Raw genomic sequence first — 56,796 nt, forward strand, 5'->3', positions numbered from 1 at the left:
TTCGCCATTACTCTCCCCAGAAGCTGGCAGCCGTCGCGCCGCCGACCGAACGGCCAGCCGCCTGTCATAACCAAGATCATTCCAGGAGGCCAGATGGTGAAGCCCAAGCGCTGGTTCAGGGAGAATGACGCAGCCCTCCTGCCCGGTGACCGCAGCGACTGGATCGCTGTGCTGCCGCTGGGCGCCCACGAACAGCACGGTCCGCACCTGCCCTTCGAGACGGACACCATTATTGCCTCAGGCATAGCGCGCCGGCTTGCAACCGCCCTGCCGGACGAACTGCCGGTGACCATCCTGCCGACGGAGCCGATCGGCTACTCGATCGAGCACATGGATGTCGAAGGCACCCGCACGCTGGCCTTCGACGAAGCCGTCAACCGCTGGCTCGGCATGGCAGCGGATCTCAACGCGCTGGGCATCCGCAAGCTCGTTCTCCTGAATGCCCATGGCGGAAATTCTCCGCTTCTGACGATTGTCGCAACGGAGGCCCGCATCCGCTTCGCCATGCTGGTCGTGGCGACAAGCTGGACACGCTTCGGTATCCCCGAAGGCTGGATGCGGCCGGAAGACAAGGCCGTCGATATCCATGGCGGCGACATCGAGACCTCGGTCATGCTGGCGCTGGCCCCCGACAAGGTGGACATGACGAAGGCAGAAGATTTCCCCTCGCGCCAATCCGACTTCGCCGCCCGCTTCCGCCACCTGCGCGCCTACGGCCCGCATGCCTTCGGCTGGAAGATGTCAGACCTCAATCCCCAGGGCGTCGCCGGCAACGCCTCGGCTGCGACGGCCGAGAGGGGCGAACGGCTCATTGCGCACAGCGTGAAGGGGCTTGTGGAACTGCTGGAGGATGTGGAGAGGTTCGACGTAACGCGGCTACGTTGAGGTTGCACCCTCAGCTGGACAAGCCTATCTTCAAACGGGACCGGAGGTTGCCGCAGTGAGAATTTCCGTACAAGACGCCCAGAGGAATCTGGAGGAACTCGTAGATCGGGCAGATAAGGGAGAAGATATACTCCTGACCCGAGACGGCAATCCAATTGCGCGCATCGTTCTCTTGAATACTGTCGAGACACCGACAAAAAACACTGAGGACTTCGCCACCCTCCTTCGTGCGATCAAGGAACAGGCGCGCCAGACAGCAGACCCGTTTCCGGAAGAAACTGCCGCAAGAAGCCAGGACTTCCTGTATGACGGGGATGGCATACCGAAGTGATCGTGATCGACACCTCAGCTCTCATGGCAATATTACAAGAGGAAGAACACGGGCTAGCCTGTGAAAAGGCGATCGAAAGCGCCCGGCAGCGGCTGATTTCGTCTGCGACAATCACAGAATGTATGATCGTTGCAAGTCGTCGCCGGCTGAGCGTCCCGATGGAAAATCTTCTTTCCATCGCCGTCACTGAAATCATAGACGTGACCAAGGCTCGGGCTGAAGGCGCCGGCTTCGCCTATCGGACCTTCGGAAAGAATTTCCACCCCGCCGCCCTCAACTTCGGCGACTGCTTTTCCTATGCCACCGCCAAGGAATTCGATTGCCCGCTCCTTTACGTCGGCGACGATTTTGCCCGCACCGATCTGCGCTCGGCACTGGGTGTCGCCTGATCGCACGAAAGCCTTTGAACTGATCCGAATGAGCGCCTATATGGGGTAACACCATTACATGCCGCTCTGCCGGCCTCCCGATCCGATTGAGGTTTTCATGACCGAAGCATCCACAAAGCCCACTCCCGTCACCGTGCTCACCGGCTATCTCGGCGCCGGCAAGACGACGCTTCTGAACCGTATCCTGTCGGAAAACCACGGCAAGAAATATGCCGTCATCGTCAATGAATTCGGCGAGATCGGCATCGACAACGACCTGATCGTCGAGTCGGATGAAGAAATCTACGAGATGAACAATGGCTGCGTCTGCTGCACCGTGCGCGGCGACCTGATCCGCGTCGTCGAAGGCCTGATGCGCCGCCCCGGCCGTTTTGACGGCATCATTGTCGAGACGACGGGCCTTGCCGATCCGGTCCCGGTCGCTCAGACCTTCTTCATGGATGACGACGTCCGCTCCAAGACCGAGCTCGATGCCGTCGTCGCGCTTGTTGATGCCAAGCATCTGCCGCTGCGCCTGAAGGACAGCCGCGAGGCCGAAGACCAGATCGCCTTTGCCGATGTCGTCGTGATCAACAAGGCGGATCTCGTCAGCCATGACGAACTGCACCAGATCGAACATGTCGTGCGCGCCATCAATCCGTCGGCCCGCATCTACTCGACCACCCGCTCCGGCGTCGATCTCGCAAAGGTGCTCGACCAAGGCGCCTTCAATCTCGAGCGCGCGCTGGAAAACGATCCGCACTTCCTCGATCACGATGCGCCTGATCATGTCTGCGGCCCCGATTGCGGCCATGACCATCATCACCACGATCACCACCATCATGACCACGGGCATGATCATGGGCATGATCATGGGCATGATCATCACGGCCATGGCCATCATGACCACCACCATCACGACCATGCCCCGTCGGCGATCCATGACGTGACAGTGGTTTCCGTCTCCCTGCGCGGCGGCGAGATGAACCCGGACCGCTTCTTCCCCTGGATCCAGAAGGTGACGCAGACGCAAGGTCCCAACATCCTGCGCCTCAAGGGCATCATCGCCTTCAAGGGCGACGAGGAGCGTTACGTCGTGCAGGGCGTGCACATGATCGTCGAAGGCGATCACCAACGCCCGTGGAAGGATGGCGAAAAGCGCGAAAGCCGCCTCGTCTTCATCGGCCGCGACCTTGATCGCGAGAAGCTTGAAGCCAGCTTCAAGGCGTGCGAAGCGACGGCTTGAAGCCGTCGATCTTCGCCTTGCCCGACCTGACGACCAACATAGGATGATCCCGACCCATGCCGACCGTTGCCCCGCTCGACATTGAAGGCCACGTGCTGGCAACCCACTTTCTCGGCGAAACACCCGTCTTCGCGGCGTCAGGTGGCACCATTCACCGCCTGGATGGCGGCGAGAAGGTGACCGATATCGGCGCGGGACTGCTGACCTGTGTCAAGGATCCGGCCAACCAGACGCTGTTGACAGGCGGCGAAGACGGCCGCGTGCTGCGCATTGCCAATGACGGGACGCTGACAGAACTGGCCCATGTCCCGCGCAAGTGGATCAACGTCGTCGCCCCCGGCCCGCAGGGCGCGATTGCCTATGCGCAGGGCAAATCCGCGATCGTACGGCTTGCCGACGGCTCCACCAAGGAGTTCCACGAGGAGCGTACGGTCGAGGCAATCGACTTCGCGCCGAAAGGTCTGCGCATCGCCGTTGCGCGCTACAACGGTGTGACGCTGCATTGGGTCGCCACATCGGGTGCCCCGGTCGATCTGGAATGGAAGGGGGCTCATACCGGCGTCACCTTCTCGCCGGACGGTCGCTTCGTCGTCACCACCATGCAGGAAAGCGCCCTGCATGGCTGGAAGCTCGATGGCAAGAGCGCGGATGCCCGTCACATGCGCATGACCGGCTATCCGGCCAAGGTCAAATCGCTGTCCTGGTCGCCCAAGGGCAAGTGGCTGGCCTCATCCGGCGCGCCGGCAGCCATCGTCTGGCCTTTCGCCAGCAAGGACGGCCCGATGGGCAAGGCGCCGCTCGAACTCGGCACGCGCGCCAACATCCTGGTGACCCAGGTCGCCTTCCATCCGCTGGAAGAGGTGCTCGCCATCGGCTTCATCGACGGCATGATCCTTGCCGTGCGGATCGCCGACGGCAAGGAAGCACTGCTGCGCCGCCCCGGCAAGGGCGCGATTACCGGCTTGGCCTGGAGTGCCACGGGCAAGCTCTTGAGCTTCGCTTCGGAGGCTGGCGACTGCGGGGTCATCGACATCTCCGCGTGACAGGGCCTCCCGTAATCGGAAAAGGCAACTCCCTTTCACAACTTTGCAGGGACATCCGACCAAAAATGGGCTGAGATCTGGCACTTTCAGCCGCTAACGATGTGTCAACCTTAACCGGTCGGCAACGATTTTGGCGTCTGATCGATGCGGCTGACAAAAAACCTCCCATAAACCAGCCGGTAGCCCGATTTTTTCTTCACCCGATTTTGTGACCACGGCAGCGCGCCGGGGATAGGCTTGCCTGTGCAAGCATGTCACCGCCCCTTCCCGTGCGGATGGACACGCCATGAATTTTTCACTCAAACACGCCATCACGGCCGCAGGCCTCGTTCTGACCGCCGGTATTGTGCTTGTCGCCGGCATCGGCGCCCAGACATTGAAGACCTTGAAGGTCAATGGACCGATCTACCAGGAGATCGTCGACGGCAAGGATCTGATCGCCGATATCCTGCCACCGCCGCTTTACCTGATCGAGTCCTACGCGCTCGCCAACGAGACCGCGCTGCATCCGGATACACAGGCGGTAAATCTTCCCAAGATCGAGGTCCTGCGGAAGCTCTATGAAGAGCGACGTCAGTATTGGAAAACATCCACCCTTCCAGCAACACTGCAGGACAAGCTCTACAATGCGGTTCTGACCAAGGGCGATCGCTTCTGGCAATCCATGGAGCAAGCGTATCTTCCCGCCATCGCTACCAAGAACACAGTCAGTCTCAATGCCGCACTATCGCTGCTGAAGACGCAATTTCACGACCATGAAACCTCGGTCAACGAACTCGTCTCGAGCGCCGGAACATATCTTGTGGATCGAGAGGCGTTCGCGGCAGAAGAAAGTGCCAGCCGGGAAGCCATGGCGCTCACACTCGGTCTGCTGCTGATCGCAACCGCACTCGGCACCGTCTATTTCATCCGCCGTCGCGCGCTCAATCCGCTTGGCGAGATCTCCGGTTATATGACGCAGATGGCGCACGGCTCCTATGGGCAAAGCGTGCCGCATTCGCAAAGACAGGACGAGATCGGCGAGATTGCCGCAGCGGTCGAAGTCTTCCGCAAGGCAGGTCTCGACAATCAAAGATTGGAAGCCGAAGCCGAGCAGGCACGCGCCCTGATGGACGGGGAACGCAGCCAGCGCGATCGCGACCGTCTGTTGGAGGCCGAAGCCCTGCGCTTCGTCATCGAAACACTGGGTGCCGGCCTGCAGCGTCTGGCGGACTGCAACATTCGCACGACACTGGATGACGCCTTCGACGCACGCTTCGAGCGGTTGAGGGCCGATTTCAACCAGTCGCTCGCGACATTCCGGACCACGCTGGAACAGGTCCAGGTTGAAACGGACCGACTGCGGACGAACAGCCAGGAAATGCGCGAGGCGTCTGCCAATCTGGCCAAACGCACAGAGCAGCAGGCGGCAGCGCTGGAACAGACTTCCGCCGCCCTTGAACAGGTCACCACCACCGTGACCACCTCGGCAGAGCGGACGCAGGACACGCGCCGCCTCGTGGAAGACGCCAAGCACTCCGCAACCTCCTCCGCAGCCATTGTCGGCGCGGCGGTCACGGCCATGGAACGCATCGAGCAGGCCTCGTCCGAGATCGGCCAGATCATCGGCGTGATCGATGAGATCGCCTTCCAGACGAATCTTCTGGCGCTCAATGCCGGTGTTGAGGCCGCTCGCGCTGGCGAGGCCGGCAAAGGCTTCGCCGTCGTTGCGCAAGAGGTTCGCGAACTTGCGCAACGGTCTGCAACAGCAGCCCGCGACATCAAGGGCCTGATCGAAAAGTCAGGCAACGAAGTCGCCTCGGGCGTCAGGCTGGTCGGGGAGACGGGGGCCGCACTCGAGACGATCGGAGAATTCGTCTCCCGCATCGACACCAATGTCGACGCCATCGCGACTGCGGCGAAAGAGCAGGCCCTCGGCCTGAAGGAAATCAGCGGTGCGATTGCCGATATCGACAAGATGACCCAAGGCAATGCCGCCATGGTGGAGGAAACGACCGCTATCAGCCATGCTCTGGCGACGGGGGCAGCCGATCTTGCGACGGTCGTCGGTCGCTTCCAGCTCACCGATGGCGGTCACCGCAGGATTGCCGAGCCTACGACAGGAACCCGCCGGTCCGCCGCCTGAGCTTTCTGAACGAAGAAACGCCCGGCTCGCCTTGCGGCGGGCCGGGCGCCCTGGAGGTCTAGACGTTCTAGACTTAGAACTTCACGCCGAGGCCGACATTGACCACGTGCTGGTCGAACTTGACGTCAACGCCGTCGAGGTTGCCGCTGCCGAAGTCGTTGTAGCGGTATTCAACGCGGGTGAACATGCGGTCGGTGAGGGCGTAGTCGACGCCAGCGCCAACGGTCCAGCCGTGCAGCGTGTCGTCAGCGCTGAAGCTGCCTACGTTGGCTTCGATGTTGGTGCCCGTGTAACCGGCAGCTGCGAAGAACAGGGCGCGATCCATGGCGTAACCGGCGCGAGCGCGTGCCGACCAGTTCAGGCCGCTCTTGCCTTCGAGCGCCGTACCGAGAACGTTTTCTTCGTTCCAGTCGTAGTTTACGTCGCCTTCGAGACCGACGACGAAGCCGCCAGACATCTGCCAGTTATAGCCGGCAAAGCCACCGAAACGTGCGCCGTCGAAGCTTTCTTCGATAACGCCTTCAACCTCGCCATTGCCGAAGCCGTAGCCGCCATTCGCACCGAGGTAACCACCGGCCCACGAGAATGCAGCAGGTTCAGCAGCCACCGGCGGCTCAGCCGGGGCTTCGTAGATGGCGTCTGCGGCAAGCGCTGCAGTCGAGATCGACAGGGAAGCGACGGTAGCGAGAAGGATGGACTTGATCATGATGCGTACTCCAATGTTGTATGGAGCGTTTCTTAACTGCCGGCCTCGTTTGTGTCTGTAACTATTATATCACATAATCACAAAAGCAGAACGCCCAGTCATCGGCGTGGATGACTGGGCGTTCGACAAACGGAAAGCTCGGCGATCAGAACTTCACGCCGAAGCCAACATTGACCACATGCTGGTTGAAGTCGACGTCGGCACCGGCGACCTTGGTGCTGCCGAAGTCGTTGTAGCGGTACTCAAGGCGGGTGAAAATGCGATCGGTCACAGCGAAGTCGACACCACCGCCGACAGTCCAGCCAATTGCAGTCCCCTCATCGCTGAAGCAAGGGTCGAATGCCTTGAACTCCGTTGCAGCAACACCACCTGCAGCAAAAATCAGGGCGCGATCGAAAGCATAGCCCGCACGGATCCGGCCGGAACCGTTCAGACCACCTTCGACATTGACGCCGGCCAGTTTGCCGTCGTTCCAGTCATAGTTCAGGTCGCCTTCGAGACCGACGACGAACCCATTCGAGAACTGCCAGTTATAACCTGCAAAGCCGCCGAGCCGCGCGCCATCAACGCTTGCGGACCCAAAGCGGTCAATCGAGGCATCGCCGAAGCCGTAACCCGTGTGGGCACCGGCATAGCCACCGGCCCAGGAAAAACCAGGTGTCTCTTCAACCGGCGCCAGCGGCGCTTCCGGGGCTGCAAAATCGGCATCTGCAGCGAGTGTGGTGGTGGAAATCGCGATGGCTGCAATGGAAGCCAGAAGAACAGTCTTGATCATGTTAAAAGCTCCTAGATGGGGTTTTCCGGTCTTTCTTCTCTCCATTGCCGCTCACCCTTATCGGGGTGTTCGCAGCAAAGAAGGAGAAGCCGGGTTTCCCCCCTGCCGAGCACGAAAACTGTGCATCGGCCCCTCTCCAAGACGGGCTCTAGAAGGCAATTGGTGCTGTGCTAAGGCCGGAAAAAGGCATTTTAGTCGAAGCAGGCCACAATACTTTTGGCCGAAGTTGTCGCCAAGCAACAGATTGGCGTTCGACCTGTGACCCACAGCACAAATACTTGAATTTATCTAATAAAACGCCCGGCCATTCGGTTGGAATGGCCGGGCGTCCGGAGGTCAAAAAAAAATCTGGCTTAGAACTTCACACCAAGACCGACATTGACGACGTGCTGGTCGAACTTGACGTCGTTGCCACCAACATCGCCCGTGCCGAAGTCGTTGTAGCGATACTCGACGCGGGTGAACATGCGGTCGGTCAACGCGTAGTCTACGCCACCACCGACGGTCCAGCCGTGCATCGTATCATCACCGACGCCGTCGGCTTCGATCTGGGTGCCCGTGTAACCACCGGCTGCGAAGAGCAGCGCGCGGTCCATGGCGTAGCCGACGCGGGCGCGGGCCGAGCCGCTGAAACCGGTCTTCACGTCTGCACCAGCAAGGTTTTCTTCATTCCAGTCGTAGTTCAGGTCGCCTTCGAGACCGACCAGGAAGCCGCTCGACATCTGCCAGTTATAACCGGCAAAGCCGCCGAAGCGGGCACCGTCAAAGCTTTCAGTGCCGGTACCGACGAGTTCGCCGTCACCCCAGCCGTAGCCGGTGTGAATACCAGCATAGCCGCCGGCCCAGGTGAAGGCAGGCGCCGTCTCGACGGCAACCGGCGGCTCGGCAGGCGCCTCGTAGATGGCGTCAGCGGCGAATGCCGTGGTCGATACCGCAAGCATTGCGGCCGAACCGAGAAGGATGCTCTTAATCATGTGTTTCACTCCTGTGTTACAAGATCGGTTGTAACGCCATTCAGGTTTCTGCGTGTGATCATCACATTGCACAGCAACTGGAATTAAGCCGGCGTCCCGTTCCCGCCCGAGCGTTTGTTTCGCGCCGGAACTCGATCCCAGAAGGGTGTAGAGAAAGAATGGTTCCCTGATATGGCCGAAAAAAGGTCATTGCTATGGAACCTGCCTAGAAGCTTTTGCCCACCGTTGCCAAATAGCAACAAAAAAGGCGGCCACTGCAACCGGCCGCCTTCTGTTTAATTCTCTTTAATCAGATAGTTAGAAGCGATATGTGACGCCTGCACCGATCAACCAGGGATCAAGCTTGGCTTTGCCGGAATAATCCGTGCCAACAATTGTGGCGTCGAAGTCGGCCTTGAGGAAGAGTTTCTTCACGTCGAAGTTCAGACCCCAATGATCGTTGATCATGTAGTCCGTACCGACTTGCAGGGCTGCACCAAAGGTGTTCTTCACGTCGAGATCGCTCGCCGCAGCCCCCTTCTGGCTATAGAACATGGTGTAGTTGATGCCGGCGCCGACATAGGGCTTGAAGGCACCGAAGTCGGTGAAGTGATACTGCAACGTCAGGGTCGGCGGCAGCACCCAGGTTTTGCCGAGCTTGCCGAGACCCGCGATATCCCCCTCGCCGTAAACATTTGCATAGGTGGTGCCGAGGATGAGTTCGGCCGCGATGTTGTCGGTGAAGTAATAGCTGATATCCAGCTCGGGAATGACGCTGTCGCTATAGGAGAGGTCAGCGCCGCCGATCTGGTCGACCGACCCCTTGTCATTGGTGATGACGCCGAGACCCCGCACGCGCACCTGCCACGGGCTGAGCGCCGCGACATCCTCAACGGCCACGGGCGCGGGCTCCTGCGCCGCCGGCAGATCCGCGGCCATCGCCGCCGCCGACGACAAGAGCAGAAGGGTCGCTGTGGCGACAAGGCTGCGGGTTGAGATGGTCCGGACGCGGGTCATTGGTCTCTCCTTGTAATGACATAGTGGCATCAGCCGGAGACAGCTAGCAGGCGGACGGACCTTGGGCGGTTGAGCTAAATCAATATGTTAGAAGTCAGTTATGAGAAATAATGATCATCATTGTGATTGTTGCACATCTGCCATAGCCAGACTTGACGATTGAAAATCGCAGAGCGGATCCTGGTGGCGATCATCCCGCGACAGGCCTTGTGTGATCATGGCTCAAGCAAAAGGCCCGGCGCGACGAATCGCGACCGGGCCTTTGCAAGGCACGCCTTCCGGGAGGCTGTCAGGCCGCGCGACGGAAATCCGTCGGCTGCGACAGCCGTCGACCGGAGGCGACCATCATGCCGGCGGCACCTTGAAGCCAGCCTGGCACGAGTTCGAGTGCAAGGAAGCGCTCACGGGCGAAAGGCCCCGGCATCACGAGGTGCTGCGTCTTCTCCGCAAAGAAGCCGAAGCGCTCGTAATAGGCGGCATCGCCAACCAGCAGCACCGCGCCATGCCCACGCTTGCGGGCTTCGGTGATCGCAGCCCGCATCAGTGCCGAGCCGATGCCCTTGCCCTCATGGGCGGCATCCACCGCAAGCGGCCCCAAAAGCAGCGCATCCACTGCCCTGCCCTCGGCATTCACGCCAGCTTCAACGTTCCAAAGCCGCACCGTGCCGATGACATGGCCGTCGCGGTCCCGCGCCACAAGCGCCAGCCCTTCAGCCGGAATGCGGTTGCGGCGGATCTTCTCCGACGACTTCTTGCGGCGATCCCGGCCCATGGAGCGGTCGAGCAGCGCTTCGCGCGCCACGACGTCAGCAGGCGTTTCATGATCGATGACAAAGGCAGGCGTCGCCTGAAAAAGCGCACGCATGCCATCCAGAACAGCGGCCATTCTGGCCTCCCATCCCAAGCAGTGACGATGATTGTGAAGGTCCGTGCCGGTTTGCCGGCACGGGAGACGTCAGATGACGTAAGACTTCAGCGGCTCGAAGCCATTGAACGCCACCGCCGAATAGGTGGTGGTGTAGGCGCCGGTGCCCTCGATCAGAACCTCGTCGCCGATCGAAAGCGTGATCGGCAGCGGATACATGTTCTTCTCGTACATCACGTCGGCCGAATCGCAGGTCGGGCCGGCCAGCACGCAAGGCGCCATCTCGTCGGCGTCATGGGCGGTGCGGATCGGGTAACGGATCGCTTCGTCCATGGTTTCGGCCAGACCGCCGAACTTGCCGATGTCGAGGAACACCCAGCGGTTCTCGTCATTATCAGACTTCTTCGAGATCAGTACGACTTCCGCCTTGATCACGCCGGCATTGCCGACCATGCCGCGGCCCGGCTCGATGATGGTCTGCGGGATGTTGTTGCCGAAGTGCTTCTTCAGCGACGCCTTGATTGCCAGACCATAAGCTTCTGCCGACGGAATGTCGCGCAGGTACTTGGTCGGGAAACCACCACCCATGTTGACCATCTTCAAGACGATGCCCTGCTTGGCCAGCGACGCAAAAACGCGCTTGGCATCGGCAAGGGCGCCGTCCCAGGCATCGACCTTGGTCATCTGCGAACCGACATGGAACGAGACGCCGAAGCTCTCGAGACCCAGCTGATGCGCATAGACCAGAACGTCGACGGCCATCTGCGGCACGCAACCGAACTTGCGGGAAAGCGGCCATTCGGCGCCTTCACCATCGGTCAGGACGCGGCAGAACACGCGGGCGCCGGGAGCGGCACGCGCGATCTTCTCGACTTCCTCATGGCTGTCGACAGCATAGAGGTTGACGCCGAGCGCAAACGCGCGGGCAATGTCGCGCTCCTTCTTGATGGTGTTGCCGAAGGAGATGCGCGAGGCATCCGCACCGGCATCGAGCGCCATCTGGATTTCGGCAACGGAAGCGCAGTCGAAGTTCGAGCCGAGCGAGGCCAGGAGCTGGAGGATCTCTGGGGCCGGGTTCGCCTTGACTGCGTAGTAGATGGCGCTGTCCGGCAGGGCATGACGGAAGGCGCCGAAATTGTCGCGCACCACGTCGAGGTCGACCACGAGGCAGGGACCTTCCGGACGTCGGGTGTTGATGAAGTCGAGGATACGTGCAGTGGTCATCGGTCAACCTTCCATAGGCCAGGGATATCCGAAGCGGCCAAGCTTCGAATGGACAAAGGACGGCGAGACATCGCTCGAAACCAGTCGGTGGAGACACCGGACCCGAACGAACGCTCGACGCGCGAAACGATGGATGAACGCACTCTTGCCTGAGCGCAAAAATCCGCTTTGTCTGCCATGGATTGGAGGGAGACCCTACCGCACTTCCGGCAATGATGGTGTGCCTCTTCAGTACCCCGGCTGATGGAAAGCCGGCAGAGAACCAGAAAGGCCCGCACCGTCGTTGCTTCAAGATGTCCTCGCATTTCCCGGTTGGCCGGAATAGCGACTGGAGGGGTTAGTTCCAGGTACCTTACCGATGACCTCACCTTAGGGATAAATCCCAATTCGAGGGTCGGCGGACACCCACAGGCACGTGCGACTTTGGGCAAGCACGGAAATAAGAAAAGCCTCCGTCATAATCAAGAGTTTTTTCAACCAGGGGGGAAGTTTTTTGGAGCCACCCGTCACCGCTATTGAACGGCGCGGCGCAATTGTTCAAAATCTGGGAAAAACGATGGCGGAGCGATATGGACACCCTGACCAGAATTCGGGCTTTCATCGAGGTGGTCGAGGCTGAAGGTTTTTCAGCCGCAGCCCGCAAGACCGGTCGCTCCAAGGCGCTTCTTTCCAAATATGTCAAGGAGTTGGAGGACGAACTTGGCGCGCTTCTGCTCAATCGGACAACCCGCCAGTTCTCTCTAACCGAGGCTGGGCACACCTATTATCGCACCGCCGCCGACATCCTGAAGGAGATCGACAACCTTGCCGATCTCGTGCGCGAGAACAATGCCGACCTCAAGGGAAAATTGAAGGTCACCGTGCCGCGCACCTTCATCGACGCCGATGTCGGCCAGTCGCTGATCGATTTTGCCAAGGAAAACCCGGAACTTTCGCTGGAGATTCTCGCCGAAGACCGATTCGTCGACCTGATCGAGGAGGGATTCGATCTCGGCATCCGAATCACCAAGCTTGACGATTCCGGCATGATCGCCCGCAAGCTCTCCGACTTTCGCGTCTATGCCTGCGCCACCCCGGATTTCGTCGCGGCCAAAGGCCCGCTTCTCCATCCGACCGATCTGACCCGCGTGCCCTTTCTGATCGACACCAATTCGCGCTCCCACAACAGCCTTCGCTTCATCGACGCCGAGGGGGAAACGATTTCCGTCAGCGTCAGCGGCCCGATCGAGGTCAACAGCCCGCAGGCAACGCTGAGGGCAGCCCGTGCCGGATTGGGCGTGGCCATGATCCCCGATTTCATCGCAAGGCCACATCTGCAGTCGGGTGAACTGGTGTCGCTGTTCGACGACTTCATTGCCAAGGACCGCGGCATCTATGCGGTCTACCCGCATCGCCGCTACCTGCCGGCCAAGGTGCGCGCCTTCGTCGACTATCTTCACGCATGGTTCAAACGCTATTCCTGAGCGAACCTAACGGCAGAAGTCCCATTTTCGTCCCATTCGTCCGACAAGGGCAAAGAGCATTACGGGCATTCGGGGGAAGGCATAACATTATGCAAAAAGGTCTCGCAGCCGGCCTTGCGATCATCGCAGCGGGCTTTGCATCGCCGGCACTCTCGCATCCGCACATCTTTGCCGAGGCGCGGGTCGAAATCGTCTCCGGCGACGACGGCTCCTTCAAGGAACTGCGCCATGTCTGGCGCTTCGACGACGTGTTCTCCGCCAGCGTCCTGATGGACTACGACAAGAACAGCGATCTCAAGCTCGACCCGGCAGAGCTGAAGGAAATCGCCGATACGATCCGCGAATCGCTGGCCGATTACAGCTACTTTACCTTCGTCACGAAGGACGGCGCAGATGCGGCGATTGCCAAGCCAGACGTCTTCAATGTCGATTATCGCGAGAACCAGCTGCTGATCTTCTTCGTCGCCAAGCCCAAGGCACCGCTGACAATCGGCGGCAAGATGACCTTCGGGGTCTATGACCCGACACTCTACACGGCCATCGACTTTGCCAATGACTCTGACCTTGTCGTCGAAGGCGCAAGTTTTGCGGCCTGCAGCCACAAGGTCGTGCGGCCCGATCCCGATCAGATCCTCGCCCAGAACCAGGCCAACCTGACCGAGGCCTTTTTCAATGATCCCGCCGGCAACGACATGGGCAAGCTGTTTGCCACGCGCATGGAGATCACATGCTGAGCCGGCCGGCAAACCTGCACCGCGTGCTTCCTCTCGTGATGCTCGCGGCAGCGATTTGCCTGGCGCTGGCGCCAACCCTTGCGCTTGCCGCCTCCCCGCTCGGCGTCGGCAGCGCCGAGGCAAGCTACCAGCCCACGAGCGGTCCCTTCGCCGGATTGCTTCTTTGGATCAACAACCACCAGCAGGACTTCTACCGCGCGCTCACCGGATCCTTGAAGGCGATGCGCGAAGATCCCGGCGCGCTGGCCGGCCTGATCGGCCTTTCCTTTGCCTATGGCATCTTTCACGCCGCAGGCCCCGGCCACGGCAAGGCCGTCATCTCGTCCTATATGCTTGCCAATGAAATCGAGCTGAGGCGCGGCATTCTCGTGTCCTTCGTGTCCGCCTTCCTGCAGGGATTCGTCGCAATTGCCGTGGTCGGGGCCGCTTACCTGGTGCTGCGCGGTACGGCGGTCACCATGACCATGGCAACCCAGGCGCTGGAAACGGCAAGCTATGCGATGATTGTCGCCTTCGGCTTCTGGCTGCTGTGGAAGAAAGTAAAGCCGTTGCAAATGCGCGCGCTGCGCCCTGCCGCATCAACCGATAGCCTCTTTGCAGAAGCAGCTCTACCGCAAGGCACGCTGGCAACACGAGCGGCGCCTGCGTCAGGCTTCAGGGCCGATGCGATCGATCACAGTCACGACGCCCTGTCACCAGGCTCGGTCTGCCATGAATGCGGGATCGCACACGCGCCCGACCCGGGCCTGCTGCGCGGCACGTTCCACCTGCGCGATGCCTGGTCTGCCGTCATCGCGGTCGGTCTGCGCCCCTGCTCCGGCGCGCTTCTCGTCATGACCTTTTCGATCCTCAACGGGCTGATCCTGGGCGGGGTTCTGTCGGTGCTGGCCATGGCCTTCGGCACCGCCCTCACCGTCTCGCTGCTTGCAACGCTTGCCGTCAGCGCCAAGGGCCTGGCCCTCAAGCTATCGGGACCGGGGTCGCGGCGTGCCGGCTTCGTCGCAAGCACAATCGAGGTCGTCGCCGCCGTGACGGTCATCGCCCTCGGCGCGCTTTTGCTCGCCGCCAGCCTTCAGTCCTGATTTATTCGCCGTCGCGGCTCTGCTGATAGCGGGCGCGCAGCCACAAAATGGCAAAGATCGCCATCAGCGCGATGCCACCAATCACGGCAGCGGTGACCGGAGAATATTTGCCGATCCACATCACGACCGTCGGCACCACCAGGATCAAGCCGAACACCACGACAAAGACGACACCGGCAGACGCCGCAGGCGAGCGCGACGGAGCCGCACCATCCATGAGCGCAGCGGTTCGCTTCTTCGGCGGCGGCACAAGGCGGAAGAGATAGATCACGCCCGCAATCGCAATACAGATACCAACCGACCAGGCAATGGTCGCATTGCCAAGGCTGGCGTAAGCCAGTGCCAGCGCCGTCACGGCCGTGCCCACATAGAGGATGATGGAATAGATATTGGGTTTCACAAGCTCGCTCACTTCATCCTTGAGAGGGCAGATTGGCACGGATGTCTTCCAGGCGCCGCTTCTGCTGGCCGCTCTCATCAAAATTCTCCGGCGCTAGCCAGGCCTCGAAGGCGGCTTTCAACTGCGGCCATTCGCCATCGATCATCGAGAACCATGCGGTATCGCGGTTCTTGCCTTTCGACAGCATGTGCTGGCGGAAAACACCCTCGAAGCTGAAGCCCAGCCGCTGCGCCGTCACCTTGCTCGGCGTATTGTCATTGTGGCACTTCCACTCGTAGCGACGATAGCCGAGATCCTCGAAGACATGCCGTGCCAAGAGGTAGTGCGCTTCCGTCGACAGCGGAGACCGGCTCATCGCCGGACCATGCGCGACCCCGCCGATTTCTACCACACCATTGGCCGGATCGGGCCGCATGTAGTTTGCCAGCCCAACAACATCGCCGGAGGCCTTGTCGCGAAAGACCTCGGTCACCCAGCCGCCCTTCTGGGCATTTTGCAGCCAGGTGTCGAAATCCTCGATACCGGCAAAATCGGGCTGCGTGAAATAGGTGAGAAGCGGATTGATCGCGAGGCCGCCAAAGGCCGTCCAAAGGGCGTCGAGATGAAGAGAACGATCATAGGGTTCAATGACGACAAACTGCCCCTCGAGCCTCACCGGCTGAGGGGTCGGGCATCCCTTGAACATCGAAAGATCGCGCATCACAGCCTCCGGCAAATCTTGTCGCCCGAGGCTTAGGCCACCGGCCCACTAAAGGCAACCGGCGCGGACCTGCAAAGCCCGGACCGGTTGCCGCAGGGATCAGAGGCTGATCTTGGCGGAGGCGACGGTCGCTTCGATGTGATCGACCAGACCGTCTTCCAGACCGAGGCGCCCCGCGAGCATGTCGAGATAGCCGCGCTCGGTGCGGGTATCCGGCTCGATGGTGAGGCGCGAGGCGGTGTAGATTTCAACCCTCTGCTCTTCTGTCTTGGCGGAAGCAACCAGCGCATCGAGATCAACCGGCTTGGCAAGCTCCGCCTCGATGAAGGCTTCTGCCTCCGCGCCCAGGCCGGACAGATGCACCTTGTCCATGATGCGCGCGCGCTCATCCGCATCGATATGCCCATCGGCCTTGGCCGCACCGATCATGGCGCGCACCAGCGACAGCGCGAAATCATTGGAAACAGCCTCGGGCTCTGTGCTGAACGGGCTGTCGCTCGGCGGCGGCAACAGCTCCGGCAGAGCCTGGGTCGGCTCGGCAGGCTGGCCGGACTTGTAGTTCTTGTAGGCCTGATAGCCAAGGCCGGCGATCACGGCGAGGCCGCCAAGCTTCAAGGCATTGCTGCCCAGCGAGCGACCGGTCTTGGTTCCGAGAAGGACCGATGCCAGCGCACCGGTCTTCCACGGATTGTTCTTGGCAAGCCCGAGAAGGTCGTTGCCCTTTTGCCCCACGCTGCCGGTCGTTCCCGGCATTTGCGATCCGAGGAACTGGTCGAGAAGCTTCTTGGCATCGAACATCGCGGTCTCCTTGTAAGTTGCGTTGCTTCCTAGATAGGGAGCCACCGCCAAATTACAAAGACCATGCGACCGTCGTGTGATATTAAGCCTTGAGGGCCGCCGCTTCCTCTGCAAGCTTGGTAATGCCTGCCCAATCACCGGCAGCGACGAGTTCCTTCGGTGCAACCCACGATCCGCCGACGCAGACGACGTTGGGCAGCGACAGATAGTCCCTGGCATTCTTCAGCGAAATGCTGCCGGTCGGGCAGAACAGCGTCCCGGCGAGCGGCGAGGAGAGCGCCTTGAGATAGGCGGCACCGCCGGCCTGCTCGGCGGGGAAGAACTTCATCACCTTGTAGCCTTCTTCGCGCAGTGCCATCACCTCGGAGGCGGTTGCGGCGCCGGGAAGCAGCGGAATGTCCGAGCCGCGAGCGACGTCGAGCAGTTCCTGCGTTGTGCCCGGGCTGACGATGAACTGCGATCCGGCATCGACCGCGGCATGGAAATGGGATGCATTGAGGATCGTGCCGGCACCGACCACGGCCCCCTCCACTTCCTGCGCGACAAGGCGCACGGCTTCAAGCGCGGCATCGGTGCGCAAGGTGATTTCGATCGCCTTCAAACCACCGGCCACCAGCGCCTTTGCCAGCGGCACCGCTGTCTTCGCATCCTCGATGATCAGAACCGGAACAACCGGCTGCAGCTTCAGGGTGGACAGGAGTCTTTCGGTTTTTTCGCCCATGGCAATGGCCTCTTTTCAAACGATTAGATTGTGACAATCCCTAACGCGGCGATCATACAATGTCGAGCGCGACAGGATAGAGAATCTTTACGGTTTCCTAAGGCAAGGTAGTCAGATAAGGTTGCAATGCAAAATTCCGCTCGGGGTATCGGCGTATGGCGAAGGAAATTGAACGCAAGTTTCTCGTCCGCAGCGATGATTGGCAATCCGCCGTCACTTCAGAGACGCGCATGAAACAGGCCTATCTCGTTGCCGGAAGCGACCGTTCTGTTCGTATTCGCACCCGCAATGACACGACGGCGCAACTGACCTTGAAGTTCGGCACGAACAGTCTTGTGCGCGACGAGTTCGAATATCCGGTCCCTTATGCCGATGCGCTTGAGATGATGGGCCAGGCCACCGGCACCGTCATCGAAAAGACGCGCTATACCGTGAGCTACCGTGGTTTCATCTGGGAGATCGACGTCTTTGGCGGCGCTTATCAGGGGCTCGTGATCGCAGAAGTCGAGATGGCGTCGGAAAACGACAATCCCCCGCTTCCGCTTTGGCTGGGCCGCGAGGTCACAGGCGACAGCCGTTATTCCAACCAGGTTCTCGCCACCCAGCGCCCTCGCCCGGAACTGGTGCATGCCATATCGCATTGATCCACGCCGCAATCTTGGCAAGGAGTTGCACGCTCTGGCCGTCGCGCAGTTGGATGAGGCGGCGAGAACCCTGGACTACAGGCCCGACGGGCTGCACGCCGCCATTCATGTCGCCCGCAAGAAACTCAAGCTTGTGGGCAACCTCTATCGGCTTTTTCAAGCCATCGACCCAGACGGTTGCCGGCGTCGGAACAAGCGACTGCGCAATATTGCCCGCGACCTCTCACGTCTGCGCGATGCCACAGCGCTTATCGAAACCGTCGACCACCTGTTCGGGCATGTGTTGAACGAGGACGAGACGCGCGTGCTGACAGAAGCGAGGACAGCGCTATCTGCTCGGCGTGATCGCATCGCCGAAACCGAGATGGACCTCCATGCAACGGTCACCAATGCGGCAGCCCTTTGCCGTATTTCAATTGAAGAGGCTGACATTCTCAAAACCGACGCAACGCGGGGACAGGCTGCGCGGCAACTGGCAAGAGGCTGGAGCAAGGGCCTTTTGCGGGCCAAAACAGCCATGGACATTTGCAAGGGTGAAGGGCACGGCGAGGCCTTCCACGATTTGCGCAAGGCAGCCCAAGCCTATTGGATGAACCTCTCGCTATTCCGCGATCTCTGGCCGAGCGCCTTTGCCGCAAAACAGTCCCAGGCAAAGAGCCTCGTTGATCTGCTCGGGCACGAAAACGATCTTTCAGTTCTGACAGCCCTGATTGATGAGGAGCCGGATCTCTTCGGCGACGGCGCAGACCAGTCTTTTCTACTCGCCATCATCATCAGACGACAGCAGCAGTTGCGACGCGAAGCACTGTCCCTGGCGCAGACGGTATTTTCTGATGGCCCGCGGAATGAAGCACTTGTCATCGCAAGGCTTTGGCGGGCTGGCGCCAAGTAGAGTCAACACCGCACTGCAACATGGCTTCAAATGAACCATTCCTGTTCAGGATGCGGTTGCGAATGTCATACGCCGACCAATCTATTTAAATCGATATAAATGCCGGGCATGGAAGATCCCCTCGAGCGACTTGGGTTTGGGGGACAGATGTTTCGTCGACGAATTTTAGCACTGGCAGTCTCTGCCTTTCTACTGCCGGCAACCGGTTTTGCCGCAGATGCGCAACCACTTTATTTCAATGCCAATGGCAATGCGGAAAAGAGCCTGCCCTTCAAGGTTCTAAAACTGGCGCTTGAAAAGAGTGGCAAACAGATCGCGCTGACGCCGGCGCCGATCCAGTACAGCAACAGTGCGGCCCAGATTGAGGCGATCGCCAACGGCGCCCAGCTCGATATCGTCTGGGCAAGCGCTTCGAAGGCAACGTCGGGGAAGCTTCTGTCCGTGCCGTTTCCAGTGGATGGCGGCCTGCTCGGTTGGCGCGTTTTTCTGATCGATGGTGCCCGCCAGGCCGAATTCGACAAGGTGAAGAGCTTTGAAGACATCAGCAAATTTGTCGCCCTCCAGGGCGCCGGCTGGGCGGATGTCGCCACACTGCGCGAAGCCGGACTGACGGTCCGCACCGGCCCAAAGAAGAACCTCTACAAGATGACGGTCGGCGGGCGTGGCGACTATTTTGCCCGCGCCACCTATGAGGCGATCGCCGAGCAGAAAGCGGAGGTGGAGAACGTTCCCTCCCTCGCGATCGAGAAGTCTCTGGTGCTGCAGTATCCAGCAACGACAGTTTTCTACGTTTCAAAAGACAAACCCGGCCTTCGCGATGATATCGCCCGCGGCCTGGAGACCGCGTTCAATGACGGCAGCTACCGCAAGCTCTTCCTGGAAGACGCGAATGTGAAAGCCGCCCTGACCGACGGCAACCTGAAAACCAGAACGGTTATCCGCATCAAAAATCCGAACTTCCCGGACGAACTGGCGAGCATCGATCCGAAATACTGGTTCGACCCGCAGAAGTAATGTCGAGCTCGCGATTTTTATCAAAACAGATTTTGGCTGGGATATTATGAAAAACAAAACTTCGATCCGCACACAGGTCATGGTGCCGTCGCTCGCCCTCATGATTGCCGGGCTCTGCGCGCTCGGCGCCTATTCGGGCTGGTCCCGCGCCGAAAGCATGAGAAGTGCCTTTGAGGACAAGATCAACATTACCTCCTCGATGGCGGCATCCGGTGCATCGACGGCACTGTGGCAGTTCGATGCGGATCTTGCCAAGCAGACCTTTGGTCCGGCAGCCTCGGATCGCGACTTCCGCGCGGCGATGATTGTGGATCCGACCGGCAAGTCCTTCTTCGCCAGCGGCGACCAATCCGCCATCGACAGCGGCATCAAGGCCGCAGCGACCGCCGGATCCTCGACAAGTGGCGCCCTCAATTTCTCGATTATTCCTTTGACCCACACGGAGGAGAAGGAAAACAAGGTCATGACCATCGGCACCATGGTCCTTGCCTTCGACAACACCGCCATCGCGGCTGACACACAGGCCTCGATCTTCGGCCTTGCCGCCATTGCGCTTGCAACGCTCCTCGCTGCTGCCGCCGCACTCTTCTTCCTCTTGCGCTCCATCACAACGCCGGTCGTGACACTGTCCAATGTCATGGCCCAGCTCTCCTCCGGCCACCTGGACACGGAAGTGCCGAACCAGAACCGGGGCGATGAAATCGGCGACATGTCGCGCGCGGTCCAGTATTTCAAGGAAAGCGTGAAGTCCTCGGCGATCCTTCAGCGCGAAGCCGATATCAGCCGCAAGCGCGAGGAAGACCAGCGCCGCTTGTCTGCCGAGAAGGAACATCAGCAGTTTGCCGCCATGACCCAGGCAACGGATGGTCTGGCGCACGCGCTGAAGTCTCTGGCCTCGGGCGATCTCGGGGTCCGGATCGAAGAGGCCTTCTCACCGGAATACGAAGATCTGCGCAATCACTTCAACGATGCCGCTCGTCAGCTGTCCCAGACACTGACCGTGGTCAACCGCACGGCAACGAACATCGATGCCGGCACCCGCGACATCGCCGGCAACACCAATGATCTGGCACGCCGCACAGAACAGCAGGCCTCCTCGCTGGAAGAAACCGCAGCCGCGCTGGAAGAAATCACCACCAACATCACCTCCACGCTGAAGTTGACGGAAGAAGCAAGCCGTGTGGCCCGCGAAGCCGGCGACAACGCAACCCATTCCGGCGAGGTCATGTCCTCGGCTGTCGAAGCGATGAGCCGCATCGAAAACAGTGCGACCCAGATCGCCAATATCATTGGCGTCATCGATGAAATCGCCTTCCAGACCAACCTTCTTGCGCTGAACGCCGGCGTTGAGGCAGCCCGTGCGGGTGAAGCCGGCAAGGGTTTTGCCGTCGTTGCCCAGGAAGTCCGCGAGCTTGCGCAGCGTTCCGCAACCGCTGCCCGCGAGATCAAGAGCCTGATCCAGAATTCCACCAAGGAAGTCGCGATCGGCGTGGAGCTGGTCTCCAACACCGGCGTCGCCCTCTCCGGCATCGGCCAGCTGATCGTTGCCATCAACGAACGCGTCGCAGCCATTGCCACCGCTACCCGTGAACAGTCATCGGGCCTCGCTGAGATCAACAGCGCACTCAACCAGATGGACCAGAGCACGCAGCACAATGCGGCCATGGTCGAGGAAACGAGTGCGGCCTCCGCTTCGCTCGCCAATGAGGCCGAGCAGCTGCGTCAGCTCGTTGAGCAATTCAGGCTTGGTACGGAGGCAAACGCCCGCACCCTTGCCCGCGCAGCGTAACGACACAAGCACAGACCATCAGACATGCGCCCGGCCCGGCCAAACCCAGGCCGGGCACTTTTTTAAGTGCTGTGGGGATCTGGCCGGCGTAAATTGACGAAATTCAAACTTTCGCTCGTGCGACGAAATCCGTTGCCTCGCAGGGGTGAAAGCAGTATTTCGCTGCCATGACAGACAGCCTCACCACTCCCCGCCCCGAAGCCGTCGGCGCCTTTTGCGTCGCCGCTCTCTATCACTTTGCAAAATTTCCGCGCTTCGAGACGTTTCGCGAGCCGCTGGAAACGCTCTGCAAAAACGAGGGCATCAAGGGCACCCTTCTCATTGCCCATGAAGGCATCAATGGCACGATTGCCGGCACCGATGCGGCCATCGCCAAGGTTCTGGCCTTCCTGCGCAGCCAGCCGGAATTTGCCAAGCTGGAGCACAAGGAAAGCCGTGCCTCCAAGATGCCCTTCCTGCGCACGAAGGTGCGCCTGAAGAAGGAAATCGTCACCATGGGCGTCGAGGACATCGACCCCAACGAGATCGTCGGTACCTATGTCGATCCGAAGGATTGGAATGCACTGATCTCCGATCCGGAGACCATCGTCATCGATACGCGCAACGATTACGAGACGGCAATCGGCATCTTCCGCGGCGCGGTCGATCCCAACACCAAGACCTTTCGCGAGTTTCCGGATTGGGTGAAGAACAATCCAGGCCTTCATAACAAGCCGAAGATCGCGATGTACTGCACCGGCGGCATCCGCTGCGAAAAGGCAACAGCCTTCATGAAGCAGCAGGGTTTCGAAGAGGTCTACCACCTCAAGGGCGGGATCCTGAAATATCTGGAGGACGTGCCGGAACAGGAAAGCCTGTGGGATGGCGCCTGCTTCGTCTTCGACGAACGCGTCTCGGTGACGCACGGCCTGCAGGAAGGCAACCACAAGCTCTGCCATGCCTGCCGCAATCCGATCACGGCAGAAGAGCTAACCCATCCGCATTACGAGGAAGGCGTCTCCTGCAGCCATTGTTACGAGACGCGCACAGAGGCCGACCGTGACCGCTATCGTCAGCGCCAGCTGCAGATCGCGCTGGCGAAGAAGCGCGGAGACAAGCATATCGGCGGCTGAATGCCGCCGACTACCCGTTGCATGGAGGGCTGCCGTTTAGCCCGAGATCGCATCGCCGCGATGCCAATCTCGGATACCCCAGTTGCGGATGCGCATGCGCGGTGCAATCACCATGGCGATGAATGGCGCGAGCACAAAGCTGAGGACCACGACGGTCGGGAGCAGGATTTTCGCGTGTGCGGCAAGGGCCGGCACTGAAAGCACGGTGATGACGCCTGCGCCAAACAACACAGCATTGATCATCATGCTACAGACGATCTTGAGCCAGGTATCGGTGGTGAACATGTCTTTCTCCTTCTGTGACGGAAAAAGACGTCAACCACAGTTTGGTTCCGAACGACCGTCTTGTGAATTGTGCCCGCCCTCCAATGTGGACGCTGGCTGCTTCAGCTGGCCATGCGCTAGTCGCTCAGCAAACCATCTCGGCGATGCGCCGCAAAGGCCATTTCGGCGGCCTTTGCGCGCGGCAGCATCGACCGCGCGCGGTAGGCGTCGATATCGGCTGGAACTGACGGGCGGCCGAAAAGATAACCCTGCAACTGGTCGCAACCGGCAAGCCTGAGGATCACGGCCTGCTGCTCGGTCTCCACACCCTCTGCCGTTACCGGAATGTTCAGCGAGCGGGCCAGCGCCACGGTTGCCTGCAGCATTTCGATGGCCCGATGCCCTTCGCTCAGCGCCTGAATGAGCGACCGGTCGATCTTCATGCGGTCGAAGCCAAACTGGCGCAGATAGCCGACGCTGGAGAAGCCGACACCGAAATCGTCAAGCGCGATCTTCACGCCGATCTTGCGCAAGCGATCAAGGGCAGCCTTGGCGCGCTCGGCATTCTGGATGAAGTAGGTCTCCGTCATTTCGAGCGTCACCCGATAGGGCTCGATATTCGCATCGACGAAAAGCGCTTCGACCCGCTCGACAAAGGCGGGATCGCGGAACTGTCCGGGAGAGATATTGACCGAGAGGCGCACGCCTGGCCAGCGCTGCAACTGCCGAAGGGCCATTTCCAGAACGCACAGGCCAAGCCTGTCGATCAGGCCGCTGGCTTCGGCAATCGGAATGAAGACATCCGGCGAAACAGGACCATGTCCGCGCCGCGTCCAGCGCGCCAGGGCTTCGACGCTTACAAGATCGAAGCTGTGTGCATCGACAATCGGCTGATAGACCACCGAAATCTCGCCGGCTTGTATCGCCGCTCTGAGATCCAGTTCGAGCTGATTGCGGAGCTCCCGTTCGTCATCCATCCGTGGATCGTAGAAACTCGAGCGCCCCCGCCCGCTGTCCTTGGAGGCATACATCGCCATATCCGCCCGGCGGATCAGCTCGGCGGTGGAGACCGTACCGGCTGACGACGCACACAGGCCGATGCTGCAGCCCACCACGACCATGCGTTCGCCAAGCAGCAGTGGCTCGTTGAAGAAGCTGATGATGGCATCCGACAGCTCATTAGCCCGCAAATCCGCGTCAACACCCTTGAGCACGACCGCGAATTCGTCGCCCCCGATGCGGGCAATGCCTGAGCGGTCTCCGACCAGAACTTCAAGCCCTGCGGCGACCGCGCGGATGAGCTTGTCGCCTGTGGCATGACCATAGGCGTCGTTGATTTCCTTGAACCCGTCGAGATCGAGGTAGAGAAGGATGACCGTCTCCCCGTCCGCCCGTGCCTCGGCGACCTTCTCGTCGAGGATGCGGAACAGGCCTTCCCGATTGGCAACGCCGCTCAGCCGATCGGTCACGGACAAGGCCACCGCCGCCTGCTCATCGCCGCGAATACGGCGAATGACGGCAAGACCGAAAAGGAAAAGCGCCACGCAAAACAGGCCGAGAATGACAAGCGCCGTCGCAACAAGGGGTTTGACCTGGTCGCGGCTCACATCGCCGGGAGCGCGAGGCACCCAGGCAAGTGCTGCAATCTCTTCGCCTGACTGGCTCTCCACCGCGACACGATGCGTCGAGCGGATGGACGCCGGCACGAGCGACAGGCCTGGCAAAACATAGGCGGCACCAAGACGCTCCACCGTATCGCCCGTCAGATGCCGGAAAAACACGAGATAGGCCCGTCGTTCAGGTGGCTCGACCATTGTGCCGGACTTCATCCGGATCAGGGCGACACCGGCCACGCTGATGCCCTTGTCGGTGCGAACATAGGCCGAAACCTGCGGCACGCCATTGGCCTCCCGCGCTTGCACCTTTTTCAGCATGGCAACGATATCGGATCTCAGAAAGCCCGTCGGCGTCTCCTGCATCGGGACGCCGTCGGAATAGGCCATCAGCGCTCGGCCTTGCCGGTCGACAAGGATCGCAACATCGAAGAGATCGCTGTCATAGGTCATATCGCCGAAATTGCGGTCGGCCCAGTCGCCAGGGGTTTGCGCATAGACATTGTCGGCGGCATCGTCCCAGGCAGCATAGTCGTTGAGTGTCGCATCCAGCTGATGGCGAAAGGTCTGCAGGGCGCCGATCAGCGTCTCCCGCGTTCGCTCTTCATCGAGATGATTGGCATAGGACGCCACCCGATCCAGCGCCATCATGACCAGGGCGGTGACAACCAGCGCCACAAAACCGGACAGTAGCAGCATCGAGGCGATCGCGATGCGCCTGTTCAAAAGGGCTTTTAGCCCGAAATGCACTGCCGATTGCCGCATCAGGTTGACCTTGGATCGAAGACTTACCCTGCATTGCAATAGGTTCAATTAGACTTAACGTGTAATCCCAAGATGATAGATCGCCAGAAATGGGGCCGCTCGCACGCAGTCTTCATGCCGGGCCGGGATGCGTTTACATCAAGGCATCTGCCGAGCGGATCGTGATGGATTGTCGGCTCGTCTCGATCGAACCTTCCCGGCAGAGCGCAACGATAGACCGGCTGACGACCTCGCGCGTCGTGCCAAGCATCGAGGCGAATTCCGCATGAGTGGGCGCGGGATAGATCGTTCCGCCGTCACGCAGCTGGTTGGTCTCCTGGGCGAGTTTGGAAATCGCCTTGCGCAGGCGGTCATCCGTTTTCATCGTCGCTAATTCAAAGCTCAACTCGGCGAGCGAGCTGATCCGGTCCGCCATCTGTTCGACAAGGCGCGTGCTGAGAACCGGATGCTCCGCCATGAGTTCGCGAAAACTGCGGACGGAAAACAGAAGGGCCGAAGAGGTTTCAGATCCGGCCGCGACCTCATGCTGGTTCTCGCTCGCATCGATCAACGACATCTCACAGAACAGCTCTCCTGGGCGAATGGTCTGCAGCGACAGAAATATGCCGTTGGCCGAACAGCGACGAACCACAAACAGACCGCTGACGGCGAGGCCGACAAGCCGCTTTTCACTGCCCTGCGTGACCACGATCTCGTTCTTGCCGTAGCTGCGGTGATAGCCTCTGGCGATGATGGAGCGGATGGCCTGAGGGTCAAGGCCGTGGAACAGGGCGCAGGATGCCCCAAGCCCCGCCACCTCGCCACCCGTTGCACGCTGGCTGGCAACGGCCGATTTTGCGCTATCAAGGTGATACGACGGCATGATGCAATGGACCCGTGCTCTGTTGCGCATGGCAAACCGGTCGATCACCCACAAGCGAATGACCGTTGCCCGATTGTTAGATGAATGGCCGGGAGGCCGCGCCTCCCGGCATCGAACGCGGATCAGCTGGCGCTGAGCATCTTGGCGATCGCGATGGCGTCGGAGATCGTGTCGACGCTGTAGATCTGCATGACGCCCTGCGTCGTTGCGGCCTGGGCCAGAATGTTCTGGTTATTCTGCGCGGTGACAGAATTCTCGAACATCAGACCCGTCGAGTGCGAGGCCGCCTGATAGAGCGACCCCATGGCCATGGCCGGCGCTTCGCCCACGACCTTTACGTTGGCTTGCGTCACGGCATCGGTGATCACGGAATTGACTGCGGTTGGTGTCGTCATATGCTCACTCCTTGCTTCGCTTTGGCTTCAGGTCCCGGCCGCCACGCGACCAGGGTTCTCGGTGCCGCCCATACGGCACGAGCTCGTCGAAATCCCCTCGGGATTTCATAGAATTGGCGTCGAACCGTCGCGGTCCGCCTTTGCGGGCGCTCTCTCACCTGGTCGTCGGGGCTGCGCCTCTTACCCGGCAGGACGAGACTTTCCGTTCTCCTGCACCCGGCGACGGTTCAACCTCGCTTGTGCCGGTGTCTGAGTTCCATCGCTTCCAGCGGATGTCCGGCAAGGAGCCGCGCAAGCGAGGTGGCATCTGCGATGGTATCGATCGACGACACCTGCTTGGTGCTTTCGGCAAGCCCCGTTAGCGACACGATGGTGAGGCTGCGATGGGCGTTGACGCTGTTGGCAAACATCAGGCTGGTCGAATGCGCGGCCGTGAGGAATTCCTGCCCCAGCGCAAAGGCGGGGCTTTCGCCGTCTACAGTCTCCACCGGATCTACGCCGGACCATTCCTCTTCCATGACACGTCCCTTCTTCCCCGGTTGAGCCATCGGCCTACCCCTTGTTGATCTTGTCCCTTGACGAAACAGCCCATCGCTATCGCCCGCGCTTCTGCGCTGCAGAGCGCCTCAGGGCCTCGTAGCGTTCCTGGAATTTCTGCACGCGAAGTTTCATCTGTTCCTCCCGCGCCCTGATCGAGGCCATCATCGTCTTTTCGTCCATCACGCCTCCAGCGACACCCCTGCCCAAAAGGTCCCCGAGCACCTGCTGGCCATCGCCGCTTGGCAGCGGTGAGCCAAGGCCCGACAGTCCCTGATCGCGGATCTTCTGGAGATCCTCGAGCAGCGGTGCGAATTCCTTGAGGACCACGGCCACCACCGTATCGATAAGGATGCGCGGTATCTCCGCTTCGGGCGCGCCACTGTTTCCCGGCAGCGTGATCTGGCCTGGCACCAGATCCATGTTGACCTGCGGCAGTTCCAGCACCTGAGCCTTTTCTGGCTCCACTGGCAGCGGAATTCCCGCTTCCTTGATCTTCTGCAAATCCTCCAGCAGAGGCTTGACCTGCTTCAGCACCACCGCCGCCACCGTATCGATCAGCAAGGTCGGTATGTCGGGCTGCCCCGTCGTTCCGCCTGTCGTCGCCGTTCCGCCCGCCGCAGACGTGGCCTCATCAGGTTTAGGCTGTGCACTTGTGCCTGCCGCCGGCTCGCCGCCAGCCTGGTCGGGGCCCGTCAGTACGATACCGGCCTCGTCTGTCGTGTCTTTCGATGTAGCGTCATTCCCCATCTCAGCCCCCTTTGATGCTGACGAACTGTTTGGCGAGCGTGGCAATGTCCGTGGCAAAGGTTGTCGTGTCCTGCTGGGACGTCTTGATCTGCGTCAGCAGCGCGATCCCGATCGCCTGATCCGGTTCACCCTTGGCGATCATTGCCAGCGCCTTACCGACAGCAGCGGTATAGATCTGCTCCATGCCCTGCAGATAGGTCCGGGTATCTTCCCCCAGCATCGAGACGACCTGGCCAAGCGCCGCCGATGCAAATGTCTCGACCGTCGCGTCGGAAATCCCAATCAGCGGACCGCTGGGTGGTGTCCCGCCATTGCCACTGCCACCGCCGCCATTCGGGTCGCCCAGGTCTGTCTCTGTCGTCTGGCCGGGTGGGGGCGGGTCAGACTGAAGGTTCGCCGGCGCGGGGTCCGCTCCGAGAGATGTCGGCGTTGCGCCTGCCTGCAAGCGGGGCGCGCCAGTGGGCGCGGACGAGGCTCGGACGGGCGGATTGGCATTGCCGGCCGCAGGCATCGGCGATGGCCGGGCGGCAGTCGGCACCCCTTGCCCGCCATTTGCCACCTGGCCCGGACCGGGATTGCCGGCGGGCGGAGCGCCAGCAATCCCGGTCGGTCGAACGGCAGCGCCGGAGGGAGCGACAGGGCTGACACCCAGTCGAACAGGCGCCGTTGCGGCGGACGATGGACCTGGCCCGGGCGCCGACTGGAGCGGGCGAAATGGAGCGGCAGCGTCTTGCACCGGTGTGACGCGGGCAATCGTGCCGGCTTGCCCCGCCTGTCCGGCGGACGAAGCAGCCGAAATGGCAGCCTCTGCGCCCGCACCGCCGGCCTGGGGACCGGCAGGTTGCCGCAGAGGAGCCGGTTCGGTCCTCGTCTGCGTTGCGGCTTGCTCCTTTCTCTTCAACATCCACATGGCATCATCCTGATCAACTGGCGACAGGGGCCGCCCCAAGCGACGAAGGCTCGAAATCCAGGAACGAAGCTTGCCAGCCAGGCTGCGCGACTTCTCGTTCTCGGACATCACGACAACTCTGCTGTTCCGGCTACTTGTTCAAAAGAGCCAGCGCATTGGCGATGACCGACGGCGCGAGCGTATTGATGTTCTGCTGTGCCGCCGTGGCGTTTTGCATTGAAAGTGAATAGGCATGACCTGCGGCCTGGTAGAACATGCTGACCGCAACGCTTGGTGCGTCCGTCATCACGGATGTCGTTCCGTTTCCCGTCTGTGGTGCACTCATTGCCACGACCCTGCCCTAAGCTGCTTCTTCCGCTATGTCCTATCGACAAGGCGGTTGTAATTTAGCGACCGCATTCTTTCTGTAACTTTTGATACATGCCTAACACTTAATGCAATTTTAAATAGATATTTGCACCCTGACGCCCACGGCTCTTGCGGCAACCTGCCTTGCATCGAGCGTATCCGGCAAGGCTATCCATCTGAAACAAATCCCAAAAAGCCGCGACAGCCGGGCACAACCTGAAAACAGGTAAAGATTGCATTTTTTAGATTTTTCACAACCCTGCATGGAAGGCAACACGGGAAGACCCGGTTGCATGCGACCATTTTTGGAGCAAAGCACAGGCTCCAGATAATGCAAAAAGGGCCCCGGAAATCCGGAGCCCTTGGAGGCAAAGACAATTGCTCGACAGCCGAGCAGATCAGGCAACCACGGAGACGAACTGATCCTTGGGGCGGCGCACCTTCTTCAGGCCAGCCAGCCAGTCGCCTTCCGCGGCGCGGTAACCAAGTGGCAGGATGGTGACCGAGCGAAGCCCCTTGTCGCGCAGACCCAGGATCTCGTCGAGCTTGGCTGCGTCAAAGCCTTCCATCGGCGTCGCATCCACACCCTCGAAGGCAGCCGCAGCAACGGCCATGCCGAAGCCGATATAGGCCTGGCGAGCGGCGTGCTCGAAATTCACCTCGGCATCCCGGCCCGGATACATGTTGAGCAGCATCTGACGGTAGTTTTCCCAACCCTCATTCTTGAAGCCGCGCTCGTCATTGACGAGGTCGAACATGTGGTTGATCCGTTCGACGGTGTAATTGTCCCAGGCGGCGAAGACGAGGAGATGCGAGCCTTCGGTGACCTGGGCCTGGTTCCAGGCAATCTCCTGGATGCGGGCGCGAACTTCGGGATTGGTCACCACGATCACCTCGAAGGGCTGAAGCCCGCTGGAGGTCGGGGCAAGACGGGCCGCCTCGACGATGCGCTCGACCTTGTCTTCGGGAACGCTCTTCGTCGGGTCCATCTTCTTGGTCGCATAACGCCAGTTCAGCTTTTCGATCAGTGCAGACATCGGGATCTCCATCCGGGTTTCGACCCTCGGTCCGCCTGGGAGGTATTGGCGCGACGGGAAAGGTCTGGTATTGATTAGTAACCAGGCCTAGATAGGGAACCGGATGAAATGCGCAAGAAGGCACATGTCTGATACCAGGTTTTACGGAGAGAACCGAAATGTGTGACGGCTATGATCCGGCAAAATGCACGACGGTGAGCGAAATGCTCGCCCGGCTCGGCGACAAGTGGACGGTGCTCGTCATCATGATGCTGGGCGATGGCCCGCAGCGCTTCAGCGATCTGAAACGCATGGTCGTCGGCGTGTCCCAGCGCATGCTGACCCTCACCTTGCGGGCACTGGAGCGCGACGGCATCGTCGAGCGCACGGTGCATCCGACCGTGCCGCCGAGGGTGGAATATGCGCTGACGGATCTCGGCCGATCCTTCTCGGTGCCAGTCAAGGCATTGGGCGGCTGGGTCTTCGCCAATCACGAGGACATCCAGTCCGCCCGCGCCCGCTTCGACGAACGCAATGCCGAGGCCGGGCCGAAGCTGATCAAGCTCGGCTGATCGCAGGGCTTGCCGCGATCATTCGCTCTTGAAATTCCCCTTGGGAAATTCAGCTGCGAGATCGCGATACCACTTGCCGCTCTTCTTGATCGTGCGGACCTGGGTGTCATAGTCGACATGCACGAGGCCGAAGCGCATCTTGTAGCCTTCGGCCCATTCGAAATTGTCCATCAGCGACCAGGCGAAATAGCCCTGCATCGGATAGCCCTCGGCGATCAGGTCTGCGACCTTATCGAGATGCTCGACGTAATAATCGAGACGCGGCTGGTCATCGACCTCGCCATTCTCGACCTCCATATTGTAGCAGGCACCGTTCTCGGTGATGTAGCAGACCGGCAGGTCGTAACGGGCATAGAGCCGCTCGACGAGCGACTTCAAGGCCGGCGCATGCACCTCCCAGCCGATATCCGTCTTCACCTTCGATACGGGTGCGGCACCCGTTGTCGCGGGGTATTCGGCACCCGGCGTCGGATCATCGGCAACGCGCATCGGCGTGTAGTAGTTGAGGCCCCACCAGTCGAGCGGCTGGCTGATCGTCGCCAGATCGCCCTCCTCGATGGCGGGCATGCGATGGCCAAGCGCAGACAGGAAGCCGGCCGGGTATTCGCCCTTGAACACCGGATCGAAGAAAACGCCATTGTGGAACTGATGCGCCCGCTCGGCAGCCGCCCGATCTTCCGAACTTTCCGAAGCCGGCAGCGTCTCATGCGCATTGAGCACCAGCCCGACCGGCACGTTTGGCGAAATGTCGCGGATCGCCTGAACAGACAGTCCATGCGCCAGATTGGTGTAATGCAGTGCATGCAGCGCCGCATCCATGTTGCGCTCGCCCGGCGCGTGAATGCCATAGAGATGGCTGAGCCAGACCGAGCACCAGGGCTCGTTGAAGGTGGCCACCGCATCGAGCCGGTCGCCCAGCCGCTCCATCACCACGCGGGTATAGCGCTGGAAGGCCAGCGCCGTAGACCGCGCGGTCCAGCCACCGTCACCCATCAGCGCCAGCGGCAGATCCCAATGATAAAGCGTCGCATAGGCCTTGATGCCCCGCGCCTTCAGGCCATCGACGAGGTTGTCGTAGAAATCGAGCCCCTTCTCGTTGATCGGGCCGGCACCATCCGGAATGATGCGTGGCCAGGCGATCGAGAAGCGGTAGGCGGAAACGCCCATGTCCTTGATAAGGTCGAGATCGCTTTCCCAGCGATTGTAGTGATCGCAGGCCACATCGCCATTGTGCCGCCCGAACACCCGGCCCGGCATGTTGGAAAACGCATCCCAGATCGAGGCTTTGCGCCCGTCTGCCTTCGACGCCCCTTCGATCTGGAAGGAGGCGGTGGCGACACCGAACAGGAAGTCTCCGGGAAAACGTGCGGCGAACGCCTTGGGATCGATCATGGAAAACACCCTTCTTCAGGTCCGGGCCCAAGGCCGCGGCGGAAATATCGCAAGCGGTTTAGAGCAAAGCCAGGACGCGGTGAAGACAGGCGACAGAAAAAACTGAAACGTTACAGGAGATCGCCTGCCCTTTGATGGGGAAAAGCGGAGCGACGCTTCGGGCCGTGGTGATCTCAAGCAAGGCAGAACGCCCGCGTAACCTCCTCTCCCCCACGGGGAGAGGGAAGCCGAGCGAAGCGGAGGCAGGGTGAGGGGGCGGTTCGGCAAAACGTTGAAAGCTGAGCCTAAGCTTCGCCCCCCCTCATCCGGCCCTGCGGGCCACCTTTCCCCGCTGGGGAGGGAAGGAGCGACGCTTCGGGCCGGGGTGATTTCAAGCGAGGCAGAACGCCCGCGTAACCTCCTCTCCCCCACGGGGAGAGGGAAGCCGAGCGAAGCGGAGGCAGGGTGAGGGGGCGGTTCGGCAAAACGTTGAAAGCTGAGCCTAAGCTTCGCCCCCCCTCATCCGGCCCTGCGGGCCACCTTTCCCCGCTGGGGAGGGAAGGAGCGACGCTTCGGGCCGGGGTGATCTCAAGCGAGGCAGAACGCCCACGTGACCTCCTCTCCCCCACGGGGAGAGGGAAGCCGAGCGCAGCGGAGGCAGGGTGAGGGGGCGGTTCGGTAAGGCGTTGAATATGCGGCCGAGCGCCCCTCATCCGCCTGCCGGCACCTTCTCCCCGTAAACGGGGAGAAGGCCTAGACGGCCACCGTTTTCTCCCCCTCTCCCCGCCTGCGGGGAGAGGGTCAGGGTGAGGGGCAACTACGCCCTGCGCCCGCGTGCGCCTTACACCTTCACCCAACCGCCATTCTGCTTCGACGAGGCAATGCAGGCTTCGACGAAGGCCACGCCCTTTACCCCGTCATCGACGGTCGGATAGACCACGGCCGGATCGACGGCGGCACCGGACTTTGCCGCATGGATCGCGTGAGCCGCTTCGGTGTAGATCGTGGCAAAGGCTTCGAGATACCCTTCAGGATGGCCTGAGGGAATGCGGGTCACGCGCGCCGCAGCCGCACCCGCGCCGGCACCGCCGCGCGTGATCAGCTGCTTCGGCTCGCCAAGACGAGTGAACCACAGATAGTTCGGATCGGCCTGCGTCCATTCGATGCCGGCCTTGGTGCCGTAGATACGGACCTTCAGGCCGTTTTCATGGCCGGTCGCTACCTGGCTGCACCACAGCATGCCCTTCGCGCCACCCTTGAAGCGCAGCATCACATGCGCATTGTCATCCAGCCGGCGGCCTTCAACAAACGTGTGCACGTCGGCGGCCAGCTCATCAAGCTCGAGGCCCGAGATGAATGAGCCAAGATTATAGGCATGCGTACCGATATCGCCGGTCGAACCGCCCGCACCGGACTGCGCCGGATCGGTGCGCCAGACGGCCTGCTTGGCGCCCGTCTGCTCGACAGGCTCGGCCAGCCAGTCCTGCGGATATTCCATATGCACGAGCCTGATATCGCCAAGCGCGCCGGAAGCGACCAGTTCGCGTGCATGCCGCACCATGGGATAGCCAGTATAGTTATGCGTCAGGATGAACAGCGCATTGGCCTTGTCGGCAATCGCCTTCAGCGCCTTGGCATCCTCCAGATTGGAGGTCAGCGGCTTGTCGCAGATGACATGGATGCCCTTTTCGAGAAAGGCCTTGGCGGCTGCGAAATGCACATGGTTCGGCGTCACGATCGACACCGCCTCGATGCCATCGGCACGCGCCGATTCCTTGTCCGCCATTTCCTGGAACGAGCCATAGCAACGGTCCGGATCAAGCCCGAGATCACGCCCCGAAGCGAGCGACTTTTCCGGCGTCGACGACAACGCGCCGGCCACGAGGTCATACTGGTCATCGAGACGTGCCGCCATCCGGTGCACCGCACCGATAAACGCCCCCTGCCCGCCACCAACCATGCCGAACCGGATCCTGGCAGCCCGTTGTTCCGATTTGCTCGCTTCGATCGCCATGCTATGTTTCTCCTGGAAATCCTGTTGTGTCGGGGTTACCCCCCTCTGCCCTGCCGGGCATCTCCCCCACAAGGGGGAGAACGGCTCGGGGCCACCGCTCCGCCGGGAGTGGAAGCCCTTAAGGGCAACGGCCACTCTCCCCCCTTGTGGGGGAGATGTCACGCAGTGACAGAGGGGGGTTCCCCCGGTCACCCTATCGAAAAACTGACCTAAAGCCCGAGCATCCGCCGGTTCGCCGCATCGTCCGTGCCGCCGGCGGCAAAGTCGTCGAAGGCGTGTTCCGTCACGCGGATGATATGCGCCTTGACGAAGTCTGCCCCTTCGCGGGCGCCGTCTTCCGGGTGCTTCAACGCGCATTCCCATTCGACAACGGCCCAACCGTCGAAATCGTTGGCTGCCATCTTCGAGAAGATCGCGCCGAAATCGACCTGACCGTCACCCAGTGAGCGGAAGCGCCCGGCTCGGTTGACCCAGCCCTGATAGCCGCCATAGACGCCCTGCCGACCGGTCGGATTGAATTCCGCGTCCTTGACGTGGAACATCTTGATCCGGTCCTTGTAGATGTCGATGTTGTCGAGATAGTCGAGGCATTGCAGCACATAGTGCGACGGGTCGTAGAGCATGTTGGCGCGGGAATGGTTCTTCACCCGCTCGAGGAACATCTCGAAGGTCACGCCGTCATGCAGGTCTTCACCCGGATGAATTTCGTAGCACACATCGACGCCCTGCTCCTCGGCATAATCGAGGATCGGCAGCCAGCGTTTGGCCAGTTCATCGAAGGCGGTCTCGACGAGACCGGCCGGGCGCTGCGGCCAGGGATAGATATAAGGCCAGGCAAGCGCACCGGAAAAGGTTGCATGCGCCTTGATGCCAAGGTTGCGCGAAGCCTTCAGCGCATACTTGACTTGGCTGACGGCCCATTCCTGCCGCGCCTTCGGATTGCCGCGCACTTCGGGTGCAGCGAAACCGTCAAAGGCCTCATCATAGGCCGGATGCACGGCAACCAGCTGGCCCTGCAAATGGGTGGAAAGTTCGGTGATTTCGACGCCGTTTGCCCGCGCCACACCGGCGAGCTCGTCGCAATAATCCTTGGATTCGGCCGCTTTTTTCAGATCGATCAGTTGGCTGGCCCAGGTCGGGACCTGCACGCCAAGATAGCCCTTGTCGGCGGCCCATTTGGTGATCGCATCCCAGGAATTGAAAGGTGCGGCATCGCCCGCGAACTGGCCTAGAAAGATTGCCGGCCCCTTGATCGTCTTCATGAATTCTCCTCCCTGAGATCCCTGCAACGTTACCGTGAACGATTACAGGAGATGGATTTTCGATACAACCGCAATGATTGCGCCCGTCAAACATCTGCCCGGGAAAACCCCGGGCAGAGCAGTCCTGCGTGATCTCGAGGGATCAGAACGGCGAATCCGGGAAGTAGTAGTTCGCAGCATTTTCAGGCGTGATCAGCGTCGCGTCCAGCGTGTAGGTGCCGTGAACCGGAACTGCGTCATAGAGGGCAGCCGCCGTCAGCTCCATGGCCGTGCCGACCATCGACGGCGGATAGAGCACGTTGACCGGCACCATCTTGTCGCCATCCTGCACCTTCTTGATCATGTCCTTGGAGCCCGCACCGCCAACAATATACTTGATGTCGGTACGACCGGCCTGCTCGATGGCCTGCAGCACGCCGACGGCCATGTCGTCATCCTGGCACCAGACCACGTCGATCTTCGGATACTTGGTCAGGTAGTCCTGCATGACTTTGAAGGCATCGTCGCGGTTCCAGTTGCCGAACTGGCGATCGAGAACCTTGACGTTCGAGCCGGCAATCCCCTTGTCGAAGCCGTCCTGACGCTGCTGGTCGATCGGGATCGGCATGCCGCGGATAACGACGACTTCCGCATCCGGCGTCGTTTCGGCAATGTACTTGCCGGCAACTTCGCCGAGCGCCGGGTTGTTGCCGGCGACATAGAGATCACGCACCGAGTTGTCGTTGACCGAAGGCGCGCGGTCGACGAGCGCGACGAACTTGCCGCTGTCCTTGATCTGCTTCACGGCATTGACCAGCGGATCGGGATCGGTCGGCAGGATGACCAGCGCATCGATGCCCTGGGTTGCCAGATCCTGCACGGCATTGGCCTGGCTGGATGGATCGGCCGATGTCTTGACGACAACGTTGAGACCCGGATGACGCTCCATCAGCTGCTTGGCGATACGCTCGGCATGATAGATCACGCCGGATGTCCAGCCATGCGTCGCCGCCGGAATGGAGACGCCGATCGTCTTTGCATCCTGCGCCTGCGCCTGCGCAGCCGTGAAGATTGCGGTCAATGCCGTCATCGCAACGGCCAGACCCAACAGTTTCTTGTGCATTGCTTTCCTCCCAAAGTGACTAGGGTCGACTGAAGAACGGACCGGGCGACCCTCCTGCCCGGCCGTTTCGTTACGCCTTGCGCGCCAGCGACCGCTGGACGAGCATCGCGATGATGATGATCGTGCCCTGGATGGCGCCGATCAGATATTCGGAGATGAAGTTCGACAAGAGCATGATGTTGCCGACCAGCTCGAGAATGAAGGCGCCGCAGATCGTGCCCCAGACACGCCCCGCGCCACCCTTCAGCGCCGTGCCGCCGACAACGACCGCGGTAATCGCCTGCAACTCCCACAGAATGCCTGTTGTCGCAGAGGTCGAGCCAAGGCGCGGCACATAGAGGAGCACGGCGATGGCAACGCAAAGCCCCTGGATGACGAAGGCGATGGTGCGCACCCGGTCGACCGCAATGCCCGAATAGCGCGCCACATCCCGGTTCGACCCGACGGCGACGACATGGCGGCCATAGCGGGTGCGATACAGGATCACGGCAGCAATCGCCGTCACGACAAGGATAATGACGATCGGCACCGGCACACCGAGAATGGAGCCGAAATAGACCGGGCGGTAAAGCGCCTGCTGCTCGGCATCGCGCAGCGTGATCGCGCCGCCCTGGGAAAGCCAGGTGGTGAGCCCGCGATAGATACCCATGGTGCCGAGCGTGGCGATGAAGGGTTCGATCTTGCCGACGGTGGTAATCAGGCCATTGGCAAGGCCGCAGAGCGAACCGATGATCACCGCAAGCGCCATGGCGGCTGCGATCATCAGGCCGGGATCGGCAATCGCGCCGGAATTCATGAACAAAATCATCAGGCTGGCGACAAAGGCCACCATCGAGCCGACCGAGAGATCGAGGTCTCCGGAGGAGATGACAAAGGTCGCACCGACGGCGATGATGGCAATGAAGGCCGAGCGCGTCGCGACATTGGCCAGATTGGTGAGGCCGATGAAATTCGGGTTTACCAGCGCGCCGACAATCAACAGGATCAGCAGCGCGGCAAAGGGCGCCACGGCGCGCAGGTCTATGTCGCGAAAGGTTCGGCGTGAACGGCCAGTTTCGGTCGTTTCAGTCTCGGCAGTCATGGTCTTCCCGTCTCCTCCCGTGCGCCTCATCGAGAGGCCACGCACCCTGAAGTCTTGGTTTCAAGCCCGGTCTTGCCGCCGGGCTGCTGCACGCTTTCAGCTCGCCATCTGCCGTTTCAGGCCGGCGGCGTAGCGCATGATTGTCTGTTCGTTGATGTCCTCGCCCTCGAGCAGGCCAACCATCCGGCCCTCGCGCATCACGGCCACCCGCGTGCAAAGCCCGATCACCTCCGGCATTTCGGAGGAGATCACGATGATCGACCGTCCCTCGCGGGCAAGCGCTGCGATGAAATGATAGATCTGCTGCTTCGTGCCGACATCGATACCGCGCGTCGGCTCGTCGATGATGATAACGTCAGGCTCGACTTCCATGATCTTGGCAAGAAGCAGCTTCTGCTGGTTGCCGCCCGACATGCGTCCGACCCGGACTTTTTCGTCGCGAACGCGGATATCGAAGCGCCGCTTGGCCCGCGCCATGGCCTTGGCTTCGCTGCCTGGATTGAGATAGCCGTGGCGCACATGCTGATCCATTGACTGCAGGGTGAGGTTTGCCGTCATGCCCTCGCCGAGCAACAGGCCCTTGCCTTTGCGATCCTTGGTCATGTAGGCGAGACCCCGCCGGTTCGCCTCGCGAAAATCGCCCGCCTGCATAACCGTGCCCTTCAACCGCACCTCGCCGGAAAGGCGCGGACGAAGTCCCGCAACCGCCTCCATCAGCTCAGTCCGCCCGGACCCGATCAGGCCGGAAAAGCCGAGCACCTCGCCGCGCTTCAGATCAAAGCTCGCATCCCGCACAAAACCCGTGGTCAGCGCCTTCACCGAAAGAACGACCTCTTCGTCGACGTCAGGCTCGTGCTTGTGCGGGTAGAGGCTCGACAGTTCACGCCCCACCATCAGCTGCGCAATGGCCTCGCCATCCAGCGCTGCGGTCGGCGCCGTCTTCACCCATTGGCCGTCCCGCAGAACGGTGACCCGGTCGGTCAGCTCCATCACTTCATCGAGCTTGTGGGAGACGAAGACGAAACTCGTTCCCCGCGCCCGCAGCTTGCGTACCTGATCGAACAGAACCGCCGTTTCGTCCCGCGAAAGAACCGCCGTCGGCTCGTCCATGAACACGATCCGCGCCTTGCGGGAGATTGCCTTGGCAATTTCCACCATCTGCTTGTCAGCAACCGCCAGCGAACTGATCAGCGCATTCTCGTCGATTTTCGAATTCAGCTGATCGAGCACACGGCGCGTTTCCGCCCGCATGACCTTGCGGTCGAGCATGCCGAAGCGTGTCACCTCGCGTCCGAGAAACAGGCTCTCGGTCACGGTCAGATGTTCGGCAAGATTGAATTCCTGGTGAATGAGCACGATGCCGAGTGCTTCGGCAGCCCCGTTGGCGGGCAGCGTCACTGGCTCGCCATCGAGAAGAATTCGGCCAGCCGTCGCCTGCTCGAAGCCGGAGAGAATCTTGACGAGGGTCGATTTGCCAGCACCGTTCTCGCCCATCAGCGCATGCACTTCGCCCGGCAAGACGTCGAAGTCGACGCTGAACAGCACCTGCACGTCGCCAAACGATTTTGAAATGCGCTCCGCCGCGAGCACGGGTGTCCGCGCCTCGCCCCCAGGCTGTGTCATGCAATCCTCCCCGCGGCTCCTCAACCGCTTCTGAAGAGCATGTGTAAACCTTTACATCTTCCATGTAAAGGTTTACATCGTGGATCAGCAGGCGGATTTCCACACCCTCTCCTTTCGCAGACGCAGCAGGATAGCTAGGGTCTCCAACGATTCCAGAGGGATAGACCAAAGGGACAGGTTACGGGACGGGAGAGTGGCGCGTGCAGGATCAGGCACCGGCGACCATCGAGGATGTTGCAAGGATTGCCGAGGTGTCGATCGCCACGGTGAGCCGCGCCATCCACACGCCCGACAAGGTGGCCAAGACCACCCGCCAGCGCGTCAATCAGGCCATTGCCATCACGGGCTACACGACCAATGCCATGGCACGCTCGCTGCGCATGGGCCGGTCGAACATGATCCTGATCCTGGCCCCCGATATCGGCGATCCGAACTTCTCCTCTACCCTGATCGGGCTTGAAAACGAGGCCCGCGCCCATGGATATGGCGTTCTGATCGGCCACACCCAGAACGATCCGGAACGCGGGCTCGAATATCTGAAGTTTCTGAGCTCGGGCCAGGCGACGGGCCTGGTGCTCTTCACCGGCCACGAGCCCTTTGGCCACCAGGTCGCAGCAACCCGGCTGCCGCCCTCCGTTGCCGTCTTCGAACCGGTCTTCGGCTCGAAAATCCCCTATGTCGGCGTCGATGATGTGGCGGGCGCCCGCAAGGCAGCCGAGCATCTGCTCTCGTCCGGCCACCGCGCAATCGCCTTCATCGGCGACAGCAAGACACGGCTTGGCCACCAGCGCCGCCGTCAGGGTTTCGACATCGCGCTCGATGCCGCGCGCATCCCGCCGACGAACCGTTTCGTGCTGGATGGCGACGGCACCATCGAGAGCGGACGCCTCGCCGTCGAGCAGCTTTTCATGCGCGACACACTGCCCACCGCCTTCATGTGCGTCAACGATGCGACAGCCGTCGGCGTGGTCAATGGCCTGACCGCCCGCGGCTATGAACTCCCGCATGATTTTTCCGTCATCGGCTTTGATGACGTGCCGCAGGCCACCTATCTCAATCCGGCACTGACCACCATCCGCCAACCCCGCACAGCGATCGGCCGCCAGGCCATGGCCTTGCTGATCAAGTCGCTGTCAAACCGCCCGACGGAACGTCAGGAAATCCTGCTGATGCCGGATCTGATCGTCCGCGGATCGGTCACCGGCCCGGCGAAACGCTAGCCAAACGCGCCCGCCAATCCGCACCCCCAAAAATTCATTGATTTTTCTTTTCCCACACTGCGAAATGTAGTATATTAGTTATTGCAAAATTAATGTGCCTCACGCACCGCAGGGAGGACATGATGCAATACGCGATTACCGCATTCACCTGCCTGATATTTGCCCTGACCGCCGCGCTGCCAGTTTCGGCGGCCCACGCGCCCGAACAGTCCGCGATCGATGGATGCATCGACCGGATCCGGGGTGAAGGCGGCGGCAAGGGTGGCGAGGTGCTCCGATCAGATGATCATGAAGCTGGCCATCTCATCGTCCTCAAGGATCCCGGCGGCACCGTCTGGCGCTGCCTGGCGGAGCGCGATGGCAAGGTGCGGACGCTCGCAATCGGCAAGACGGCGCGTTATGTCCACGTCTCCAACGGCCTCACGACGGCCAGCATTGCCGCACCGGGCGGCATCATCGAGATCCGCATTCCAGAGGGCGAGACAGGCACGATCGTCAATGGCCGTATCAGCGGCCGGGAACATTTCGACTACACCCTCGGCGCCTCGGAGGCCCAGACCCTGGAAGCGGCCCTCCATGTCGACCAGACCAATGGCAATGGCTCAATCTATTTCAATGTCCTGCCGCCGGGCAGCGCCGATGTCGCAATCTTCAATGGCGCGACCTCCATCGATGGCAAAGCCAGCATCAAGCTGCCCGTAAGCGGCGCCTACAGGCTCCGCGTCTATTTGATGGGCGAGGATCGCGACCTTGGCAAATCCGTGGGCTACCGTTTGAACGTCTCCGTCCGGTAGACCACGACAGACCCCGGCGGCTCGCCGCCTCCCCCGAGTCCCTCCCGGTGCGCCTCCGGGGTCTGCTTCATCCCTTTGATCTATCAACCTGCCCTTGGCGCTCCGACGGCACTGTCCTATGCTGGTCTTTTGCCATGCCCTTAAGACCAGTGTGAGGAGACCGGTGTGAGCGTTGCCTTCACCAAGGAAGAGAGTTCGGAAACCGCAGCAGAAATCCACCTGCCGGACCGCCCGATCTCCCCGCATCCCAATCTCGTCACCGCGGACGGTCTGAAACGTCTGGAAGCCGAGGCCGAGGAAGCGCGTGCCGCCTATCGCGCCGCCCAGGCGATCGAAGACGTCAACGAACGCCGCCGCCAGTCGGCCGTCCCCTATCGCGACCTGAAATATCTGACGGAACGCCTGCGCACCGCCCAGGTAATCCCGGCACCGGAGGGAAACACCGTCGTCGCCTTCGGCAGCCGCGTCACCTTCGAGCGCGACGACGGCCGCGTCCAGACCTACCGCATCGTCGGCGAGGACGAGGCCGATCCCAAGACCGGCACGATCTCGTTTGTCTCGCCGGTTGCGGCACGGCTGATGGGCAAGGCCGTCGGCGATGTCGTGATGGTCGGCGACCAGGAACTGGAGATCACCGCAATCGGGTGACGGTGCCCCCAGGCGCCGCACCCGACCGCCGTCATCCTCGGGCGCAGTCCCGAGGATCCACTGCAATCGGCTGAGAGTTGGACGATGGCGGTCGGTTGAAGCACCTCACACCGCCGGAACGCCTCACCCCGCCGCCGCCCTTTGCAGATCCTCGGGACAAGCCCGAGGATGACGACGATGAAGGAATGCGAAAGGCCGGGACACTTTCGCGCCCCGGCCTCCGCATCACCCCAAAAAAACCCGATCAAACGTAGCGGTTAACAACGTTCTCCAGCAGTTCCTGCTTGCCGGAAACCGGCTGCGGGTTGACGTTCTGCGCTTCAACGCGGGCAGCGATGGCCTCAAGGCTTTCCTCGCCGCGCAGCATCTTCTGGTTCTCGGCCTTGTCCCAGCCGGCATAGCGATTGGCGAGCGGGCCGGAGAGCGCCTTGTCCTCGACCATCTTCGCCGCGGCCTTGAGGCCGCGGGCGCAGCAATCCATGCCGCCGATATGCCCGATCAGCAGATCTTCGGCATCGAGCGACTGGCGGCGCAGCTTGGCGTCGAAATTGGTGCCGCCGGTGGTGAAGCCACCCGCCTGCAGGACCTGGTAATAGGCGAGCGCCATTTCCGGCACATTGTTCGGGAACTGGTCGGTATCCCAGCCGGACTGGTAGTCGTTGCGGTTCATGTCGATCGAGCCGAAGATGCCGAGCGCATTGGCCAGCGCCAGCTCGTGCTCGAAGGAATGGCCGGCCAGGATCGCGTGGCCCTGTTCGATATTGACCTTCACTTCCTTCTCAAGACCGTACTTCTTGAGGAAGCCGTATACGGTCGCGACATCGTAGTCATACTGGTGCTTCGACGGCTCCTGCGGCTTCGGCTCGATCAGGATCGCGCCCTTGAAGCCGATCTTGTGCTTGTATTCGACGACGAGGTTGAGGAAACGGCCCATCTGATCGAGTTCGCGGCCGAGATCGGTGTTCAGCAGCGTTTCATAACCTTCACGGCCGCCCCACAGCACGTAGTTTTCACCGCCGAGCTTCTGGGTCGCGTCCATGCAGGTCTTCACGGTCGCAGCTGCAAAGGCAAAGACATCAGGATCCGGATTGGTCGCAGCACCCGACATGTAGCGGCGATGCGAGAACATGTTCGCCGTGCCCCAGAGCAGCTTGACGCCGGTCTCTTCCTGCTTCTTGGCAAAATGGTCTACGATCTCGTTGAGGTTGCGGGTGTTCTCCGCAAAGCTGTTGCCCTCGGGGCGCACGTCGGCATCGTGGAAGCAGTAATACGGCGTTCCGAGAAGCTGGAAGAATTCGAAGGCAACATCAGCCTTCATCTTCGCCGCATCCATCGTGTCCTTGAACCACGGACGCTCGAAAGTGTTGCCGCCGAACGGATCGGTGCCCGGCCACACGAATGTGTGCCAGTAGGCAACGGCAAAACGCAGATGGTCTTCCATGCGCTTGCCGAGAACCACTTCATCCGGATTGTAGTGGCGGAAGGCCAGCGGATTGGTGCTGCCCTCGCCTTCATATTTGATCTTCTGGATATTGCCGAAGAAACCTGTGCTCATGGGATATTCCTCCTGTGTGTATGCGATGAATTGTGATGGCAGTGGGTGGGGCTCTCCCCCCTCACCCTGCCCTCTCCCCGCTGGGGAGAGGAGAATGTCGGCGCGTGCCGCGCGTCTCTTCTCCCCAGCGGGGAGAAGGTGCCGGCAGGCGGATGAGGGGGGCGTCAGCTGCTGAGCGAGCGGATCGCCGGATAAAGCGCCCGGTAGCGGCTGTAAGCCGCCTCATAGGCTGAGCTCAGATCCTTGACCGGCTCCACCGTCTCAGCCGTTTCCGGCGCCGTGCAAACCGACAGCGGATCGGCTCCCGTGGCCGCGATCAGGCCGAGGCGGGCGGCGCCAAACGCAGCCCCGAAATCGCCGTCGGCCGGAATATCGACCGGCATGTCCAGCGCCGTTGCAATCGAGGACAGCCAGTAGCGCGAGCGCGAGCCGCCGCCGATTGCCGTCACCCGGTCGATCTTCGTGCCGGCGGATTTCAGCGCCTCGAGGCTGTCACGAATGGCGAAGGTGACGCCTTCGAGCACCGCCTGGGTCAAAACGGCGCGGTCGCTTTCATGGCCGAGGCCGATGAAAGCGCCACGGATCTTCGCGTCGTTATGCGGTGTGCGCTCGCCGGAGAGATACGGCAGGAAAGTCACGCCGGAAGGCGCCTTCAGCGTTTCGCCGAGTTCACCCGTCAGCTCGCCCGCCGACTTGCCCGTGACCGTCGAGTGCCAGTTCAGCGCATCGGTCGCCGAAAGAATGACGCCCATCTGGTGCCAGGTCTTCGGCAGCGCATGGCAGAAGGCATGCACAGCACTTTCCGGCTTAGGAAGGTAGGAGCCATTGGCGGCAAACAGCACGCCTGATGTGCCGAGCGAAACAAAGGCCTGCCCCTCAGCCACCGTACCCATGCCGCAGGCGGATGCCGCATTGTCCCCTGCACCGCCGGCAACGACGACACCGGAGCCAAGACCCCAGCGGGCGCATAGCTCAGCGCGCAGCATGCCGGCGCGATCCGTACCTTCGACAAGGCCCGGCATCTGCCCGATGCTGAGCCCTGTCGCCTCCAGCAATTCGCTCGACCAGGCCCGCTTGGCCGTATCGAGCCAGCTGGTGCCGGCCGAATCCGACATGTCGGAGAGATACTCGCCGGTCAGCCAGAGACGCAGGAAATCCTTCGGTAGCAGCACCTTGTGCACCCTGGCGAAGATGTCGGGCTCGTTGTTCTTCACCCAGGCAAGCTTCGGTGAAGTAAAGCCCGGGAAGACGATGTTGCCGGTAATGGCCCGGAAGCGCGGATCGGCATCGAGGCTCGCCGCTTCCGCATGGGACCGCGTGTCGTTCCACAGGATGCAGGGACGCAAGACCTGGTCGGCGGCATCAATCAGCGTGGCGCCATGCATGTGGCCGGAAAGGCCGACGCCCTTCACCGCGGAAAATTCGCCCGGATGCGCCGCCCGCAGGGCAGCAACCGCCTCTTCCGTCGCACGGATCCAGTCCAGCGGCTGCTGTTCCGACCAGCCGGGATGCGGCCGCTGCACGGTCAGCGAGGCGTGCCCGACGCCAACAACGGTCTGGCTGTCATCGATCAGCATCGCCTTGATGCCGGATGTGCCGAGATCCACTCCGAGATACATGGGGTTCCTCCAATCCTCTGCCTTCAAGGCAGATTGTCCTTCAAGAATATGTCGATACGAATGCGTTCCTGCGCGGCCACCACCGATTGCCCGTCGGCTTTCGCCTTCAGCACGCGGATGGCGCTGCGCACTTCATGGCCGGCATCCTGGTTGAGGACGGCGTCGATCAACCCCTTCTGTAGGGCATCGCGGGTTGTCTCCGTCAGCTCATGGGCAACGACCACCGGGCGCTTCTCAGCCGGCATTGCTGCCATGGCGCGGGCCAGTCCGCGATTGCCGGCACCCAGGCTGTAGATACCGACGATGTCGTCGCGCCGGCTCAGCACATCGCCAAGCAAGCGTTCAACCGTTTGCGGATCGTCCCGCCCCTCCAGCACCGGCAAAAGCGTGAGTGTCGGAAACCGCTCGGTGATCGCGGCGGCAAAGGCCGCACACCGCTCACGGTGGTCGCGCACCAGCATGGAACCGGCAAGCACGGCCACATGCCCGACCCGACCGCCGAGGAAACGGCCAATCAGGCTTGCCGCCGTCCGGCCGGCTGCCGCATTGTCGATCCCGGCATAGTGGTCCCGCAGGGCCCCGGTCAGGTCGGAAACGAGTGTGACCAGCGGAATGCCGGCCTCGACCGCACGCGCTGCGGCTGCGGCAACCTCCGGCGCATCCACGGCGACAAAGGCAATGCCGGCAGGGCTCTCATCAACCGCCTGATCAATGGCAGCGGAGAGCGCAACCGCATCGAAAGGCGGCACATCGACGAGCCGGATGCTGATCCGCTCGACAGCCGCCCGCGCTTGCGCCTCGGCAATGGCTGCACGCAGGCCCTGCATGAAACTGTTGTCGTTGAAGGGAATGATGAAGGTGAAGGCATAAACCCGCCCCTTGGCAAGGTTCGCAGCCGCCACATCCCGCACGAAGCCGAGCGCGCTGATGGCCCCGTCGACTTTTTCCCGCGTCGACGCACGGACCCCCGGACGATTGTTCAAAACGCGGTCCACCGTGGCAAGACTGACGCCTGCATGGACTGCAATATCTCGAACGGTTGGCTTCATCCTGTCCTCCGGCAACCGTCCTACACCAGAGACTGAGGTACGTAAATCAGATTTCGACGTACGTACCTCAGATTCTTTCCGAGCAAATGCAGCGCGCCATGCAGGCACCACCTTGCATCACGGCAAGGCAACCTCGTCGATGACGTATTGGATGCGCCCGGCCTCCTCGATCTGGCGCAGAACGACATAGTGCTCCGGCATGGGGATCTGGCGTTCCGCCCCGATTTGGCCGGCCTTCATCGCCGAGAGAACCTGCGTGTCCGCCGGTTGGATCATGATCTGGCCATCTTGCAGCCCAACCACGCGCAGCGGCGCAGCACCCGGCATGCGCGCGATGAAAGTCGCAGCCAGATCGGCCTGCATGTATCCATCCAGCTGGAGCATGGTGTCGTTGTTCACGTGCTGGAACGGCACCCCGTTCTTCGAGGTGCTGTTGTGCCAGAAACAGAGCGGCATCAGATAGCAATGACCACCGGTCGGCACGGTGCCCGCCGCGTTCGTGGTCATGTGGCCGCCAACGCTGAATTGCGGATGGCTGGTCGACGTGGTCGGCAATGGCGACGACACATAGCAATTGCCGTTGATCCCGTAATTGATCAGCAATTGCTTCCATGTGACCCCGCCGATGGAGGGGTCCGGCGTGCTCCCGGCGACATTGTAGAGGATACCGGTAAAATTCACGACTTGCGCGCTGGTGGATTGAATATTGACGCCTGAATACTGGCTAACAAATGTGGCCAGCGCCTGGACTGCTGCTTGCTCTGCCATTTCCCGCCTCCCTGCCCCTCTCGACAAACCCGAGAGTGTCCGACGTCAAGGATACACGCGACACGTGCATTGTAAATCCCTGATGAACACAGGCGCCATCCAGCAGGCGAGCCCGTCGGACAGCGCCCAAAAGGGCCGCGCCCCGGATCTGTCTTAGTGACCCGACCCGGCAGGCGCTGCGGATTTCGGCTTTTTCAGAGCCATGGAAAGGAAGACGAGACCGGCAAAAAGCAAGGTCAAGGTCATGAAGACATCCATGAAGGACATCAGCCAGGCCTGCTGGGTAACGACACCGGACAGTTTCTGGATCGCGATTGCGGTGCCGTCCAGCCCATGGGAATCGTAGTTGGCGCCGACACTGGAAAGCCAGTCGAGCGCCGAGGGATTGCCCCAGTCTACCCGTTCGGAAAGGCGCGCATAGTGGTCGTCGGTCCGCTGCGTCAGCATGGTATTGATGATCGCCAGACCGACAGCACCGCCGAGATTTCGTGTCAGGTTGAACAGGCCGGAAGCATTCTTGATCCGGTCCGGTGGCAGCGTTCCAAGCGCCAGATTGTTGATCGGCACCATGCAGATCATCAGCGAGCAGCCACGCAGGATCTGCGGCACGAGAAGCTCGTAGAAGTCCCAATCCGCGGTGATCCCGGTCATCATGTAGGTGCCCACAGCAAAACCGCCGAAGCCGATCATCATCATCACGCGGGCATCGAGCTTGCTCGACAGAATACCGGCAACGGGCGCCGTCAGGAACATGGCGGCCCCCGAGACGAACATGGTCTCGCCGATCATCAGGGAATCATAGCCGCGAATACGACCGAGATAGAGCGGATAAAGATAGGTGAGCCCATAGAGACCCACGCCCATGATGAAGGAGAAAAGCGAGCCGAAGGCGAAATTGACATTGGAGAAGGCGCGCAGATCCACAACCGGCAGCTCCACCGTGAACACCCGCCTGAAGAAGATCAGCCCGCCGATCACCATGGCAACCGTGCCCATGACGATATGATGATCGTTGAACCAGTCCTTGTTGTTGCCTTCCTCGAGAACGAACTCCATCGATCCGAGAAAGACGGCCATTGCGACAAGGCCCCACCAGTCGAATTTCTTCAGGAGCTTCAGGTCGGGCTTATCGAAATCGATCAGGCTCCAGGCGGCGGCCGCGACCAGAATGCCAGGGATCACGTTGATCAGGAACAGCCAGTGCCACGACATGGCGTGGCTGATGTAACCGCCGATGGTCGGCCCGATCGTCGGCGCAAGCGTCGCCACCAGCCCCACCATGGGCGACACGATGTTGCGCTTGGACGGCGGGAAGATGGTGAAGGCCGCCGCAAAGACGGAGGGTATCATGCCGCCGCCGATGAAGCCCTGAATGGCGCGGTAGACGATCATCTGGTCGATATTGGTGGCCGTCGCGCAGAGCGCACTGGCAAGCGTGAAGCCGGCCGCGCAGAAGGTGAACAGCACCCGCGTCGAGACGATGCGCGCCAGCACGCCCGATAGCGGGATCATGATGACTTCGGCGATCAGATAGGAGGTCTGCACCCAGGCGATCTCGTCGGACCCGGCCCCGAGCCCAGCCTGAATTTCGGCGAGCGAGGCCGAGACGATCTGGATGTCAAGGATCGACATGAACATGCCGAAGACCATGGCCAGAAAGGCAATGAGCCGCTTCGGGTCCATGCGCTCTTCCGCGCCGATCCCGGCTGCGGAAGCGGCGCCCTGTGCTGTTGTCGCGGCCATGAGACGGCCCTTTCGGAAGCTGGTCGACCGGAGATTACTTGGCAGCCGTCTCAACCTGAGGCGCCGTGCGCGTGTCGACGTCGACGATGACGCTGAGGCCCGCACGCAGATGCCCACCGGCCAGCGCTTCCCTGGGCAGCGCGATGCGGACCGGAACCCGCTGCACGACCTTGGTGAAGTTGCCCGTGGCATTTTCCGCCGGCAGCATGGAGAAGACGGCGCCCGACGCCGGCGCGATCGACGTCACGGTGCCCTCGAGCGGCTCTTCGCCGTAAGCGTCGACATGGATCTTGACCTTGGAGCCAGGCTCCAGATGCGCGATCTGCGTTTCCTTGAAGTTGGCCTCGATGAACAGCTCGGACGTCGGCACCAGTGCTGCCAGTCGCTTGCCGGCCGACACAAGGTCGCCCGCCTGAACGGAGAGATTGCCGATGACACCATCATAGGGCGCCTTCAAGACGGTAAAATCCAGATCGCGTTTTGCCTTGTTCACGGCAAGAGCGGCCACCTTGACGCCGTTCAGGGCTTCGTTGCGCTGCGCCCGCAAAAGGTCGAGATTTGCCTCGGCTGACCGCACAGCCGCCTGGCCGGCCACGAGATTGGCCTTGGCCTGCTCCAGCGCCACGGATGCATTGTCGAGATCGGCGGTGGTGCCGACCGATTTTGCCGCAAGATCGCCTGCGCGCTTGGCGTTGATCTCTGCACCGCGAACGGCAGCATCCAGCGCCCCAAGCTGCGCCTTGGCCTGTGCGAGACCTGCCTCGCCACCGCCGATCTGCGCATCGATGCGGCTCACCGCCAGCTCGGCGCTCAGGCGGTTCGCTTCGGCCTGATCAAGCGCAATCTGGTAATCGCCGCCATCGAGTGTCACCAGCGGATCGCCGGCCTTCACCATCTGGTTGCTGCTCACCTCGACCTTTTCGACGTAACCGGAAACCTTCGGCGAAATGATCGCGATGTCTCCCTCGATATAGGCGTCATCGGTGGAGACCATGAAACGGCCTTCGTTCCACCAACCATAACCATACCAGCCGGCAGCCCCCAGAAGGGCAAGGGCGATCACCGGCAGAACGGGGCTGCGGCGACGCTTTGCAGCAGCCGGCGCGTCGCTGACGGCGGCGGCAGCCTCGACGTCGGAAGCCTCCGGTTCCTGTGCTGCGGCTGGCACGATGTTCTCGTCCCCTGCGGATGCAGAAGCGGAACGGAGGGCGGTGGATCTTTGTGTGCTGGCCATGGATGCAGGAACCGGATCTTGGGGTGACGAAATCGAACTGAACCGTTCGGTTCGATTGACGTACTCGTTTTTTTACGGCATATCAAGAGCTGTGATGGCAAACACGGTGCAGGTGGCAACGAGAGCGTAGTGGACGGTTAATGAAACACGAAGCAAAGACAGCCGGCCCCTCGGGCGCGGCGCAAACCGAAGAAACCAGGCCGGCAGATGCATCGGCGGTTTCCGGTCGCTTTGCTGCGGGCGCCGATCCGGTCAAACGCGGCCAGATTCTGGATGGCGCCAAACGCGTCTTCATGAAGATGGGCTATGATGCCGCCAGCATGAATGACGTGACCCGCGAGGCCGGCGTTTCCAAGGGCACCATCTATGTCTACTTCCAGAGCAAGGAAGAGCTGTTCGCCGCCTTGATCGAGCGCGCCAAGGGCCTGTTTGCCGAAAGCGTTCGCGAACTTCTCGCCCAAAGCCCCGAGCCCGTCGAAGCGCTTCGCCGCTTTGCCCACGCCTTTGCGCGACAGATCCTCGACAGCGACATGATCCCCGCCATGCGCATCGTTCTGGGCGTCATCGATCGCATGCCGACATTGTGCCAGCGCTTCTTCGCCGGCTCGCCGACCAATGCGCGCAGTGTCTTGAAGGCCTATCTCGACACGCAGGTGGCGGACGGTTTTTTCTATATCGACGACACCGATCTTGCCGCCACGCAGTTCATCGAACTGACGGTCGGCAGCTTCTTCAAAGGCAAGCTCTTCAACGATATCAGTGAGCGGCCTTCGGACGAGGAGGTCTCGCGCGTGATCGAAAGCGGTCTCTCGGTCTTCCTTGCCGGGTATGCGCGTCGCCACCCGGCACCCTGATCAACAACGATCTGTAACAGCCGCACCTTGCCAAGTGCGGCGCTTTGTCCCATCTGTGTCGGGCCCTCATTTTATTGGATATTCTAGACATGGACCAGATCCTCCCCCTGCTACAGGACCCGGCTGCCTGGGTTGCGCTCGTCACGCTCGTCGTGATGGAAGTCGTTCTCGGCATCGACAACCTCATCTTCATCTCGATCCTCACCAACAAGCTGCCGCAGGAAATGCGCGAGAAGGCCCGACGCATCGGCATCGGTCTTGCGCTCATCATGCGCCTTGGCCTGCTCGGCACCGTCGCCTGGATCGTCCAACTGACCACCCCGGTCTTCGAAGCCTTCGGCCACGGCTTCTCCTGGAAGGACATGATCCTGATTGCCGGCGGTCTGTTCCTCGTCTGGAAGGCGACCAAGGAAATCCATCACAATGTCGACCCCGTGGACAAGCAAGAAGACTTCATCGCCTCGTCCGCTTCCACCACCTTTGCCAGCGCGATCGGCCAGATCCTCCTGCTCGACCTCGTCTTTTCGATCGACAGCATCATCACCGCCGTCGGCATGACGCCGCATGTGCCGATCATGGTCGTGGCCGTTATCGTCGCCGTGACCGTCATGCTGGTCGCCGCCACCCCGCTTGCCAACTTCATCGAGAAGAACCCGACCATCGTCATGCTGGCGCTTGCCTTCCTGCTGATGATCGGTACCACGCTGATCGCCGAAGGCATGGGCTTCCATGTGCCGAAGGGTTACGTCTACGCCGCCATGGCCTTCTCGGCACTGGTCGAGGTGCTGAACATGTTCGCCCGGCGCAAGCGCGAGCGTGACCGGCTTGCCAAGACGTCGGCACCCGCCCTGCATTGATCGCCCCTAGATATCAACGGCGGCCTGCGAAAGCGGGCCGTTTTTTTTTGCGCAAGGATCGCCCTCTGGGAACCGACCGCCTTGCTTGCGCGCTTTGCAACGCATACTCGGTTATAGGACTGAGCGACCTTCCTCCGAGGCACCATGACATACGAGCAAATTCTTTCCTTCGGACTGATCGCCGCCATGATGGCGGCCTTCCTGTGGGAGAAACTGCGGTATGACGTGATCGCCTGCGTGGCCCTTGTGGCCGCTGTCGGGCTTGGCCTGGTCAAGCCGGGCGATGCCTTTGACGGTTTTTCCGATGATCTCGTCATCATTGTCGCAAGCGCGCTCGTGGTCTCGGCCGGCGTTGCCCGCTCGGGCGTCGTGGATCTGGCCATCAAGCGCTTCTTTCCCTCGCTCTCCACCCTGCACGGCCAGATGCTGCTGCTGACGATGTCGGTCGCGGTGCTCTCGGCCTTCATCAAGAACATCGGTGCGCTTGCCATCATGATGCCGGTGGCTTTCCAGTTCGCCCGCAGATCCAGCATCCCCGTCTCGGTCTATCTGATGCCCATGGCCTTTTCCGCCCTCCTGGGCGGCCTGATGACCCAGATCGGCACCTCACCCAACATTGCCGTATCCCGCCTGCGCGAGGAGTTGACCGGCACGTCCTTCACCATGTTCGACTTCACCGCCGTCGGCGGCATCCTGACGGTCTGCGGCATCCTGTTCCTGCTCTTCTTCCATTGGCTTTTGCCGCGCCGTGAAAACCAGCACCCTTCGCTCAAGGAAGCGCTGGAAAGCTCGAGCTTTGCGACCGAAGCCCGTATCCCCGCGCAATCGCCGCTGATTGGCAAGACGCTGCACAGCCTGCTTGAAGGCGCGCGTTCGGAGGTCGTCGCAACCGCCATCCTGCGCGGCGACACCCGGCTTTCCCCTTTTCCCGACATCACGCTGCAGGAAGACGACACGATCCTGCTCGAAGGCCCCTCGCAAGGCCTTGATCGCATGGTCTCGCAAGCCGGCCTTGCGCTCGGCAGCGAAGGAAGCGGAAAACTCGGCCCGGACCGCAAGAAGCGCGGCGATCTGTCCTCGGTGGAAGCCGTCATCGGTCGCGGCTCCCCCTTGATCGGACAGACGGCGCGGGAACTGGCGCTGGTCCACACCTATGGCGTCAATCTCCTGGCCGTCAGCCGCCAGGGCAAGCGCATCCGCGAGCGGCTCGGCACCATGACGCTCCGGTCAGGCGATGTCGTGCTTTTGCAAGGCTTGCGCCAGCAGATGCCGGCCATCCTGATGGAACTGGGCTGCCTGCCGCTTGCCGAGCGGGAAATACTCCTGGGAACATCGCGCAGCATCTATATCCCGCTCGCCATTCTGGTGATCGCCATGGGCGCAACGGCACTTGGCCTTGCACCCGTCGCCATCGCCTTCTTCACGGCCGCACTTGCCATGGTCGCCTTCGGCGTCATCCCGGTGAGCGAAGTCTACCGCGCGGTCGACGGCCCCATCCTCGTGATGCTTGCAGCCCTGATCCCGGTTGCCGATACGCTGCGCACGACAGGCGGCAGCGATGTCATCGGCGGCTGGCTGAATATGGCTGCCGTCGGCATGCCGCCCTGGGGTGCCGTCGCCATGATCCTGGTGACGGCCATGGCGGTGACGCCTTTCCTCAACAATGCCGCCACGGTGCTGGTCATGGCGCCCATTGCCGCCAGCTTTGCAACCGGCCTCGGCTACAAGCCGGAAGCCTTCCTGATGGCGGTTGCGATCGGCGCCGGCTGTGATTTCCTCACCCCGATCGGCCATCAGTGCAACACGCTGGTCATGGGCCCGGGCGGCTACAAGTTCTCCGACTACCCAAGGCTTGGCCTGCCGCTGTCGATCATGGTGCTGCTGGTCGCAGTGCCCGCCCTTCTCTTTGTCTGGCCGGTTCAATAAATCCGCCACCCGTGAGTGCGAAACGCAAAAAAAGAACCTGCGCCGGCGGGCGCAGGTTCTAGGGGGCGGGGACTTGGGGGAGAATACAGGTCGGACGGGTAAGGGGCTCGCCTGCCATTTCGTTGGCCACGGAGAGAAACCGGAAAAACCTCCGTGTTCCCCTTGATCCATCGCGTCCGGTTGGCACGACCTGTATTCTGATCAGGTAACGCCCAGCCTGAACTCCGGTTCCACCCCTGCTAAATTATTTTTGCCGAAGGCATCGGTCGAGCGACGCAAACAGCCGCCGACCGTGGTTTTCCTTGACGCAATCGCCTGAATATGGCCTAAGGCCAGCCGGTGGAACAGGCATGGCATCAGGTGAAAACCAGCCCGCCCCACCGTCAAACGCATCCTTTGCATCCCCTTGAAGACCAGGCATCCGCCCGGTCCCCGCACGCACCACGAGCTGAGTTCCATGACCAATTCCGGCGTCCGCGTCCGCATCGCACCCTCTCCGACCGGCGAGCCCCATGTCGGCACCGCCTATATCGCGCTGTTCAACTATCTCTTCGCGAAGAAATTCGGCGGCGAGTTCATCCTGCGCATCGAGGACACCGACGCCACCCGCTCGACGGCGGAATTCGAGCAGAAGGTGCTGGACGCGCTGAAATGGACCGGCCTCACCTGGTCGGAAGGCCCTGACGTCGGCGGCCCCTATGGCCCCTATCGCCAGTCCGAGCGCAAGGATCTCTACCGCCCCTTCGTCGACAAGATGCTCGACAATGGCGGCGCCTTCCATTGCTTCTGCACGCCGGCCCGGCTGGAAAGCATGCGCGAGGCGCAGCGCGCCGCCGGCAAGCCCCCCGGGTATGACGGCCACTGCCTGCATCTGAAGGCCGAGGAAGTGACCGCCCGCGTCGCCGCCGGCGAGCCGCATGTCGTGCGCCTGAAGGTGCCGACCGAAGGCTCCTGCGATTTCCACGACGGCGTCTATGGCGATGTGTCGATCCCGTGGGAAAGCGTCGACATGCAGGTCCTGCTGAAGGCCGATGGCATGCCGACCTATCACATGGCAAACGTCGTCGACGACCACATGATGAAGATCACCCACGTCGCCCGCGGCGAGGAGTGGCTGGCATCGGTGCCGAAGCACATCCTGATCTACAAGCATCTCGGCCTTGAGCCGCCAAAATTCCTGCACCTGTCGCTGATGCGCAATCACGACAAGTCGAAGCTGTCGAAGCGCAAGAACCCGACCTCGATCTCCTATTACTCGGCCCTCGGCTATCTGCCGGAAGCCCTGATGAACTTCCTTGGCCTGTTCTTCATCCAGATCGCCGAAGGCGAGGAACTGCTGTCGATGGAAGAGCTGATCGCAAAGTTCGATCCGGACAACCTCTCCAAGGCCGGCGCCATCTTCGACATCCAGAAGCTCGACTGGCTGAACGGCCGCTGGCTGCGCGAGAAGCTGACACCGGAAGACTTCGTCGCCCGCGTTCTCGACTGGTCGATGGAGAATGATCGCCTCGTCGAAGGCCTGAAGCTTGCCCAGAGCCGCGTCACCAAGCTCGGCGAAGTGCCGCCGCTTGCCGGCTTCCTGCTCGCCAACGACGTCGGCCTGACGCCTGCCTCCTTCGGCGGCCTGAAGACCAGCCCGGCGGAAACGCTCGAAATCGTCACCACCGTCCAGGCGGATCTCGAAAAGATCCTCGAATGGAACGTCACGACCATCGAGGAGGAACTCCGCGCGATTTCCGAACGCTTGGGCAAGAAGCTCCGCGTCGTCACCCCGCCCCTCTTCGTCGCCGTCTCCGGCAGCCAGCGCTCGCTGCCGCTGTTTGACAGTATGGCGCTCCTCGGCCGCTCGGTTGTGCGCCAGCGCCTGAAGGTCGCGATCCAGGTGCTGACCGCAATGGCAGGTGCGCAGACCTAAAATGCCGCGCCTCCGTTGCCGGTGGCGCATTCATTACCCCCCTCTGCCCTGCCGGGCATCTCCCCCACAAGGGGGGAGAGCGGGCAAGCCCGAACCGGCGGAGACCAGTCTCCCCCCTTGTGGGGGAGATGTCACGAAGTGACAGAGGGGGGTGAAACACACTCCGAGCCGATCTGAGGCAGAAAATGACCGAACAGAAGACCGAAACCGCCCTCTCCTCCGACGCAACGGAAGTCCGTCGCCAGAAGCTCGCCCTGCTGCGCGAGAAGATCGGCGACGTCTATCCGGCGCATTTCCACCGCACCATCACCAACACGGAACTGGCGGAAAAATACAAGGACCTCGAGGCCGACGTCGAAACCACCGATGTGGTCACCGTGGCCGGTCGCGTCTATTCCTCGCGCAACTCCGGCATGTTCATGGATATCCATGACGCCGGCGGCAAGATCCAGATCTTCTCCCACAAGGACGTGACGCCGGAAGAAGCCCGCAACATGCTGGCGATGATCGACCTCGGCGACATCATCGGCGTCACCGGCATCGTGCGCCGCACCAAGCGTGGCGAGCTGTCGATCAGCGCCCGCGAAATCACCATGCTGACCAAGTCGCTCCTGCCGATGCCGGAAAAGTGGAACGGCATTGCCGATGTCGAGATCCGCTATCGCAAGCGCCACCTCGACATCATGAGCAACGAGGAATCCAAGCTGCGTTTCCAGCAGCGTTCGAAGATAATTTCCGGCATCCGCCGCTTCATGGAAAACGACGGCTTCATGGAAGTCGAAACGCCGATGCTGCATTCCGTCTATGGCGGCGCGACGGCCGATCCGTTCAAGACCCACCACAACACGCTGAAGCAGGACATGTACCTGCGCATCGCGCCGGAACTGTTTTTGAAGCGCACGCTGGTATCCGGCCTCACCGACAAGGTGTTCGAGGTCAACCGCAACTTCCGCAACGAAGGCGTTTCCACCCGGCACAATCCTGAATTCACCATGATGGAATGCTACTGGGCCTATGCGGACTATGAGGACATCATGGACCTCGTGGAGCGCATGTTTGCAGAGCTGGCAGTCAAGATCCACGGCTCGACCGAGTTCATGTACGGCGAGACGGAAATGTCCTTCAAGGGACCGTTCAAGCGCGTGCCGATGCCTGACGCCGTCAAGGAAGCGACCGGCATCGATTTCCTCGCCATGAAGACCGACGAGGAAGCGCGCGCTGCCGCCAAGGCCGCCGGTTTCG

56 protein-coding genes (2 of these 56 only partly in view) are annotated in these 56,796 nt (G+C 61.3%); 23 read left to right on the forward strand and 33 right to left on the reverse strand.

Annotation, left to right across the window (positions count from 1 at the left end; all coding sequences use genetic code 11):
* Positions 1-8, reverse strand: the 5' portion of a protein-coding gene (locus FAA97_RS16365; protein ID WP_136599629.1) for a MarR family winged helix-turn-helix transcriptional regulator. Its footprint begins 547 nt before the window's first position; 8 of the gene's 555 nt are visible here — the first part of the coding sequence; the start codon lies at positions 6-8; its stop codon lies beyond the left edge, outside the window.
* A gap of 85 nt (positions 9-93) precedes the next feature.
* On the opposite strand from FAA97_RS16365, the gene FAA97_RS16370 reads away from it, so the two are divergent.
* From FAA97_RS16370 to FAA97_RS16395, 6 genes are all read left to right on the forward strand, one after another.
* Positions 94-885, forward strand: a complete 792-nt coding sequence (locus FAA97_RS16370) for a creatininase family protein (RefSeq protein WP_136599630.1) — start codon at positions 94-96, stop codon at positions 883-885.
* A gap of 55 nt (positions 886-940) precedes the next feature.
* A complete protein-coding gene (locus tag FAA97_RS16375) occupies positions 941-1,216 on the forward strand; it encodes a type II toxin-antitoxin system Phd/YefM family antitoxin (RefSeq protein ID WP_136599631.1) in 276 nt (91 codons plus the stop codon).
* Between the two features lie 2 nt (positions 1,217-1,218).
* Positions 1,219-1,605, forward strand: coding sequence for a type II toxin-antitoxin system VapC family toxin (locus FAA97_RS16380; protein ID WP_342774481.1), 387 nt, complete (start codon positions 1,219-1,221; stop codon positions 1,603-1,605).
* A gap of 97 nt (positions 1,606-1,702) precedes the next feature.
* Positions 1,703-2,830 (forward strand): CobW family GTP-binding protein, encoded by a 1,128-nt coding sequence (locus FAA97_RS16385; RefSeq protein WP_136599633.1) that lies wholly within the window; start codon positions 1,703-1,705, stop codon positions 2,828-2,830.
* A gap of 56 nt (positions 2,831-2,886) precedes the next feature.
* A complete protein-coding gene (locus FAA97_RS16390) occupies positions 2,887-3,873 on the forward strand; it encodes a WD40 repeat domain-containing protein (RefSeq protein WP_136599634.1) in 987 nt (328 codons plus the stop codon).
* Positions 3,874-4,159: 286 nt separating this feature from the next.
* Positions 4,160-5,998: a methyl-accepting chemotaxis protein gene (locus tag FAA97_RS16395; RefSeq protein ID WP_136599635.1), complete on the forward strand. Its 1,839-nt coding sequence runs from the start codon at positions 4,160-4,162 to the stop codon at positions 5,996-5,998.
* 73 nt (positions 5,999-6,071) lie between these two features.
* Here the strand turns inward: FAA97_RS16395 and FAA97_RS16400 are convergent, their stop codons facing one another.
* The 6 genes from FAA97_RS16400 to odc2 form a co-directional block, all read right to left on the reverse strand.
* Positions 6,072-6,704 (reverse strand): outer membrane protein, encoded by a 633-nt coding sequence (locus tag FAA97_RS16400; RefSeq protein WP_136599636.1) that lies wholly within the window; start codon positions 6,702-6,704, stop codon positions 6,072-6,074.
* A 145-nt stretch (positions 6,705-6,849) separates the two neighbouring features.
* Positions 6,850-7,479, reverse strand: a complete 630-nt coding sequence (locus tag FAA97_RS16405) for an outer membrane protein (protein ID WP_136599637.1) — start codon at positions 7,477-7,479, stop codon at positions 6,850-6,852.
* A gap of 353 nt (positions 7,480-7,832) precedes the next feature.
* Positions 7,833-8,453 (reverse strand): outer membrane protein, encoded by a 621-nt coding sequence (locus FAA97_RS16410; protein ID WP_136599638.1) that lies wholly within the window; start codon positions 8,451-8,453, stop codon positions 7,833-7,835.
* Between the two features lie 297 nt (positions 8,454-8,750).
* The gene (locus FAA97_RS16415) at positions 8,751-9,449 is read right to left on the reverse strand and encodes an OmpW/AlkL family protein (protein ID WP_136599639.1); all 699 of its coding nucleotides are present in this window, start codon (positions 9,447-9,449) and stop codon (positions 8,751-8,753) included.
* A gap of 289 nt (positions 9,450-9,738) precedes the next feature.
* Positions 9,739-10,335 (reverse strand): GNAT family N-acetyltransferase, encoded by a 597-nt coding sequence (locus tag FAA97_RS16420; RefSeq protein ID WP_136599640.1) that lies wholly within the window; start codon positions 10,333-10,335, stop codon positions 9,739-9,741.
* A 69-nt stretch (positions 10,336-10,404) separates the two neighbouring features.
* Positions 10,405-11,538, reverse strand: coding sequence for an ornithine/lysine decarboxylase (gene odc2 / locus FAA97_RS16425; RefSeq protein ID WP_136599641.1), 1,134 nt, complete (start codon positions 11,536-11,538; stop codon positions 10,405-10,407).
* A 569-nt stretch (positions 11,539-12,107) separates the two neighbouring features.
* On the opposite strand from odc2, the gene FAA97_RS16430 reads away from it, so the two are divergent.
* From FAA97_RS16430 to FAA97_RS16440, 3 genes are all read left to right on the forward strand, one after another.
* The gene (locus FAA97_RS16430; protein WP_136599642.1) at positions 12,108-13,001 is read left to right on the forward strand and encodes a LysR family transcriptional regulator; all 894 of its coding nucleotides are present in this window, start codon (positions 12,108-12,110) and stop codon (positions 12,999-13,001) included.
* A gap of 89 nt (positions 13,002-13,090) precedes the next feature.
* Positions 13,091-13,735 carry a DUF1007 family protein gene (locus tag FAA97_RS16435; protein WP_136599643.1) on the forward strand — a complete coding sequence of 215 codons (645 nt, stop codon included), beginning with the start codon at positions 13,091-13,093 and terminating at the stop codon, positions 13,733-13,735.
* The gene (locus FAA97_RS16440) at positions 13,729-14,817 is read left to right on the forward strand and encodes a nickel/cobalt transporter (protein ID WP_168801021.1); all 1,089 of its coding nucleotides are present in this window, start codon (positions 13,729-13,731) and stop codon (positions 14,815-14,817) included. Before FAA97_RS16435 ends, FAA97_RS16440 begins: the two co-directional genes overlap by 7 nt.
* 1 nt (position 14,818) lies before the next feature.
* Here FAA97_RS16440 and FAA97_RS21315 read toward each other — a convergent pair whose 3' ends face one another.
* The 4 genes from FAA97_RS21315 to FAA97_RS16460 all read right to left on the reverse strand — a co-directional run bounded on the left by FAA97_RS21315 (position 14,819) and on the right by FAA97_RS16460 (position 17,436).
* Positions 14,819-15,256, reverse strand: a complete 438-nt coding sequence (locus FAA97_RS21315) for a hypothetical protein (protein WP_246041519.1) — start codon at positions 15,254-15,256, stop codon at positions 14,819-14,821.
* Entirely contained in the window at positions 15,231-15,917 is a 687-nt protein-coding gene (locus tag FAA97_RS16450; RefSeq protein ID WP_136599644.1) for a GNAT family N-acetyltransferase, read from the reverse strand. The genes FAA97_RS21315 and FAA97_RS16450 overlap by 26 nt, the downstream gene beginning before the upstream one ends.
* A 99-nt stretch (positions 15,918-16,016) precedes the next feature.
* Positions 16,017-16,715 carry a tellurite resistance TerB family protein gene (locus FAA97_RS16455; RefSeq protein ID WP_136599645.1) on the reverse strand — a complete coding sequence of 233 codons (699 nt, stop codon included), beginning with the start codon at positions 16,713-16,715 and terminating at the stop codon, positions 16,017-16,019.
* An 82-nt stretch (positions 16,716-16,797) separates the two neighbouring features.
* On the reverse strand, positions 16,798-17,436 hold the full coding sequence (locus FAA97_RS16460) for a 2-dehydro-3-deoxy-phosphogluconate aldolase (RefSeq protein WP_136599646.1): 639 nt from the start codon (positions 17,434-17,436) through the stop codon (positions 16,798-16,800).
* A 155-nt stretch (positions 17,437-17,591) separates the two neighbouring features.
* Between FAA97_RS16460 and FAA97_RS16465 the strand changes: the two genes are divergently transcribed.
* From FAA97_RS16465 to trhO, 5 genes are all read left to right on the forward strand, one after another.
* Positions 17,592-18,080 carry a CYTH domain-containing protein gene (locus FAA97_RS16465; protein ID WP_136599647.1) on the forward strand — a complete coding sequence of 163 codons (489 nt, stop codon included), beginning with the start codon at positions 17,592-17,594 and terminating at the stop codon, positions 18,078-18,080.
* Positions 18,064-18,972, forward strand: a complete 909-nt coding sequence (locus tag FAA97_RS16470; protein ID WP_136599648.1) for a CHAD domain-containing protein — start codon at positions 18,064-18,066, stop codon at positions 18,970-18,972. Before FAA97_RS16465 ends, FAA97_RS16470 begins: the two co-directional genes overlap by 17 nt.
* A 147-nt stretch (positions 18,973-19,119) precedes the next feature.
* Positions 19,120-19,986: a hypothetical protein gene (locus tag FAA97_RS16475; protein WP_136599649.1), complete on the forward strand. Its 867-nt coding sequence runs from the start codon at positions 19,120-19,122 to the stop codon at positions 19,984-19,986.
* A 46-nt stretch (positions 19,987-20,032) separates the two neighbouring features.
* On the forward strand, positions 20,033-21,775 hold the full coding sequence (locus tag FAA97_RS16480; protein WP_136599650.1) for a methyl-accepting chemotaxis protein: 1,743 nt from the start codon (positions 20,033-20,035) through the stop codon (positions 21,773-21,775).
* A 167-nt stretch (positions 21,776-21,942) separates the two neighbouring features.
* The gene (gene trhO, locus FAA97_RS16485; RefSeq protein ID WP_136599651.1) at positions 21,943-22,887 is read left to right on the forward strand and encodes an oxygen-dependent tRNA uridine(34) hydroxylase TrhO; all 945 of its coding nucleotides are present in this window, start codon (positions 21,943-21,945) and stop codon (positions 22,885-22,887) included.
* A 36-nt stretch (positions 22,888-22,923) separates the two neighbouring features.
* On the opposite strand, the gene FAA97_RS16490 is transcribed toward trhO, so the two are convergent.
* The 9 genes from FAA97_RS16490 to FAA97_RS16530 form a co-directional block, all read right to left on the reverse strand.
* Positions 22,924-23,172 carry a hypothetical protein gene (locus FAA97_RS16490; RefSeq protein ID WP_206110039.1) on the reverse strand — a complete coding sequence of 83 codons (249 nt, stop codon included), beginning with the start codon at positions 23,170-23,172 and terminating at the stop codon, positions 22,924-22,926.
* 116 nt (positions 23,173-23,288) lie between these two features.
* Positions 23,289-25,529, reverse strand: a complete 2,241-nt coding sequence (locus tag FAA97_RS16495) for a putative bifunctional diguanylate cyclase/phosphodiesterase (RefSeq protein WP_246041520.1) — start codon at positions 25,527-25,529, stop codon at positions 23,289-23,291.
* 133 nt (positions 25,530-25,662) lie between these two features.
* Positions 25,663-26,391, reverse strand: a complete 729-nt coding sequence (locus FAA97_RS16500; protein ID WP_168801022.1) for a Crp/Fnr family transcriptional regulator — start codon at positions 26,389-26,391, stop codon at positions 25,663-25,665.
* Between the two features lie 122 nt (positions 26,392-26,513).
* The gene (locus tag FAA97_RS16505) at positions 26,514-26,786 is read right to left on the reverse strand and encodes a RebB family R body protein (protein ID WP_054157057.1); all 273 of its coding nucleotides are present in this window, start codon (positions 26,784-26,786) and stop codon (positions 26,514-26,516) included.
* A gap of 227 nt (positions 26,787-27,013) precedes the next feature.
* The gene (locus tag FAA97_RS16510) at positions 27,014-27,334 is read right to left on the reverse strand and encodes a RebB family R body protein (RefSeq protein ID WP_136599653.1); all 321 of its coding nucleotides are present in this window, start codon (positions 27,332-27,334) and stop codon (positions 27,014-27,016) included.
* A 46-nt stretch (positions 27,335-27,380) separates the two neighbouring features.
* The gene (locus FAA97_RS16515) at positions 27,381-28,073 is read right to left on the reverse strand and encodes a hypothetical protein (RefSeq protein WP_136599654.1); all 693 of its coding nucleotides are present in this window, start codon (positions 28,071-28,073) and stop codon (positions 27,381-27,383) included.
* Position 28,074: 1 nt separating this feature from the next.
* Complete coding sequence (locus FAA97_RS16520) at positions 28,075-28,977, reverse strand: hypothetical protein (RefSeq protein ID WP_136599655.1); 903 nt, start codon at positions 28,975-28,977, stop codon at positions 28,075-28,077.
* A gap of 136 nt (positions 28,978-29,113) precedes the next feature.
* Complete coding sequence (locus tag FAA97_RS16525; protein WP_136599656.1) at positions 29,114-29,308, reverse strand: RebB family R body protein; 195 nt, start codon at positions 29,306-29,308, stop codon at positions 29,114-29,116.
* A 421-nt stretch (positions 29,309-29,729) separates the two neighbouring features.
* A complete protein-coding gene (locus FAA97_RS16530; protein ID WP_136599657.1) occupies positions 29,730-30,368 on the reverse strand; it encodes an NAD(P)H-dependent oxidoreductase in 639 nt (212 codons plus the stop codon).
* A 158-nt stretch (positions 30,369-30,526) separates the two neighbouring features.
* On the opposite strand from FAA97_RS16530, the gene FAA97_RS16535 reads away from it, so the two are divergent.
* A complete protein-coding gene (locus tag FAA97_RS16535; protein ID WP_136599658.1) occupies positions 30,527-30,919 on the forward strand; it encodes a winged helix-turn-helix transcriptional regulator in 393 nt (130 codons plus the stop codon).
* 18 nt (positions 30,920-30,937) lie between these two features.
* Here the strand turns inward: FAA97_RS16535 and FAA97_RS16540 are convergent, their stop codons facing one another.
* The 6 genes from FAA97_RS16540 to FAA97_RS16565 all read right to left on the reverse strand — a co-directional run bounded on the left by FAA97_RS16540 (position 30,938) and on the right by FAA97_RS16565 (position 39,372).
* Positions 30,938-32,311, reverse strand: coding sequence for a GH1 family beta-glucosidase (locus FAA97_RS16540; protein ID WP_136599659.1), 1,374 nt, complete (start codon positions 32,309-32,311; stop codon positions 30,938-30,940).
* An 820-nt stretch (positions 32,312-33,131) separates the two neighbouring features.
* Positions 33,132-34,304, reverse strand: coding sequence for a Gfo/Idh/MocA family protein (locus FAA97_RS16545; protein WP_136599660.1), 1,173 nt, complete (start codon positions 34,302-34,304; stop codon positions 33,132-33,134).
* Positions 34,305-34,513: 209 nt separating this feature from the next.
* Positions 34,514-35,566: a sugar phosphate isomerase/epimerase family protein gene (locus tag FAA97_RS16550; protein WP_136599661.1), complete on the reverse strand. Its 1,053-nt coding sequence runs from the start codon at positions 35,564-35,566 to the stop codon at positions 34,514-34,516.
* 142 nt (positions 35,567-35,708) lie between these two features.
* Positions 35,709-36,668, reverse strand: a complete 960-nt coding sequence (locus tag FAA97_RS16555; RefSeq protein WP_136599662.1) for a substrate-binding domain-containing protein — start codon at positions 36,666-36,668, stop codon at positions 35,709-35,711.
* Between the two features lie 70 nt (positions 36,669-36,738).
* Positions 36,739-37,749 carry an ABC transporter permease gene (locus FAA97_RS16560; protein ID WP_136599663.1) on the reverse strand — a complete coding sequence of 337 codons (1,011 nt, stop codon included), beginning with the start codon at positions 37,747-37,749 and terminating at the stop codon, positions 36,739-36,741.
* 96 nt (positions 37,750-37,845) lie between these two features.
* Positions 37,846-39,372: a sugar ABC transporter ATP-binding protein gene (locus FAA97_RS16565; RefSeq protein ID WP_136599664.1), complete on the reverse strand. Its 1,527-nt coding sequence runs from the start codon at positions 39,370-39,372 to the stop codon at positions 37,846-37,848.
* Between the two features lie 200 nt (positions 39,373-39,572).
* On the opposite strand from FAA97_RS16565, the gene FAA97_RS16570 reads away from it, so the two are divergent.
* From FAA97_RS16570 to greA, 3 genes are all read left to right on the forward strand, one after another.
* On the forward strand, positions 39,573-40,592 hold the full coding sequence (locus FAA97_RS16570) for a LacI family DNA-binding transcriptional regulator (RefSeq protein WP_136599665.1): 1,020 nt from the start codon (positions 39,573-39,575) through the stop codon (positions 40,590-40,592).
* A 122-nt stretch (positions 40,593-40,714) separates the two neighbouring features.
* The gene (locus FAA97_RS16575) at positions 40,715-41,386 is read left to right on the forward strand and encodes a hypothetical protein (RefSeq protein ID WP_136599666.1); all 672 of its coding nucleotides are present in this window, start codon (positions 40,715-40,717) and stop codon (positions 41,384-41,386) included.
* A 165-nt stretch (positions 41,387-41,551) separates the two neighbouring features.
* Positions 41,552-42,034 (forward strand): transcription elongation factor GreA, encoded by a 483-nt coding sequence (greA, locus tag FAA97_RS16580; protein ID WP_136599667.1) that lies wholly within the window; start codon positions 41,552-41,554, stop codon positions 42,032-42,034.
* Between the two features lie 244 nt (positions 42,035-42,278).
* Here the strand turns inward: greA and xylA are convergent, their stop codons facing one another.
* From xylA to FAA97_RS16610, 6 genes are all read right to left on the reverse strand, one after another.
* A complete protein-coding gene (gene xylA / locus FAA97_RS16585; RefSeq protein WP_136599668.1) occupies positions 42,279-43,589 on the reverse strand; it encodes a xylose isomerase in 1,311 nt (436 codons plus the stop codon).
* Between the two features lie 164 nt (positions 43,590-43,753).
* Positions 43,754-45,208: a xylulokinase gene (xylB, locus tag FAA97_RS16590; protein WP_136599669.1), complete on the reverse strand. Its 1,455-nt coding sequence runs from the start codon at positions 45,206-45,208 to the stop codon at positions 43,754-43,756.
* 23 nt (positions 45,209-45,231) lie between these two features.
* Positions 45,232-46,257: a LacI family DNA-binding transcriptional regulator gene (locus FAA97_RS16595; protein ID WP_136599670.1), complete on the reverse strand. Its 1,026-nt coding sequence runs from the start codon at positions 46,255-46,257 to the stop codon at positions 45,232-45,234.
* A 117-nt stretch (positions 46,258-46,374) separates the two neighbouring features.
* The gene (locus FAA97_RS16600) at positions 46,375-47,025 is read right to left on the reverse strand and encodes a hypothetical protein (protein WP_136599671.1); all 651 of its coding nucleotides are present in this window, start codon (positions 47,023-47,025) and stop codon (positions 46,375-46,377) included.
* Between the two features lie 153 nt (positions 47,026-47,178).
* Positions 47,179-48,768 carry a DHA2 family efflux MFS transporter permease subunit gene (locus FAA97_RS16605; protein WP_136599672.1) on the reverse strand — a complete coding sequence of 530 codons (1,590 nt, stop codon included), beginning with the start codon at positions 48,766-48,768 and terminating at the stop codon, positions 47,179-47,181.
* Between the two features lie 34 nt (positions 48,769-48,802).
* On the reverse strand, positions 48,803-50,002 hold the full coding sequence (locus tag FAA97_RS16610; RefSeq protein ID WP_136599673.1) for an HlyD family secretion protein: 1,200 nt from the start codon (positions 50,000-50,002) through the stop codon (positions 48,803-48,805).
* A 140-nt stretch (positions 50,003-50,142) separates the two neighbouring features.
* Here FAA97_RS16610 and FAA97_RS16615 point away from each other — a divergent pair, with 140 nt between their 5' ends.
* The 3 genes from FAA97_RS16615 to FAA97_RS16625 all read left to right on the forward strand — a co-directional run bounded on the left by FAA97_RS16615 (position 50,143) and on the right by FAA97_RS16625 (position 53,639).
* Positions 50,143-50,856, forward strand: a complete 714-nt coding sequence (locus FAA97_RS16615; RefSeq protein ID WP_136599674.1) for a TetR/AcrR family transcriptional regulator — start codon at positions 50,143-50,145, stop codon at positions 50,854-50,856.
* A gap of 89 nt (positions 50,857-50,945) precedes the next feature.
* The gene (locus tag FAA97_RS16620) at positions 50,946-51,713 is read left to right on the forward strand and encodes a TerC family protein (RefSeq protein WP_136599675.1); all 768 of its coding nucleotides are present in this window, start codon (positions 50,946-50,948) and stop codon (positions 51,711-51,713) included.
* 144 nt (positions 51,714-51,857) lie between these two features.
* Positions 51,858-53,639 carry an SLC13 family permease gene (locus FAA97_RS16625; RefSeq protein ID WP_136599676.1) on the forward strand — a complete coding sequence of 594 codons (1,782 nt, stop codon included), beginning with the start codon at positions 51,858-51,860 and terminating at the stop codon, positions 53,637-53,639.
* Between the two features lie 201 nt (positions 53,640-53,840).
* On the opposite strand, the gene FAA97_RS16630 is transcribed toward FAA97_RS16625, so the two are convergent.
* Positions 53,841-54,098 carry a hypothetical protein gene (locus tag FAA97_RS16630; protein WP_136599677.1) on the reverse strand — a complete coding sequence of 86 codons (258 nt, stop codon included), beginning with the start codon at positions 54,096-54,098 and terminating at the stop codon, positions 53,841-53,843.
* Here FAA97_RS16630 and gltX point away from each other — a divergent pair.
* Entirely contained in the window at positions 54,097-55,554 is a 1,458-nt protein-coding gene (gene gltX / locus FAA97_RS16635; protein WP_136599678.1) for a glutamate--tRNA ligase, read from the forward strand. The genes FAA97_RS16630 and gltX overlap by 2 nt on opposite strands.
* A gap of 185 nt (positions 55,555-55,739) precedes the next feature.
* A protein-coding gene (gene lysS / locus FAA97_RS16640) for a lysine--tRNA ligase (RefSeq protein ID WP_136599679.1) crosses the window boundary here: on the forward strand, positions 55,740-56,796 show its 5' portion. Its footprint extends 440 nt past the window's final position; only the first 1,057 of its 1,497 coding nucleotides appear in the window; the start codon lies at positions 55,740-55,742; the stop codon falls past the right edge of the window.

Origin of the sequence: Peteryoungia ipomoeae, assembly GCF_004912165.1 — a bacterium.
Lineage (GTDB): Bacteria > Pseudomonadota > Alphaproteobacteria > Rhizobiales > Rhizobiaceae > Allorhizobium > Allorhizobium ipomoeae.

Coding starts and splice junctions, on each gene's coding strand:
- FAA97_RS16370 (WP_136599630.1), top strand. CDS start 94: ATGGTGAAGCCCAAGCGCTGGTTCAGGGAGAATGACGCAGCCCTCCTG.
- FAA97_RS16385 (WP_136599633.1), top strand. CDS start 1,703: ATGACCGAAGCATCCACAAAGCCCACTCCCGTCACCGTGCTCACCGGC.
- FAA97_RS16390 (WP_136599634.1), top strand. CDS start 2,887: ATGCCGACCGTTGCCCCGCTCGACATTGAAGGCCACGTGCTGGCAACC.
- FAA97_RS16395 (WP_136599635.1), top strand. CDS start 4,160: ATGAATTTTTCACTCAAACACGCCATCACGGCCGCAGGCCTCGTTCTG.
- FAA97_RS16400 (WP_136599636.1), bottom strand. CDS start 6,704: ATGATCAAGTCCATCCTTCTCGCTACCGTCGCTTCCCTGTCGATCTCG.
- FAA97_RS16405 (WP_136599637.1), bottom strand. CDS start 7,479: ATGATCAAGACTGTTCTTCTGGCTTCCATTGCAGCCATCGCGATTTCC.
- FAA97_RS16410 (WP_136599638.1), bottom strand. CDS start 8,453: ATGATTAAGAGCATCCTTCTCGGTTCGGCCGCAATGCTTGCGGTATCG.
- FAA97_RS16415 (WP_136599639.1), bottom strand. CDS start 9,449: ATGACCCGCGTCCGGACCATCTCAACCCGCAGCCTTGTCGCCACAGCG.
- FAA97_RS16420 (WP_136599640.1), bottom strand. CDS start 10,335: ATGGCCGCTGTTCTGGATGGCATGCGTGCGCTTTTTCAGGCGACGCCT.
- odc2 (WP_136599641.1), bottom strand. CDS start 11,538: ATGACCACTGCACGTATCCTCGACTTCATCAACACCCGACGTCCGGAA.
- FAA97_RS16430 (WP_136599642.1), top strand. CDS start 12,108: ATGGACACCCTGACCAGAATTCGGGCTTTCATCGAGGTGGTCGAGGCT.
- FAA97_RS16435 (WP_136599643.1), top strand. CDS start 13,091: ATGCAAAAAGGTCTCGCAGCCGGCCTTGCGATCATCGCAGCGGGCTTT.
- FAA97_RS16440 (WP_168801021.1), top strand. CDS start 13,729: ATGCTGAGCCGGCCGGCAAACCTGCACCGCGTGCTTCCTCTCGTGATG.
- FAA97_RS16450 (WP_136599644.1), bottom strand. CDS start 15,917: ATGCGCGATCTTTCGATGTTCAAGGGATGCCCGACCCCTCAGCCGGTG.
- FAA97_RS16455 (WP_136599645.1), bottom strand. CDS start 16,715: ATGTTCGATGCCAAGAAGCTTCTCGACCAGTTCCTCGGATCGCAAATG.
- FAA97_RS16460 (WP_136599646.1), bottom strand. CDS start 17,436: ATGGGCGAAAAAACCGAAAGACTCCTGTCCACCCTGAAGCTGCAGCCG.
- FAA97_RS16465 (WP_136599647.1), top strand. CDS start 17,592: ATGGCGAAGGAAATTGAACGCAAGTTTCTCGTCCGCAGCGATGATTGG.
- FAA97_RS16470 (WP_136599648.1), top strand. CDS start 18,064: ATGCCATATCGCATTGATCCACGCCGCAATCTTGGCAAGGAGTTGCAC.
- FAA97_RS16475 (WP_136599649.1), top strand. CDS start 19,120: ATGTTTCGTCGACGAATTTTAGCACTGGCAGTCTCTGCCTTTCTACTG.
- FAA97_RS16480 (WP_136599650.1), top strand. CDS start 20,033: ATGAAAAACAAAACTTCGATCCGCACACAGGTCATGGTGCCGTCGCTC.
- trhO (WP_136599651.1), top strand. CDS start 21,943: ATGACAGACAGCCTCACCACTCCCCGCCCCGAAGCCGTCGGCGCCTTT.
- FAA97_RS16490 (WP_206110039.1), bottom strand. CDS start 23,172: ATGTTCACCACCGATACCTGGCTCAAGATCGTCTGTAGCATGATGATC.
- FAA97_RS16495 (WP_246041520.1), bottom strand. CDS start 25,529: ATGCGGCAATCGGCAGTGCATTTCGGGCTAAAAGCCCTTTTGAACAGG.
- FAA97_RS16500 (WP_168801022.1), bottom strand. CDS start 26,391: ATGCCGTCGTATCACCTTGATAGCGCAAAATCGGCCGTTGCCAGCCAG.
- FAA97_RS16505 (WP_054157057.1), bottom strand. CDS start 26,786: ATGACGACACCAACCGCAGTCAATTCCGTGATCACCGATGCCGTGACG.
- FAA97_RS16510 (WP_136599653.1), bottom strand. CDS start 27,334: ATGGCTCAACCGGGGAAGAAGGGACGTGTCATGGAAGAGGAATGGTCC.
- FAA97_RS16515 (WP_136599654.1), bottom strand. CDS start 28,073: ATGGGGAATGACGCTACATCGAAAGACACGACAGACGAGGCCGGTATC.
- FAA97_RS16520 (WP_136599655.1), bottom strand. CDS start 28,977: ATGTTGAAGAGAAAGGAGCAAGCCGCAACGCAGACGAGGACCGAACCG.
- FAA97_RS16525 (WP_136599656.1), bottom strand. CDS start 29,308: ATGAGTGCACCACAGACGGGAAACGGAACGACATCCGTGATGACGGAC.
- FAA97_RS16530 (WP_136599657.1), bottom strand. CDS start 30,368: ATGTCTGCACTGATCGAAAAGCTGAACTGGCGTTATGCGACCAAGAAG.
- FAA97_RS16535 (WP_136599658.1), top strand. CDS start 30,527: ATGTGTGACGGCTATGATCCGGCAAAATGCACGACGGTGAGCGAAATG.
- FAA97_RS16540 (WP_136599659.1), bottom strand. CDS start 32,311: ATGATCGATCCCAAGGCGTTCGCCGCACGTTTTCCCGGAGACTTCCTG.
- FAA97_RS16545 (WP_136599660.1), bottom strand. CDS start 34,304: ATGGCGATCGAAGCGAGCAAATCGGAACAACGGGCTGCCAGGATCCGG.
- FAA97_RS16550 (WP_136599661.1), bottom strand. CDS start 35,566: ATGAAGACGATCAAGGGGCCGGCAATCTTTCTAGGCCAGTTCGCGGGC.
- FAA97_RS16555 (WP_136599662.1), bottom strand. CDS start 36,668: ATGCACAAGAAACTGTTGGGTCTGGCCGTTGCGATGACGGCATTGACC.
- FAA97_RS16560 (WP_136599663.1), bottom strand. CDS start 37,749: ATGACTGCCGAGACTGAAACGACCGAAACTGGCCGTTCACGCCGAACC.
- FAA97_RS16565 (WP_136599664.1), bottom strand. CDS start 39,372: ATGACACAGCCTGGGGGCGAGGCGCGGACACCCGTGCTCGCGGCGGAG.
- FAA97_RS16575 (WP_136599666.1), top strand. CDS start 40,715: ATGCAATACGCGATTACCGCATTCACCTGCCTGATATTTGCCCTGACC.
- xylA (WP_136599668.1), bottom strand. CDS start 43,589: ATGAGCACAGGTTTCTTCGGCAATATCCAGAAGATCAAATATGAAGGC.
- xylB (WP_136599669.1), bottom strand. CDS start 45,208: ATGTATCTCGGAGTGGATCTCGGCACATCCGGCATCAAGGCGATGCTG.
- FAA97_RS16595 (WP_136599670.1), bottom strand. CDS start 46,257: ATGAAGCCAACCGTTCGAGATATTGCAGTCCATGCAGGCGTCAGTCTT.
- FAA97_RS16600 (WP_136599671.1), bottom strand. CDS start 47,025: ATGGCAGAGCAAGCAGCAGTCCAGGCGCTGGCCACATTTGTTAGCCAG.
- FAA97_RS16605 (WP_136599672.1), bottom strand. CDS start 48,768: ATGGCCGCGACAACAGCACAGGGCGCCGCTTCCGCAGCCGGGATCGGC.
- FAA97_RS16610 (WP_136599673.1), bottom strand. CDS start 50,002: ATGGCCAGCACACAAAGATCCACCGCCCTCCGTTCCGCTTCTGCATCC.
- FAA97_RS16615 (WP_136599674.1), top strand. CDS start 50,143: ATGAAACACGAAGCAAAGACAGCCGGCCCCTCGGGCGCGGCGCAAACC.
- FAA97_RS16620 (WP_136599675.1), top strand. CDS start 50,946: ATGGACCAGATCCTCCCCCTGCTACAGGACCCGGCTGCCTGGGTTGCG.
- FAA97_RS16625 (WP_136599676.1), top strand. CDS start 51,858: ATGACATACGAGCAAATTCTTTCCTTCGGACTGATCGCCGCCATGATG.
- gltX (WP_136599678.1), top strand. CDS start 54,097: ATGACCAATTCCGGCGTCCGCGTCCGCATCGCACCCTCTCCGACCGGC.
- FAA97_RS16630 (WP_136599677.1), bottom strand. CDS start 54,098: ATGGAACTCAGCTCGTGGTGCGTGCGGGGACCGGGCGGATGCCTGGTC.